The organism is Streptomyces sp. NPDC050433, assembly GCF_044458565.1.
Lineage (GTDB): Bacteria > Actinomycetota > Actinomycetes > Streptomycetales > Streptomycetaceae > Streptomyces.
The window spans coordinates 57,672-115,342 of the sequence record NZ_JBITIB010000023.1 but is presented as its reverse complement, the minus strand read 5'-3'; the positions used below and the strand labels follow the sequence as shown (position 1 = coordinate 115,342).

The 57,671-nt window shown below is 69.4% G+C and carries 42 protein-coding genes and 2 tRNA genes (1 of these 44 only partly in view); 32 read left to right on the top strand and 12 right to left on the bottom strand.

Annotated features, from left to right (window positions below):
• Window positions 1-21: 21 nt before the first annotated feature.
• Window positions 22-1,485, bottom strand: coding sequence for an amino acid permease (locus ACIBLA_RS26390; protein WP_363242427.1), 1,464 nt, complete (start codon window positions 1,483-1,485; stop codon window positions 22-24).
• Window positions 1,486-1,785: 300 nt separating this feature from the next.
• Between ACIBLA_RS26390 and ACIBLA_RS26385 the strand changes: the two genes are divergently transcribed.
• Window positions 1,786-2,379 (top strand): biotin transporter BioY, encoded by a 594-nt coding sequence (locus ACIBLA_RS26385; protein WP_363242425.1) that lies wholly within the window; start codon window positions 1,786-1,788, stop codon window positions 2,377-2,379.
• Window positions 2,380-2,579: 200 nt separating this feature from the next.
• Here ACIBLA_RS26385 and ACIBLA_RS26380 read toward each other — a convergent pair whose 3' ends face one another.
• On the bottom strand, window positions 2,580-4,094 hold the full coding sequence (locus ACIBLA_RS26380; RefSeq protein ID WP_399200079.1) for a helix-turn-helix domain-containing protein: 1,515 nt from the start codon (window positions 4,092-4,094) through the stop codon (window positions 2,580-2,582).
• A 188-nt stretch (window positions 4,095-4,282) separates the two neighbouring features.
• Between ACIBLA_RS26380 and ACIBLA_RS26375 the strand changes: the two genes are divergently transcribed.
• Both ACIBLA_RS26375 and ACIBLA_RS26370 read left to right on the top strand, forming a co-directional pair.
• Window positions 4,283-4,771 (top strand): ribose-5-phosphate isomerase, encoded by a 489-nt coding sequence (locus tag ACIBLA_RS26375; protein WP_363242422.1) that lies wholly within the window; start codon window positions 4,283-4,285, stop codon window positions 4,769-4,771.
• A 97-nt stretch (window positions 4,772-4,868) separates the two neighbouring features.
• Window positions 4,869-5,690, top strand: coding sequence for a DNA-formamidopyrimidine glycosylase family protein (locus tag ACIBLA_RS26370; protein WP_363242421.1), 822 nt, complete (start codon window positions 4,869-4,871; stop codon window positions 5,688-5,690).
• A gap of 20 nt (window positions 5,691-5,710) precedes the next feature.
• Here the strand turns inward: ACIBLA_RS26370 and ACIBLA_RS26365 are convergent, their stop codons facing one another.
• Window positions 5,711-6,964 carry a GNAT family N-acetyltransferase gene (locus ACIBLA_RS26365; RefSeq protein WP_399200078.1) on the bottom strand — a complete coding sequence of 418 codons (1,254 nt, stop codon included), beginning with the start codon at window positions 6,962-6,964 and terminating at the stop codon, window positions 5,711-5,713.
• A gap of 107 nt (window positions 6,965-7,071) precedes the next feature.
• Between ACIBLA_RS26365 and ACIBLA_RS26360 the strand changes: the two genes are divergently transcribed.
• Together ACIBLA_RS26360 and ACIBLA_RS26355 are read left to right on the top strand one after the other, a co-directional pair.
• The gene (locus ACIBLA_RS26360) at window positions 7,072-8,217 is read left to right on the top strand and encodes a PP2C family protein-serine/threonine phosphatase (RefSeq protein WP_363242419.1); all 1,146 of its coding nucleotides are present in this window, start codon (window positions 7,072-7,074) and stop codon (window positions 8,215-8,217) included.
• Window positions 8,218-8,349: 132 nt separating this feature from the next.
• Window positions 8,350-9,762, top strand: a complete 1,413-nt coding sequence (locus ACIBLA_RS26355; RefSeq protein WP_399200076.1) for an MFS transporter — start codon at window positions 8,350-8,352, stop codon at window positions 9,760-9,762.
• Between the two features lie 219 nt (window positions 9,763-9,981).
• Here ACIBLA_RS26355 and ACIBLA_RS26350 read toward each other — a convergent pair whose 3' ends face one another.
• A complete protein-coding gene (locus ACIBLA_RS26350; RefSeq protein ID WP_363242417.1) occupies window positions 9,982-11,184 on the bottom strand; it encodes a cation:proton antiporter in 1,203 nt (400 codons plus the stop codon).
• A 132-nt stretch (window positions 11,185-11,316) separates the two neighbouring features.
• On the opposite strand from ACIBLA_RS26350, the gene ACIBLA_RS26345 reads away from it, so the two are divergent.
• On the top strand, window positions 11,317-11,763 hold the full coding sequence (locus tag ACIBLA_RS26345; protein ID WP_363242416.1) for an HD domain-containing protein: 447 nt from the start codon (window positions 11,317-11,319) through the stop codon (window positions 11,761-11,763).
• On the opposite strand, the gene ACIBLA_RS26340 is transcribed toward ACIBLA_RS26345, so the two are convergent.
• A complete protein-coding gene (locus tag ACIBLA_RS26340; protein WP_363242415.1) occupies window positions 11,743-12,930 on the bottom strand; it encodes an acyltransferase family protein in 1,188 nt (395 codons plus the stop codon). The two genes, ACIBLA_RS26345 and ACIBLA_RS26340, sit on opposite strands and share 21 nt — an antisense overlap.
• 456 nt (window positions 12,931-13,386) lie before the next feature.
• Between ACIBLA_RS26340 and ACIBLA_RS26335 the strand changes: the two genes are divergently transcribed.
• Complete coding sequence (locus ACIBLA_RS26335; RefSeq protein ID WP_399200075.1) at window positions 13,387-13,581, top strand: hypothetical protein; 195 nt, start codon at window positions 13,387-13,389, stop codon at window positions 13,579-13,581.
• Between the two features lie 84 nt (window positions 13,582-13,665).
• Here the strand turns inward: ACIBLA_RS26335 and ACIBLA_RS26330 are convergent.
• Window positions 13,666-13,739: transfer RNA gene (locus ACIBLA_RS26330), tRNA-Gly, on the bottom strand.
• Window positions 13,740-13,885: 146 nt separating this feature from the next.
• Here ACIBLA_RS26330 and ACIBLA_RS26325 point away from each other — a divergent pair.
• The 5 genes from ACIBLA_RS26325 to clpX all read left to right on the top strand — a co-directional run bounded on the left by ACIBLA_RS26325 (window position 13,886) and on the right by clpX (window position 18,636).
• Window positions 13,886-13,962 (top strand) — tRNA-Pro (locus ACIBLA_RS26325).
• A 180-nt stretch (window positions 13,963-14,142) separates the two neighbouring features.
• Complete coding sequence (tig, locus tag ACIBLA_RS26320) at window positions 14,143-15,576, top strand: trigger factor (protein ID WP_363242413.1); 1,434 nt, start codon at window positions 14,143-14,145, stop codon at window positions 15,574-15,576.
• Between the two features lie 271 nt (window positions 15,577-15,847).
• A complete protein-coding gene (locus ACIBLA_RS26315) occupies window positions 15,848-16,453 on the top strand; it encodes an ATP-dependent Clp protease proteolytic subunit (protein ID WP_031231653.1) in 606 nt (201 codons plus the stop codon).
• 53 nt (window positions 16,454-16,506) lie between these two features.
• Window positions 16,507-17,190: an ATP-dependent Clp protease proteolytic subunit gene (locus tag ACIBLA_RS26310; protein ID WP_363242412.1), complete on the top strand. Its 684-nt coding sequence runs from the start codon at window positions 16,507-16,509 to the stop codon at window positions 17,188-17,190.
• Between the two features lie 153 nt (window positions 17,191-17,343).
• Window positions 17,344-18,636 (top strand): ATP-dependent Clp protease ATP-binding subunit ClpX, encoded by a 1,293-nt coding sequence (gene clpX / locus ACIBLA_RS26305; protein WP_330175851.1) that lies wholly within the window; start codon window positions 17,344-17,346, stop codon window positions 18,634-18,636.
• Between the two features lie 78 nt (window positions 18,637-18,714).
• Here the strand turns inward: clpX and ACIBLA_RS26300 are convergent, their stop codons facing one another.
• Window positions 18,715-19,677: a hypothetical protein gene (locus ACIBLA_RS26300; protein WP_363242411.1), complete on the bottom strand. Its 963-nt coding sequence runs from the start codon at window positions 19,675-19,677 to the stop codon at window positions 18,715-18,717.
• Between the two features lie 136 nt (window positions 19,678-19,813).
• Here ACIBLA_RS26300 and ACIBLA_RS26295 point away from each other — a divergent pair, with 136 nt between their 5' ends.
• The 11 genes from ACIBLA_RS26295 to ACIBLA_RS26245 all read left to right on the top strand — a co-directional run bounded on the left by ACIBLA_RS26295 (window position 19,814) and on the right by ACIBLA_RS26245 (window position 35,338).
• Complete coding sequence (locus ACIBLA_RS26295; RefSeq protein ID WP_399200074.1) at window positions 19,814-22,435, top strand: valine--tRNA ligase; 2,622 nt, start codon at window positions 19,814-19,816, stop codon at window positions 22,433-22,435.
• A gap of 70 nt (window positions 22,436-22,505) precedes the next feature.
• Window positions 22,506-24,026 carry a bifunctional folylpolyglutamate synthase/dihydrofolate synthase gene (locus ACIBLA_RS26290; protein WP_399200073.1) on the top strand — a complete coding sequence of 507 codons (1,521 nt, stop codon included), beginning with the start codon at window positions 22,506-22,508 and terminating at the stop codon, window positions 24,024-24,026.
• Between the two features lie 6 nt (window positions 24,027-24,032).
• A complete protein-coding gene (locus tag ACIBLA_RS26285; protein ID WP_399200072.1) occupies window positions 24,033-24,395 on the top strand; it encodes a DUF4233 domain-containing protein in 363 nt (120 codons plus the stop codon).
• A gap of 116 nt (window positions 24,396-24,511) precedes the next feature.
• Window positions 24,512-24,922 (top strand): nucleoside-diphosphate kinase, encoded by a 411-nt coding sequence (ndk, locus tag ACIBLA_RS26280; RefSeq protein WP_363242406.1) that lies wholly within the window; start codon window positions 24,512-24,514, stop codon window positions 24,920-24,922.
• A 284-nt stretch (window positions 24,923-25,206) separates the two neighbouring features.
• Window positions 25,207-26,226 carry a rod shape-determining protein gene (locus ACIBLA_RS26275; protein ID WP_363242456.1) on the top strand — a complete coding sequence of 340 codons (1,020 nt, stop codon included), beginning with the start codon at window positions 25,207-25,209 and terminating at the stop codon, window positions 26,224-26,226.
• Window positions 26,227-26,456: 230 nt separating this feature from the next.
• The gene (gene mreC, locus ACIBLA_RS26270) at window positions 26,457-27,416 is read left to right on the top strand and encodes a rod shape-determining protein MreC (RefSeq protein WP_363242405.1); all 960 of its coding nucleotides are present in this window, start codon (window positions 26,457-26,459) and stop codon (window positions 27,414-27,416) included.
• 11 nt (window positions 27,417-27,427) lie between these two features.
• Window positions 27,428-28,093: a rod shape-determining protein MreD gene (gene mreD / locus ACIBLA_RS26265; protein ID WP_363242404.1), complete on the top strand. Its 666-nt coding sequence runs from the start codon at window positions 27,428-27,430 to the stop codon at window positions 28,091-28,093.
• Window positions 28,090-30,411 (top strand): penicillin-binding protein 2, encoded by a 2,322-nt coding sequence (gene mrdA / locus ACIBLA_RS26260; RefSeq protein ID WP_363242403.1) that lies wholly within the window; start codon window positions 28,090-28,092, stop codon window positions 30,409-30,411. The genes mreD and mrdA overlap by 4 nt, the downstream gene beginning before the upstream one ends.
• A gap of 3 nt (window positions 30,412-30,414) precedes the next feature.
• On the top strand, window positions 30,415-31,614 hold the full coding sequence (gene rodA / locus ACIBLA_RS26255) for a rod shape-determining protein RodA (protein WP_363242402.1): 1,200 nt from the start codon (window positions 30,415-30,417) through the stop codon (window positions 31,612-31,614).
• Window positions 31,615-31,687: 73 nt separating this feature from the next.
• Entirely contained in the window at window positions 31,688-33,304 is a 1,617-nt protein-coding gene (locus ACIBLA_RS26250) for a CHAD domain-containing protein (RefSeq protein ID WP_399200071.1), read from the top strand.
• 102 nt (window positions 33,305-33,406) lie between these two features.
• Window positions 33,407-35,338: a TIGR03960 family B12-binding radical SAM protein gene (locus ACIBLA_RS26245; RefSeq protein ID WP_399200070.1), complete on the top strand. Its 1,932-nt coding sequence runs from the start codon at window positions 33,407-33,409 to the stop codon at window positions 35,336-35,338.
• A 174-nt stretch (window positions 35,339-35,512) separates the two neighbouring features.
• On the opposite strand, the gene ACIBLA_RS26240 is transcribed toward ACIBLA_RS26245, so the two are convergent.
• Window positions 35,513-35,812, bottom strand: a complete 300-nt coding sequence (locus tag ACIBLA_RS26240) for a hypothetical protein (RefSeq protein ID WP_399200069.1) — start codon at window positions 35,810-35,812, stop codon at window positions 35,513-35,515.
• A gap of 186 nt (window positions 35,813-35,998) precedes the next feature.
• Entirely contained in the window at window positions 35,999-36,973 is a 975-nt protein-coding gene (locus ACIBLA_RS26235; RefSeq protein WP_399200068.1) for an SGNH/GDSL hydrolase family protein, read from the bottom strand.
• Window positions 36,974-37,326: 353 nt separating this feature from the next.
• Here ACIBLA_RS26235 and ACIBLA_RS26230 point away from each other — a divergent pair, with 353 nt between their 5' ends.
• The 8 genes from ACIBLA_RS26230 to ACIBLA_RS26195 all read left to right on the top strand — a co-directional run bounded on the left by ACIBLA_RS26230 (window position 37,327) and on the right by ACIBLA_RS26195 (window position 50,563).
• On the top strand, window positions 37,327-38,466 hold the full coding sequence (locus ACIBLA_RS26230; protein WP_399200067.1) for a hypothetical protein: 1,140 nt from the start codon (window positions 37,327-37,329) through the stop codon (window positions 38,464-38,466).
• 131 nt (window positions 38,467-38,597) lie between these two features.
• The gene (locus ACIBLA_RS26225; protein ID WP_363242396.1) at window positions 38,598-39,380 is read left to right on the top strand and encodes a TIGR03936 family radical SAM-associated protein; all 783 of its coding nucleotides are present in this window, start codon (window positions 38,598-38,600) and stop codon (window positions 39,378-39,380) included.
• Window positions 39,381-39,626: 246 nt separating this feature from the next.
• A complete protein-coding gene (locus ACIBLA_RS26220; protein ID WP_399200066.1) occupies window positions 39,627-43,595 on the top strand; it encodes an Rne/Rng family ribonuclease in 3,969 nt (1,322 codons plus the stop codon).
• A 349-nt stretch (window positions 43,596-43,944) separates the two neighbouring features.
• Complete coding sequence (locus ACIBLA_RS26215) at window positions 43,945-45,063, top strand: DegT/DnrJ/EryC1/StrS family aminotransferase (RefSeq protein ID WP_399200065.1); 1,119 nt, start codon at window positions 43,945-43,947, stop codon at window positions 45,061-45,063.
• Window positions 45,060-46,082 (top strand): Gfo/Idh/MocA family oxidoreductase, encoded by a 1,023-nt coding sequence (locus tag ACIBLA_RS26210; protein ID WP_363242393.1) that lies wholly within the window; start codon window positions 45,060-45,062, stop codon window positions 46,080-46,082. The genes ACIBLA_RS26215 and ACIBLA_RS26210 overlap by 4 nt, the downstream gene beginning before the upstream one ends.
• The gene (locus ACIBLA_RS26205; protein ID WP_363242392.1) at window positions 46,072-47,652 is read left to right on the top strand and encodes a glycosyltransferase family 4 protein; all 1,581 of its coding nucleotides are present in this window, start codon (window positions 46,072-46,074) and stop codon (window positions 47,650-47,652) included. The genes ACIBLA_RS26210 and ACIBLA_RS26205 overlap by 11 nt, the downstream gene beginning before the upstream one ends.
• Entirely contained in the window at window positions 47,649-49,283 is a 1,635-nt protein-coding gene (locus tag ACIBLA_RS26200) for a glycosyltransferase (protein ID WP_363242391.1), read from the top strand. The genes ACIBLA_RS26205 and ACIBLA_RS26200 overlap by 4 nt, the downstream gene beginning before the upstream one ends.
• Window positions 49,280-50,563, top strand: a complete 1,284-nt coding sequence (locus ACIBLA_RS26195; protein WP_363242390.1) for a nucleotide sugar dehydrogenase — start codon at window positions 49,280-49,282, stop codon at window positions 50,561-50,563. The genes ACIBLA_RS26200 and ACIBLA_RS26195 overlap by 4 nt, the downstream gene beginning before the upstream one ends.
• A 65-nt stretch (window positions 50,564-50,628) precedes the next feature.
• Here ACIBLA_RS26195 and ACIBLA_RS26190 read toward each other — a convergent pair whose 3' ends face one another.
• From ACIBLA_RS26190 to ACIBLA_RS26180, 3 genes are all read right to left on the bottom strand, one after another.
• On the bottom strand, window positions 50,629-51,228 hold the full coding sequence (locus tag ACIBLA_RS26190; RefSeq protein WP_363242389.1) for an acyltransferase: 600 nt from the start codon (window positions 51,226-51,228) through the stop codon (window positions 50,629-50,631).
• A 66-nt stretch (window positions 51,229-51,294) separates the two neighbouring features.
• Entirely contained in the window at window positions 51,295-52,362 is a 1,068-nt protein-coding gene (locus ACIBLA_RS26185) for an acyltransferase family protein (RefSeq protein ID WP_399200064.1), read from the bottom strand.
• A gap of 122 nt (window positions 52,363-52,484) precedes the next feature.
• Window positions 52,485-56,690, bottom strand: a complete 4,206-nt coding sequence (locus ACIBLA_RS26180; RefSeq protein WP_399200063.1) for an FG-GAP-like repeat-containing protein — start codon at window positions 56,688-56,690, stop codon at window positions 52,485-52,487.
• 491 nt (window positions 56,691-57,181) lie between these two features.
• Between ACIBLA_RS26180 and ACIBLA_RS26175 the strand changes: the two genes are divergently transcribed.
• Window positions 57,182-57,671: the 5' end (the start) of a polymorphic toxin-type HINT domain-containing protein gene (locus tag ACIBLA_RS26175; RefSeq protein ID WP_399200062.1), read on the top strand. 6,242 nt of this gene lie beyond the right edge of the window; only the first 490 of its 6,732 coding nucleotides appear in the window; it begins with the start codon at window positions 57,182-57,184; the stop codon falls past the right edge of the window.

The window sequence follows — 57,671 nt, the reverse complement described above, 5'->3', positions numbered from 1 at the left end:
GCCCTGCGGGAGCCGTGGATTTCAGGCTGCCGGCCCAGTCCCGCGCGCACGCCGCTGCCGTACGGCACCGATCGTCGCCAGGCCCAGCGTCAGCAGGCCCGTCGCCAACAACTGGTCGCGTGTGTCCGGCTGACCCAGCATCAGGACGAATATCGTCGCCATGCCCGCCAGCGCGACCCACGTCAGCGCCGGGTACAGCCACATCCGGACGACCAGCCTTTCCGGTGCCTCGCGCTCCGTGCGGCGGCGCAGCACCAGTTGGGAGACCGCGATGAACGCCCAGACGACGAGGATCACCGCGCCCGTCATGTTCAGCAGCCAGGCGAAGATGTCGTCCGGCCGCCAGTAACTGAGCAGCACGCACAGGAAACCGAAGACCGACGAGGCGAGCACCGCGTGGCGCGGGACGCCGCCCGTCACCCTGCCCAGCACCTTCGGGCCCTGGCCGCGCGCCACCAGGGAGCGGGCCATGCGCGAAGCGCCGTAGATGTTGGCGTTCATCGCCGACAGCAGCGCCACCAGCACGACGACGTTCATGATCTGGCCCGCGCCGGCGATGTCGAGCCGGTCGAGCATCGCGACGTACGGTCCCGAACCCTTCTCGGTGATCTTCGGGTCGTCCCACGGCACCAGAGTGACGATGACCGCCATCGAGCCGACGTAGAAGAGCGCGATGCGCCACATCGCCGTCCGTACGGCCTTCGCGACACCCTGGACCGGGTTCTCCGACTCGGCCGCCGCGATGGTGACCGTCTCCAGACCCCCGTACGCGAAGACGGAGGCCAGCAGGCCGATCACCAGCCCCTGCGAACCGTTCGGCAGAAAGCCGCCGTCACCGGTCAGATTCGCCAGTCCCGGCGCGTCGGTGTCGGGCAGGACGCCCAGGATCGCGAGCACACCGAGCACCAGGAACAGCGCGATCGCGCCGACCTTGAGCGAGGCGAACCAGAACTCGAACTCGCCGAAGTTCTTCACGGCCGCGAGATTCGTCCCCAGGAAGACCACCATGAACAGCGCCACCCAGGCCCACTCCGGCGTACCCGGCAGCCAGCCGGAGACGATCTGCGCCGCCCCGATCCCCTCAAGTCCCACCGCCACACAGAGCAGGACCCAGAAGGCCCAGCCCGCGGTGAAGCCGGCCCACGGGCCGATGGCCCGTTCGGCGTGGACGGAGAAGGAACCGGACGCGGGGTTGGCGGCCGACATCTCGCCGAGCATGCGCATCACGAGCATGACGAGCAGTCCGGAGACGCCGTACGCGACGACGATCGACGGACCGGCCGCCGCGATACCCGCGCCGGAGCCGACGAACAGCCCGGCGCCGATCACACCGCCGAGCGCGATCATCGACAGATGGCGCTGCTTGAGCCCGTGGGTGAGTGCCGAGTCGGCGCGGGGAGAGACCGAAGTGGCGGCGGTGGTGGCCGTGGCCGCGGGGGGAGTCGCGGGCGCGTCGGCGGAAGGCCGGGGCGTGGGGGGTGACATGTGGGGCTGCCCTGTTCGCTAGGCGGATGACGGGTCCATTGGTGGAAAGTCACAGTCTGCTCGACCGCCGCCCAACCATGCAAAATGATCTCTGTCGAGCTGTGATGACCCTCACCTCAACAGATTCCGCGTGATGCGTGTCACGCTCACCATCCGTATGGAGCACTCCAGTTGTGGGGAATCCACTATCGGCCCGCCTTTCGCGTTGTGCCCGGCGACCGCTGTCCGGGGGTGTACCGGTGGGCTACCGTCACCCCTGTTCCCCCTGCCCACGCCTGCCCTCACCTCGCGGAGTCCCCGATGAGTACTGCTGCCGCCACCACCCGTACCGGAGCGGTCCTCGCCGATCTGCTCCCCGCCGCCCGGAACCGGTACGCCGTCGACACCGCCCTCGTCCTCGGCGGCGCCGCGCTGACCGGCATCGCGGCACAGCTGGCCGTCCCGGTCCCCGGCTCCCCGGTCCCGGTCACCGGCCAGACCTTCGCCGCGCTGCTCGTCGGTACGGCGCTCGGTGCCCGTCGCGGCTTCCTCGCGCTCGCCGTCTACACCCTCGTCGGCATGGCCGGCATGCCGTGGTTCTCCGAGGGCTCGTCGGGCCCCGGCGGTGCCTCCTTCGGCTACGTACTGGGCATGCTGCTCGCCGCGACGGTCGTGGGCTCGCTGGCTCGGCGCGGCGGCGACCGTTCCGTCCTCCGCACCGCCGGGACGATGGTGCTCGGCTCCGCGATCATCTACGCGGTCGGTGTCCCGTATCTCGCGGTCGCCGCCCATCTGTCGCCGAGCGCCGCCGTCGCCGCCGGACTCACCCCGTTCCTGATCGGTGACGCGCTCAAGGCCGCGCTGGCGATGGGCCTGCTGCCCGCCTGCTGGAAGCTCATCAGCCGCCAGGACTGAGACCGCTTGAGCAGCGTGCACAACCATCGCCCCAGGTTGAGCAGCGTGCACAGTGCTTGAAGGACACGGCGCCTTCTAACGTTTGATGCGACGGCCCGTGCGGCTGTCGTCCCGGCCCCGCTGCCGCCGACGCCCACGGGGGTGGCGTGGGCGGCAGCCTGGCCGGTTGCTCCTTCGAGCCGCGCGGGGTGGCGCGGTGCTCAACCGGCGCGGACGTCGCTGATGTGCAGGGCGTGGACCACGTCGTGGACGCCGGTACCGGTGGTCAACAGGTCGAGCCCGAGGGCGGCTTCGGTCGCGCGCAGATGGGCGCGCACCGTGTTGCGGCTGATGCCCATGGCGCGGGCTGCGCGCTGGGCGTCGGTGTTGGCGTCGATCCACGCCCGAAGCGTGCGGCGATGCTGGGTGTCCAGGGGGCGGAGAACGGTCCCGGCCCAGGCGGCTGCGCGTTCGGTACCCAGCAACTCGTCCAGGGTGGGCGGCGGTTGACCGGCCTCGGCTTCGGGGTCCGCGCACGACCCGCTGAGGGCCAGGGCCAGGTGGACGGCGGCGCGCGAGCGGGCATCCGTGAGGTCCTGGCCGAGGGCGCCTCCCGCCCGTCGCAGGTGTGCGGCGACGGTGTTACGGCTGAGGCCGAGCAGACCGGCCACGGCGGACCGGGGCATGTTCAACGCCAGGCGGGTGATGTCCACACTGGTCTTCGGAACGGAGTCCAGGGGGCCCACGAGCGAGCGGGCCCAGTCGACGGCCGGCTGACGGGCGAGGACACCGTCCAGTGGGGTCTGGCCGTGGTAGGAGGCGACGCGGCTCGGAGCGGTGCGGGCGGCGGCCAGGGCGTGGGCGGCCTGACTGTACGCCTCGGCCGTCGCGCCGAGGGGGTGTGTGCCGCTGACTCCCAGCGCGTAGTGCGGATTGTCGCGTACCAGACGCCGCAGGATCTCTCCCTGCCGGTGGGCCCGGCCGCCGGGACCACTGGTCCCCGCGCCTTCGCCCGCACCCTCGTCATCAGCGATGAGACAGATCAAGTGTTCTTTGAAGATGGGGCATTGGACCATGAGATTCGGACCGTGATAGCCGGAAGGATCCTGATGGGCTCGGGAGATCCGGTCCCGCTCGGGCGGCGGGCAGTGCAGCAGATGGACCCGCAGCCCGCCGGCGTCGAGCAGGGGTGGGACGGCGCCTGCCGTCATCCGCCGCGCCAGCAGCGGTTCACCGGCCAACAGCGCCTGTAGCACGGCGAATCGGAGCTGGCGCGCCTTGTCCTGATACGCACGCCAGGTCCGCTCGCTGCTCTCGGCATGGCGTAGCAGGGTCAGCACCGTGCCGACGTGCGAGGTCAGCGCGACCGCCTCCGGGGTCGGCTCCGAGGAGCCGGCCACCACCAGCACGGGGCGCGGCTCGTGCGCCCCAAGACCCTCGCAGCGCACCCGCAGCGCCCCGACTTCGGTGGCGGCCGTGTCCAGTTGTCCACCGGACAGTCGCGCGAGCAGGGGAGCGAGCGGAGTCAGTACGTCCGGCGGAAAGTTCTCCGTCGACGACTCCACCCGGCCCGCGCCGTCCGCGATCAACGCCACGTGCGCCCCGGTCTGCCGGTGCAGCCATTCGAGAACCTTGCCTGTCTCCGGATCGGTCCCACGTGACGCCTGCCGCCTCACCTCACGCAGGAGTCCGTCCAACTGCCCGACCGGCTGGCGCCCCTCCGTTCCTTCCCCCACTGCGCACCCTCTCCATCAGCATGTTCCGCTGTCGCGCGGGGCTCCATGCCCATCTCAGCCTAGGTCTCCGGCCCCGCAGGGTGGTTGGCGGGACGGGCAGCGATATCTGACATCCGTCGTCCTGTACGGGTACGGCACTCCCGACCCCGGAGCGCTCCGCACCGCGTCCGACGTGCCACACTTCGGCCATGCGCGTGTATCTCGGCTCCGACCATGCCGGCTTCGAACTCAAGAACCACCTCGTCGAATGGCTCACGGCCCACGGCCACGAGCCCGTCGACTGCGGTCCGCACATCTACGACGCCCAGGACGACTATCCGCCGTTCTGCCTGCGCGCCGCGGAGCGGACGGCGGCCGACCCGGCGGCCCTCGGCATCGTGATCGGCGGCTCCGGCAACGGCGAGCAGATGGCGGCGAACAAGGTGAAGGGCGTGCGCGCCGCGCTCGTCTGGAACGAGCAGACCGCGGCGCTCAGCCGCGAGCACAACGACGCGAACGTGATCTCCATCGGCGGCCGGATGCACAGCCAGTCCGAGTCGACGAAGTTCGTGGAGATCTTCCTCGCCACCCCGTACACGGGAGAGGAGCGGCACGCGCGCCGGATCGAGATGCTGGCGGCGTACGAGACGACGGGCGAACTGCCCCCGATCCCCGCGCACCACCCCAAGCAGGACTGAACCCGGCCGCCCGTCCGGAACGGAACAGCGGCACGGTGCCGCCGGGCGTGGGCCCGGCGGCACCGCCATGTCACCCCGCACGCTTCAAGGAGACGCCGTGCCCGAGGGGCATACGATCCACCGCCTCGCCGAGGACCTGACCGACCGCTTCGCCACGGCCCCGGTACGCGTCAGCAGCCCGCAGGGCCGGTTCACCGAGAGCGCGGCGCTCGTCGACGGACGGGTGACGGCCGGTGCGAGCGCCCACGGGAAACATCTCTTCCTCGGCTTCGAGGGCAACGGCTGGATCCATGTCCACCTCGGCCTGTTCGGCAAGGTCGCGATCGGCGACACCCCCGCCCCGCCGCCCACCGACACCGTCCGGCTGCGGCTGCTCAACGACACGTCGTACATGGAGCTGCGCGGCCCCACCACCTGCGCGCTGATCACCGACCCCGAGAAGCAGGCGATACACGACCGGCTCGGCCCCGACCCGCTTCGCCCGCCCGAGGCGCCCGGCAACGACCCGGAGCGCGCGTGGGCCCGGATCTCCCGCTCCCGCACCACCGTCGCCGCTCTGCTCATGGACCAGAAGATCATCGCGGGCGTCGGCAACGTCTACCGGGCCGAGGTCCTGTTCCGGCACGGCATCGACCCGTACCGCGCGGGCCGCGACCTCACCCGCGCCGAGTGGGACGCGATCTGGACCGACCTCGTCGCGCTGATGCGCGAGGGCGTGAAGCACAACCGCATCGACACCGTACGGCCCGAGCATCTGCCCGAGGCGATGGGCCGCGCGCCGCGCGTGGACGACCACGGCGGTGAGGTGTACGTCTACCGGCGCGCGACGATGCCGTGCCATCTGTGCGGCAGCGAGATCCGTACGGCGCCCCTGGTGGCCCGCAACCTGTTCTGGTGCCCCGGCTGCCAGAAGGCCTGAGTGCCGGGGACCTTCGGCTCTCAGAAGCCGTGCGGCAGCCACGGCGCGACCGGCGAGACGAACGCGGCCGAAGCCTCCGCCAGCGCGCCGGGCCGCAGTTCACGTACGAGCCCCGCCCGCGCGAGCGCCGCCGGCGAGATGTCGCCCAGATACATCGAGGCCAACTCCCGTACGGAGAGCGACAGATCGGCCGCGTCCGCCGTCCGCTCGCACGACGCGCCCTTCTCGTCGCCGGTCAGCCGCCAACGCCCCTCGTTCCAGGGGCAGAACGCGTCGTCCACCTCGAACACCACATCCACCGGCGCCTGATACGTCCGCGCCGCGAGCGCCGCACCCAGCTCCACCAGCCGTACGTACAGCGAGTCCCGCACACGGATGTTGGCGCGCCGGACGTCGGAGACGAGGAACTGGAACGGGTCGTCCACAGGCAGATTCGACACACTCACCGTCGACGTGAGATCGATCTCACCGAGGAAGCGCCACATTGTGGCGTACGCCACCGGGTCCAGGGCCGCCACCTGATCGATCACGACCGTGCCCTTGGGCCCCGCCGCATCCCACTCGGGCTTGATGCGGTAGAGCGCGTACCCCACCGTCTCCGCCCCGTCGCCCTCGCCACGCCGCGCGACCACGCACTGGAGGGCGGAGGCGCCCTCGCGGATCTCCGGCGGGTCGATCAGCATGGTCCGGTCCCAGCCGGGCCGGCGCTCCAGCATGCCGGGGCGGGTCGCGACCAGTCGCGCGTACACGGACTCGACCGGCTCAAGCGCGTCGGCCAGCTCGACGAATCGCAGCCGTACCGCCTGCGTACCGGTGTCGTCGGCCGGCACCCGGAACGAGACGCGCGAGGTGTCGATCTCGGCGCTCAACTGCCGTGTCCCGGCGCCGTATCCGAACCGGCCGTAGATCGCGGGCTCCGACGCGGTCAACAGCGCGAGCGGCTGACCCCACGAGCGGACGTCGTCCAACTGCCGCCGCATCATGGACGTGAGGATCCCGCGCCGCCGGTGCGTCGCCGCGACGCTCACCATCGTCACGCCCGCCGCGGACACCACGTTGCCGCCCGGCACCGTGAGCCCGAAGGTGAAGGCCCCCGCGGTCGCCACCCACTCGTCGCCGTCCCGGACGCCGATGGAGCGTTCGTACTCCGTCACCGACCGCCATGCCTCACGCTGCTCGGCGGCAGAGCTGAGCGCCCCGCCGAAGGCTCTCTCCAACGTCCCGAACCAGCTGTCCCATTCGGAGGCTTCGAGTACGCGCAAGTCTGTGGTCACATGCCATCAGTACCAGGACGTGGGCGGTCAAGGCGACCCGATATCGAACGCAATGTCACAGGGGTCCCCTGCACGCCGGGCCCGCTGATGGATAGGGTCCAACGACAATGGCCGGTGGCGCGAAAGCGGATTCGTACACGGCCCGGATGCGCAAGTCGCTGCACCGGGCCCGAAGTGCCGTGCGCAAGTCCGGAGTCGACTACTTCCGGGGCGACGGCTCGGACTGGATCGCCCTCGTCGGACTGCTCCTGACCGTGCCGGGAATCGCCATCGCCACGATGGCGGTGCCGGTCTGGTTCGCGCCGTCCGCGCTGGTCCTGCCGATCGTTGCCGGGGGACTGCTGCTGCGGCCCTCCAGCCTGCTCACGCTGTACGCCGCCGCCGCGACCGCGCTGATCGTCGAATCGCTCGTCCTCGGCCCGTACGACCAGGGGCCGGCCACGGTGACGCCGGGCACCGTGCTGGTGGTGGCGGCCTGCGGGCTCTTCGGGCTGCTGATCGCGCAGTTCAGGGCCCGCGTCGGGGTGCCGTGGCGGCGCGGCGGCACGATGCTCTTCGACCTGCGCGAACGAATCCGGGTGCAGAGCGCCCTGCCGCACCTGCCGAGAGGCTGGCACCGCGAGATGGCGCTGCGGCCGGCCGGCGGCCAGTCCTTCTCCGGCGACTTCGTCGTCGCGGCCCGCACCAACGGGGGCCGCACGCTCGAAGTCGTCCTCACGGACGTCTCGGGCAAGGGCATGGACGCGGGCTCCCGCGCGCTGCTGCTGTCCGGCGCGTTCGGCGGCCTGCTCGGCTCACTCCCGCCGCACGGCTTCCTGCCGGCCGCCAACGGCTATCTGCTCCGCCAGGACTGGGACGAGGGCTTCGCGACCTCGATCCACCTCGTCCTGGACCTCGAATCGGGCGAGTACGAACTGCTCTCGGCGGGCCACCTGCCCGCGCTCCAACTCCACGCGGGCAGCGGCCGATGGGAGGAGATGGCGGCCGAGGGCCCGCTGCTCGGCGTCTACGACGGCGCGGAGTTCGACCCGGTGAAGGGGGCCCTGCTGCCGGGCGACGTGCTGATGCTGTTCACGGACGGCCTGGTCGAGGCATCGGGCCGCGACCTCAGCGAGGGCATCGACCGCCTTTCGGGCGAGGCGGACCGCTACGTCGCGGCGGGCTTCGACGGCGCGGCCTGGCACCTGATCGAGGCGGTGGCGAAGCACGTGAACGACGACAGGGCGCTGCTGCTGATCTGCCGCGAGGGTTAGGCGTGTCCAACGCGGGGCGCGGCGCGCGCGACGGCCGGCTTGGGGGCTCGGTCCGCCTTCCGATCGCACGCACCGAGGTGGCAACTGCGACCCCCGCGTGCGGACGGCGCCATTCGTCGGACACTGCCTGACGTGCGGGCGGGGCGGAGTGGGGCGGACGGGCCTGACACGTCGATCGCGTCCGACGGGTCGGGTGGGTCCGGCGGAACGGGCCAACCCGCCGAGGCCGAGCGGCCGATCGGACAGGCCGCATCGGACGGGCCGACCGCGCCGGGCGGGCCGGCCCAGCGGACGGTCCCGACGACCGGCCCGTCCGGACGGTCGCTCGGGCGGTCCTTCGCGTGGCTCTGGGCGGCGTACGCGGCCAGCGCGTTCGGCACACGGTTCGCCTTCGACGCGTTCACCCTGATCGCGATCCTTGTCCTGCACGTCGGCCCCACTCAGGTGTCGCTGCTCGCCGCCACCGGGCTCGCGGTCGGTGCGGCGGTGGCGGTGCCGCTCGGGCCGTGGGTGGAGTTCCGCCGCAAGCGGCCCGTGATGGTGGCGATGGACCTGATCCGGTTCGCGGCGCTGCTGAGCGTCCCCGCCACGTACGCCCTCGGGGCGCTCAGCTTCGCCCAACTCCTCCTCGTGTCGGTCGTCGTCGCCGCGGCCGACATCACCTTCACGGCCGCGAGCGGCGCCTACCTGAAGTGGCTCGTACGCCCGGAGGACCTGCTCGTCGCGAACGGCCGCTTCGAGTCCACGACTTGGACCGCCACCGTCCTGGGCCCACCGGTCGGCGGCGTCGCGATAGGTCTGTTCGGCCCGCTGACGACCGTCGTGGCCAACGCGGTCAGCCATCTCGTCTCCGCCGCGGGTATCCAGGCGATCGGCGGGCGGGAGCCGCGCCCGGTGCGCACCGGCGACCGGCGGTTCCGCGCCGCCGACGTGCTCGAAGGATGGCGGTACATCCTGACCCACCCGGCCCTGCGCCCGCTGTTCCTCAACACGGTCCTCGTCAACGCACTGATCATGGCGCCCGCGCCGCTGCTCGCCTTCCTGATGCTCGGCCCGCTCGGGTACGCCCCCTGGCAGTACGCCGTCGCGTTCGCGGTGCCCTGCGTCGGCGGCATCATCGGCTCACGCCTCGCCCCGCCCCTCGTCGCCCGGTTCGGCCGTCACCGGGTCATGCTCACCGCCGGCACCCTGCGCGCGTGCTGGCCGCTCGCCCTGGCCTTCGTGGGGCCCGGACCCGGCGGGCTGGTGCTCGTCATCACGGTCGAGCTGGGACTGATCACCTGCATCGGCGTGTTCAACCCGGTGTACGCCACGTACCGGCTGGAACAGACTCCGACGGACCGCGTCGTCCGCATGCTGTCGGCGTGGTCGGTCACGGGCAAGACCACCACCGCGGCTCTGACCGCCCTGTGGGGCCTGCTGGCCGCCGTCACGGGACCCCGTACGGCGATCGCGCTCGCCGGCCTCCTGCTGCTGATCACCCCGGTCCTGCTGCTGAGGCAGGACTACGCGCCGAAGCACGTGCCGGAGGGCCGAAAATCTTAGGCCGTGTCTGACAAATAGCGCCGTCCGCCCTTGGGGCGGGGCGCGCGGCGTCCGGTGCGTGCGATCGCAAGGCGGAGGATCTCCCTCGTACTGGGCGTACTCGGATGCCTTCGAGAACGCTGACAACGCGGCGAGCGTGCGTGCCGGGCGTCGCGCGCCAGGCGGGATTTGTCAGACACGGCCTAGGGGCGGCGCCCTCCGGCACCGCCCCCACACCCGTCAGGCGCCCGACGTCTTCGCCAGCGACAGTTCACCGTCCGAGGAGCCGGACGCACCGCCGCCACCCCGACCACCCGGCAGCACCCGCCCCAGCCAGTGCGACTTGGCCGCCGCCAGGGGGCCGAGGACCGCGAGGATCAGGACGTACCCCGCGATGAACGGCGCCAGGCGCTCGTCCAGCGCCGCGCCCGCCGCCATCGTCGCGAGGATCAGCGCGAACTCGCCGCGCGCGACCAGCGTCGTCGCGATGTTCGCCGCCGGGTCCGACCCGAAGCGGTAGACGCGCGCGGCCACCAGCCCGGCCACGATGTTCATCGTCAGCGTCACGGCGACGGCGGCCAGCACCGGCCAGAGCACCGTCGGCAGGTCGCCGGGGTTGATGGACAGCCCGAACGCGAAGAAGAAGATGGCGCCGAACGCGTCCCGCAGCGGGTGGACGAGCGTACGGATCCGGTCCCCGGAGGTCGTACTGCCCAGCATCAGACCGACCATGAACGCACCGATCGCGTCCGCGACACCGAACCACTCGGAGACCCCGGCCATGAAGACCGCGGCGCCCAGGAAGGAGATGACGAGCAGTTCGTCGTCCTTCGTGTGGATGAGGCGGCCGATGACCTTCTTGCCGAAGCGGGCCGCCAGCGCGAGCAGCAGCAGGAACCCGAACGCCTTCCCGCCGTCGGTCATCGCGGCGGAGAGGCTGTCGGCGCCGGACAGGATCGGCTGGAGCGCGGCCAGGTAGAGCGCCAGGAAGATGTCCTCGACGACGATGATCCCGAGAATGGGCTTGGTCTCGGGATTCCCGATACGGCCCAGGTCGACCAGGATCTTCGTGACGATCGCGGACGAGGAGATACCGAGCACACCGGCGAGGACCAGTGCCTCGGACGTGCCCCAGCCGAGCGCGAAGCCGAAGCCGAGCCCGGCGCCCACGTTCAGCGCGAGATAGGCGCCGCCGGCGAGGGCCATCTTGCGCCCGCCCGCCTTCAGGTCGTCCAGATGGAATTCGAGACCGAGGTAGAAGAGCAGCAGTACGAGGCCGAGGGCCGACAGCATCTCCAGCTCGTGCGGGTCGGAGACGAGCACGATGCCGGGTGTGTGGGGGCCGAGCAGGATTCCGGCCAGGATGAACAGCGGGATCGTGGGCAGCTCGATCCGGCTGCCGAGACGGGCGAGGAGAGCGGCGGCGAGGAAGGCGCCGCCCATGGCTATGAGCGTGTCTGCGTGTCCGATGGGACCGTTCCTCCATCAAGTCAAAGGCGCGTCAAGGAAGCGTCAGTAATTAGTTTACCAAACGATTTACCTTGCAACTTTTGGCCTATCCATGGAGTGCGGCACATGAGGTATCTCAGCCTGGCCGAGGTGGAGTTCATCGCCCGCGAGGCCCATGCGACCCAGACCGACAAGGCGGGTCGGCCGTATGCGGAGCACCTTCAGGCGGTCGCCGACGGGGTGAGGGCGCGGGGCGGCTCGGACGAGCAGATCGCGGCGGCCTGGCTGCACGACTCCGTCGAGGACGGCGCGCTCTCCCGCGACTGGCTCGACGCCGCCGCGCTGCCGGGCCCGGTCAAGGACATGGTCCTCGCCGTGACGAAGATCAAGGGCGAGGACACCGTCACGTACACCCGCCGCATCCTCGCCACTCCGGGCGCGCTCCTCGTCAAAGAGTCGGACCTGGCGCACAACGCGGATCCGGGCCGCCTCGCCGTGCTGGACGAGGCGACCCGGATCAGGCTGACCGAGAAGTACGCGGAGGTACGGCGGCTACTTGCCCTTCCCCGCTGACTGCCGGGGGTCCTGCCGGAACGCCCACGTCATCTCCGGCTCCATCGTGAAGCGGAAGAGGCGCCGCACCGGCGGTGTGCACAGCAGCGTCATCGCGGCGCCCGCGAGCAGCGTCAGGAAGACCTTGCCGGCCGGCTCGTTCAGCCAGACGTTCGTGTCGAAGATCCCGCTGTAGACGGCGCCCTTGACCAGGAAGCCGTGCAGCAGATAGCCGCAGATCGTCCCCGTGCCGAGTGCGGTGAACCACATCTTGCGGCGCGGCACCCACGCCAGGAACGCGGCCGTCAGCACCACCGAGGTGCCGAACAGCGCGAACGTCATGACGACGCCGATCCACCACGGTGCCCCCTGATCCTGCGCCGCGCTGTTGTGGTAGAACCACGCGTTCTGCATCCGTACGGCCGCCCAGTACGCGAAGACGAGCGCGCCCGCGAAGACCGGCACGGCCAGCAGCCTGACCTCACGCCGGCGGACCAGCTGGAAGTGCTCGGGCTTGAGGAGGAGCCCGAGTACGAACAGCGGCAGGAACTGCAGTACGCGCTGGAGATTGAGGTCCTCGCCGATATTCGGCGTGAAGGAGGCGAGGGCGGCGATACCGAGGGCGACCGGCAGCGGATGGCGCAGCGACAGCCAGATCGGGGTGGTCAGCCGCCAGATGAACAACGCGGCCAGGAACCAGGTGAGGTACCAGGGGTCGAGCAGGCTGATCGGGTGGCCCGGATCGTTCGTGACCCGCTTGAACAGCGAGTAGGCCACCTCGAAGACGATGTACGGGACGGCGATCCCGGTCAGCAGGCGTCTGATCTGGTGCGGGCGGCCGGTGTAACTCCGGGAGAAATAGCCGGAGATGATGATGAACGCCGGCATGTGGAACGAGTAGACGACCATGTAGAGCGCCTTGGTCGCCCGGCTGCCCTCCATCACCGGCTCCCAGGCGTGGCCGATGGCGACCAGCACGATGGCCAGATACTTCGCGTTGTCGAAGAACGCGTCTCGCTTCGTGGACGTCTTGGCCGTGGGGGGCGTGGACTTCGCGGAATCCTGAGGGGTCCGTACAGGGGTTTCGGCCACAGCGGCCGATGCGGTCTGTGCCGTTGGGGGGATGGGATCCAACTCCCGCGAGTGCGGGAGCGGCGTCCTCTCATATCCGTGCGGAGCGTGGGACATCTGATTAACCCTAGCCCCGCGCAATGCGATGAGTAAAACCTTCCTGGCCCACTGGGGTGTTGGGCACCGAAACAGTCGCCCACCGGTAGATATGCCCCTGTTAATACCCCTTAAATGGGGCATATCATCAGGGTGTGGCGCTCAATATGACTCCGCGTGAATTCAATGGCAGAGCTGCTCGGGAGCCGCCTCGAATTAGCTGTGAAGGAGCTGTGAGCGCAAGGGAATGATCACGCTGAATTCCCTCCGCATTTATCCGCCCGCACGGCCTCTCCCGGCCCCGGCCGGGCTCTGATCCCGCACGCCGGAGGGGCGGTTGGCGTGATCCTTACCTCGATGATTCGTCACGGACCCACACCTGGGGGGATGTTGGTGGCACGATGGGCGGAGCGGGTATGTGCGAGGCCGTGAGCTCCCGCGGCCGGCAGGGCGGACCGACCGAGGGTGTGATCAGTTGTGGCCATTTCACTGTCTGTGGTGGTGCTGTTGGCGATAGTCCTCGTGGTACTGATCCGGGGAGGCTCCCTGAAGGCCGGCCCGGCCGTCGTGGCGGTCCTGTTCGGCTTCTTCCTGGCGTCCACGGACATGGCGCCGTCCGTCAACAAATTCATGAACTCGCTGGCGGAGACGATCAGCCAGATCAGCTTCTAGCGCGCCGCCCGCGTTCGGCGGCGCGCACCCAACGCAGCAGGGCCAGTCCGGAGGTTGACCCCTCCGACCTGGCCCTGAGCGATATGGAGCGGGCGACGGGAATCGAACCCGCGTAGCTAGTTTGGAAGACTAGGGCTCTACCATTGAGCTACGCCCGCACGCGCCGCAGGTCACGTGGACCGCGGTACGGGAAACATCGTAGCGGGTCGACGGCGTCCCACGCACACCACATCCTCGCCGGATCCCCGCCGGTAAACGGGTCCGGAGTACCGCTCGCGGGCATGTACCCTACGTGTCGCACCGACGGGGTGTGGCGCAGCTTGGTAGCGCGTCCGCTTTGGGAGCGGAAGGTCGTCGGTTCGAATCCGGCCACCCCGACCATCAGTAACCACGTGCCTGTTCATGATCGCGTTGTGGGCCTGATCCTGCTTGCGGCTACTATGCAAGCTGCGTGCCCGTGTGTCTGAAGAGACTGTGAAGAACCGGGCCGAATCCGCTGGTCCGCCGGAGTCACGGCGGGCGTAGCAGAACCTCAGAATCAGCCACCAAGGAGACCGAACCGTGAAGAGCGCCGTGGAGACCCTGAACCCGACCCGGGTTCGGCTCACTGTCGAGGTGCCCTTCGAGGAGCTCAAGGACAGCCTCGACGCGGCGTACAAGAAGATCAACGAGCAGGTCACGGTGAAGGGCTTCCGCAAGGGCAAGATCCCGGCCCGCGTCATCGACCAGCGGTTCGGCCGTGGAGCTGTGCTGGAGGAGGCCGTCAACGACGCCCTTCCCAAGTTCTACACGGAGGCCGTCAACGAGGGCGAGATCAATGTCCTCGGGCAGCCCGAGGTCGACATCAAGGAGCTGAAGGACGGCGAGCTGCTGTCCTTCACCGCCGAGGTCGACATCCGCCCCGTCATCGAGATCCCGGACTACACCGGCATCGAGGTCACGGTCGACGCCGTCGACGTGTCGGAGGAGGACGTCGACAAGTCCGTCGACGAGCTGCGTGAGCGCTTCGCCTCCACCAACCCCGTGGAGCGCGCCGCCGCCGAGGGCGACGTCGTGACGATCGACCTTGAGGCCAAGGTCGACGGTGAGGTCCTGGAGGACGGCGTCGCGAGCGCCGTGCAGTACACCATCGGCTCCGGTGAGCTGCTCGACGGCATCGACGAGGCCGTGACCGGCCTGGAGGCCGGCGGCGAGGCCACCTTCACCTCCCAGCTCAAGGGCGGCACCGCCGAGGGCAAGGACGCCGAGGTCTCCGTCAAGGTCACCCAGGTCGCCTCCCGCGAGCTGCCCGACCTGGACGACGACTTCGCGCAGATGGCGAGCGAGTTCGACACCCTGGACGAGCTGAAGGCGGACAGCCGCAAGCGTCTCGGCAGCATGAAGCAGTACGACCAGGCCACCCAGGCCCAGGAGCGCGTCCTCGACGAGCTGCTGAAGCTGGCCGAGGTCCCGATCCCCGAGAAGCTTCTCGAGGACGAGATCAAGACGCGTAAGCACAACCTTGAGCACCACCAGCTCGGTCAGATGGGCCTCGACCTTCCGAAGTACCTGGAGATCCAGGGCAAGACGGAGGAGGAGTTCGACGAGGAGACCAAGGAGCAGGCGGTCAAGGGCATCAAGACCCAGTTCATCCTCGACGAGCTGGTCAACAAGGAGAAGCTGAACGTGAACCAGGAGGAGCTGACCGAGCACCTCATGCGTCGCGCGCAGTCCTCCGGCATGTCCCCCGACCAGTTCGCGCAGGCGGTCGTCGAAGGCGGCCAGGTGCCGATGCTCGTCGGCGAGGTCGCCCGCGGCAAGGCGCTCGCCGTGGTCGTCGAGGCTGCCAAGGTGACGGACACCAACGGTGAGGTCGTCGACCTGGAGGACGACGAGACGGAGGACGAGACCGCCGAGACGGTCGAGGCGTCCTCCGACGAGGCCGACGCCCCCGCCGACGCCCCCGCCGCCGACGCCAAGGCCGACGACAAGGCCGACACCAAGAACGAGGGCTGAGCGTCCCCGCTCGACCGGATCCCCGGGCCCCGGACGCGACTCGCGCCCGGGGCCCGCCCCGTTCCCTGCCACAAGCCCGTACGCCGCACGTTGCCACGACCCAACTACCTTGCGCTGCCAGCGAACAGTCCAGGAAGCGGGATGGCGCCCGCCGACCAGCGCGTTAGGGTCCATGAATACGAGGGATGGGGTCTCCCCCGTCCCCCGGAACGAAAGACGCTGAGACGGCCGGAGCCGTCAGAGACGAGCAGGTGGATACGTGACGAATCTGATGCCTTACGCCGCCGGTGAGCCGTCCCTCGGTGGTGGCCTCGGCGACCAGGTCTACAGCCGACTGCTCGGTGAGCGGATCATCTTCCTCGGCCAGCAGGTCGACGACGACATCGCCAACAAGATCACCGCACAGCTCCTCCTCCTCGCGGCCGAGCCCGAGAAGGACATCTACCTCTACATCAACAGCCCCGGTGGTTCCGTCACGGCGGGCATGGCGGTCTACGACACCATGCAGTACATCCCGAACGACGTCGTGACCATCGGCATGGGCATGGCGGCCTCCATGGGCCAGTTCCTGCTGACCGGCGGCACCGCCGGCAAGCGCTTCGCGCTGCCCAACACCGACATCCTCATGCACCAGGGCTCCGCGGGCCTCGGCGGCACCGCCTCCGACATCAAGATCCAGGCCGAGCAGCTGCTCCGTACGAAGAAGCGCATGGCCGAGATCACCGCCCGCCACACGGGCCAGACCGAAGAGACCATCATCCGCGACGGTGACCGCGACCGCTGGTTCACCGCCGAGGAGGCCGTGTCCTACGGAATCATCGACGAGATCATCTCCGCTGCTTCGGGTGTGCCGGGCGGCGGCGGCACCGGCGCCTGAGGGTGGCAGTCACGCCCCGGACCGGCCACGTCAGCCCATCGAACGCCATCAGGATGGTGAACACCCCTATGAACAACAACCCCGGCGTCTCCGCGAGCGGCCTCTACACCGGCCCTCAGGTGGACAACCGCTATGTCATCCCGCGCTTCGTGGAGCGCACCTCGCAGGGCGTACGCGAGTACGACCCGTACGCGAAGCTCTTCGAGGAGCGCGTGATCTTCCTCGGTGTCCAGATCGACGACGCGTCGGCCAACGACGTCATGGCGCAGCTGCTGTGCCTGGAGTCCATGGACCCCGACCGTGACATCTCGATCTACATCAACAGCCCCGGCGGCTCGATGACGGCTCTCACCGCCATCTACGACACGATGCAGTTCGTGAAGCCGGACATCCAGACGGTCTGCATGGGCCAGGCCGCCTCCGCGGCGGCGGTCCTGCTCGCGGCCGGCACGGCGGGCAAGCGCCTGGCCCTGCCGAACGCGCGCGTCCTGATCCACCAGCCGTCCAGCCAGACCGGCCGTGAGCAGCTCTCCGACCTGGAGATCGCGGCCAACGAGATCCTGCGCATGCGCGCGCAGCTCGAGGAGATGCTCGCCAAGCACTCCACGACGCCGATCGAGAAGGTCCGCGACGACATCGAGCGCGACAAGATCCTGACCGCCGAGGACGCCCTCGCGTACGGTCTGGTCGACCAGATCGTCTCGACCCGTAAGACCACGGCGGCGGCAGCGGCCTGACCCGTCCGGTGCCCTTGGCGCGGTGCGCGCGGTCTCACGTCCACGTGAACCGTGCCAAGGGGGGCCCGTACGGGGGGCCAGGCAAGGTACCGTCGGGTATGAGGCACAGGAGCCGCTGAACCAAGCTGCTCCCAGGCGAAGGGGAAGCACCTCGTGGCACGCATCGGTGATGGCGGCGACCTGCTCAAGTGCTCGTTCTGCGGGAAGAGCCAGAAGCAGGTGAAGAAGCTCATCGCAGGCCCCGGGGTCTATATCTGCGACGAGTGCATCGACCTCTGCAACGAGATCATCGAGGAGGAGCTGGCCGAGACCTCCGAGGTGCGGTGGGAGGAACTGCCCAAGCCGCGGGAGATCTACGAGTTCCTGGAGGGGTACGTCGTCGGGCAGGCGCCCGCGAAGAAGGCCCTCTCGGTGGCGGTCTACAACCACTACAAGCGTGTGCAGGCCGGTGAGAACGGCGGCGGCGGAGGCCGCGACGACGCGATCGAACTCGCCAAGTCGAACATCCTGTTGCTGGGCCCCACGGGCTCCGGCAAGACGCTCCTCGCCCAGACGCTGGCCCGGATGCTGAACGTACCGTTCGCGATCGCGGACGCGACGGCGCTGACGGAGGCCGGCTATGTCGGCGAGGACGTCGAGAACATTCTGCTGAAGCTGATCCAGGCGGCCGACTACGACGTCAAGAAGGCCGAGACCGGGATCATCTACATCGACGAGATCGACAAGGTCGCCCGCAAGAGCGAGAACCCGTCGATCACCCGCGATGTCTCCGGCGAGGGCGTCCAGCAGGCCCTGCTGAAGATCCTTGAGGGCACGACGGCCTCGGTCCCTCCGCAGGGCGGCCGTAAACACCCGCACCAGGAGTTCATCCAGATCGACACGACGAACGTGCTGTTCATCGTGGGCGGCGCCTTCGCGGGCCTGGAGAAGATCATCGAGTCACGGGCCGGTGCGAAGGGCATCGGCTTCGGCGCGACGATCCGCTCCAAGCGCGAGATCGAGGAGAGCGACCAGTTCCAGGAGGTCATGCCCGAGGACCTGGTGAAGTTCGGGATGATCCCCGAGTTCATCGGCCGCCTCCCGGTCCTGACCTCGGTGCACAACCTGGACCGCGAAGCGCTCCTGAAGATCCTGGTCGAGCCGCGTAACGCGCTGGTGAAGCAGTATCAGCGGCTGTTCGAACTCGACGGTGTGGAGCTGGACTTCGACCTGCCCGCGCTCGAAGCCATTGCCGACCAGGCGATCCTGCGCGGTACGGGCGCGCGCGGTCTGCGGGCGATCCTGGAGGAGGTCCTCCAGTCGGTGATGTACGAGGTGCCGTCCCGCAAGGACGTGGCCCGCGTGGTCATCACGGCGGACGTGGTCCGCAACAACGTCAACCCGACGCTGGTCCCGCGCGAGCCGCGCATCGTGAAGAACGACGGCCGCCACGAGAAGTCGGCGTAGCGGCGAGCCCGACGTACGGAAGAGGGGCGCCCGACCGGTTGCTGAACCGGCCGGGCGCCCCTCGTCGCGTGAGATGTGTCAGAGCTTGACGCGAACGTCCTTGCGCAGCTTGGCAGTTGTCGTGGCGGCCTCGTCGAGCGAGCCACCCTTGCCGGCCATCGCCGTCGCCATGTCCACCGGCATGGCGAAGCCCAGCGTGCTGTAGTCACCCCAGATGCAGATGGGGAAGTTCATCTCCTTGGGACCCGCGGTCGCGTCCTCGTTCTTCATCGACATCGTCTGGCACTTGATGACCGCGCCGTCCAGTCCCTCAGGCTCGAACGCCTCCGGGCTGCCGACGAGAACGGGTACGTCCTCGTCCTTGTCCTTCTCGGACTCCGACTTCAGGTAGGCGAACATCCCGTCGACGGCCTTCTCGGGGTCCTCGACCTCGCCCCACACACCGGCGAACGGCAGGATCTTCGCGCCGAACGGATTCTCCTCGACGGAGCCCGCCTCGTACTGGGCGCTCACATCCTTGGGGTTCTTGACGCCCCACTTCTCGGCGTCCTTGAGGTCGTCCTTGCTCATGCCGCCGCTGTCGGAGCCGTCGGAGCTCTCGCTCTTCTTGTACTCGCCGCCGATCACCGTCGCGGGCGTGGTCAGCTTGTGCGGGCCGTCGTCGGCGACATCGCTGCTGCCTCCGCCCACCAGGAAGTACGCCCCACCACCGATCACAGCCAGTGCCACGACGACCGAGGCGATGATCAGACCCGTCTTCTTCTTCGGCGCGCCACCCTGCGGCGGCGGGAATCCGGGGGCTCCTCCGTACTGAGGCTGCTGCGGCGGCTGGCCGTACGGGCCCGGCTGCTGCGGCTGACCGTAACCCTGCTGCGGCACTCCCTGCGGCGCCTGCTGGGGATACCCGTAACCGGGCTGCCCCTGGGGCGGCTGCTGCGGGTACCCGTAGCCGGGCTGGCCCTGCGGCGGCTGCTGTCCATACGGTCCGGGCTGGCCCTGGGGCGGCTGCCCACCGTACGGGCCCGGCTGGTTGTAGCTCATGTGCTCTGTCCCCTCCAGATGCTTACGCGTATCCGACATCCTGACTGAAGGAGTGGCGCCATGGACCATCGGGGGGCGCACCGTTACCGAACTATCCCGTTTCAGTGCGGTGCTGTGACGCCTCTAAACTGTGTCTGTGACCGAGAACTCTCAAGCGCAGCCCGCAGCCAACCCTGAACTGCCGACCCAGTACGCGCCGGCCGAGGTGGAGGGGAAACTGTACGAGCGCTGGGTAGAACGGGGCTACTTCGACGCAGACGAGAAGAGCGGGAAGCCGCCGTACACCATCGTCATCCCGCCGCCGAACGTCACCGGGTCCCTGCATCTCGGGCACGCCTTCGAGCACACGCTGATCGACGCCCTGACCCGCCGTAAGCGCATGCAGGGTTACGAGACGCTGTGGCAGCCCGGCATGGACCACGCCGGTATCGCCACCCAGAACGTCGTCGAGCGGGAGTTGGCGAAGGAGGGCAAGTCCCGGCACGACCTGGGGCGTGAGGCCTTCGTCGAGCGCGTCTGGCAGTGGAAGGAAGAGTCCGGCGGCCAGATCTCCGGGCAGATGCGCCGCCTCGGTGACGGCGTCGCCTGGTCCCGTGAGCGGTTCACGATGGACGAGGGGCTGTCGGCGGCCGTCCAGACCATCTTCAAGCGACTCTTCGACGACGGGCTGATCTACCGCGCCGAGCGCATCATCAACTGGTGCCCGCGCTGTCTCACCGCGATCTCCGACATCGAGGTCGAATACCAGGACGACGACGGCGAGTTGGTCTCGATCAAGTACGGCGACGGGGACGAGTCGCTCGTCGTCGCCACCACCCGCGCCGAGACGATGCTGGGTGACACCGCCGTCGCCGTCCACCCGGACGACGCGCGCTACACGCACCTGATCGGCAAGCGGATCAAACTGCCGCTCACCGACCGTACGATCCCCGTCGTCGCGGACACGCACGTCGACCCCGAGTTCGGCACGGGCGCCGTCAAGGTCACGCCCGCGCACGACCCGAACGACTTCGAGATCGGCCGTCGCCACGACCTGCCGAACGTCACGGTCATGGACGAGCGGGCCGTGATCACGACCCCCGGCCCCTTCCAGGGGCTCGACCGGTACGAGGCCCGCTCCGCCATCGTCGCGGCGCTGCGCGCGGACGGCCGGATCGTCGCCGAGAAGCGGCCGTACGTCCACTCCGTCGGCCACTGCTCGCGCTGCAAGACGACCGTCGAGCCGCGGCTGTCGCTCCAGTGGTGGGTCAAGGTCGCCACGCTCGCCAAGGCGGCCGGCGACGCCGTCCGGGACGGCCGCGTCACGATTCACCCCAAGGAGATGGAGTCCCGCTACTTCGCGTGGATCGACAACCTCAACGACTGGAACATCTCACGGCAGTTGTGGTGGGGCCACCGGATCCCGGTGTGGCACGGCCCGGACGGTGAGACCGTCTGTGTCGGCCCGGACGACGAGCCGCCGACCGGTGAGGGCTGGCACCAGGACACGGACGTCCTGGACACCTGGTTCTCGTCCGGCCTCTGGCCGTTCTCGACCCTCGGCTGGCCCGAACAGACCCCGAGCCTGGAGAAGTTCTATCCGAACTCGGTCCTGGTCACGGGATACGACATCCTGTTCTTCTGGGTCGCGCGGATGATGCTGTTCGGCCTGTACGCGATGGACGGAACCCCGCCGTTCCACACCATCGCGCTGCACGGCATGGTCCGCGACCAGTTCGGCAAGAAGATGTCGAAGTCCTTCGGCAACGCGGTCAATCCGATGGACTGGATGGACAAGTACGGCGCCGACGCGGTCCGTTTCACCCTCGCGCGGGGCGCCAACCCCGGTGTCGACGTCCCCATCGGCGAGGACTGGGTCCAGGGCTCCCGCAACTTCGCCAACAAGGTCTGGAACGCCACCCGTTTCGCCATGATGAACGGCGCGACGGTCGAGGGCCCGCTGCCCGACGCCTCGGAGATGTCCGCCACGGACCGCTGGATCCTCTCGCGGCTGAACGAGACCGTCGCCCAGGTCGACGCCCTCTACGAGGACTACCAGTTCTCCAAACTCAGCGACGCCCTCTTCCACTTCGCGTGGGACGAGGTCTTCGACTGGTACGTCGAGCTGTCCAAGACGACGTTCTTCGCGGGCGGCGAGCAGGCCAAGGTCTCCAGCCGCGTCCTCGGCGAGGTCCTGGACGTCACCCTGCGGCTGCTGCACCCGGTCGTGCCCTTCGTCACCGAGACGCTGTGGACGACGCTGACGGGCAAGGAGTCGGTCGTCGTCGCCGACTGGCCGGCCGACTCCGGCTTCCGCGACAAGGCCGCCGAGCGGGAGATCGAGCACGTCCAGCAGGTCGTCACGGAGGTCCGCCGCTTCCGCGCCGACCAGGGACTCCAGCCGGGCCAGAAGGTCCCCGGCCGGCTCGACCTGTCCGCCACGCCGCTCGCCGCGCACGAGGCGGCGATCCGCCAACTGCTGCGTCTCCAGGAGGAGGGCGAGGCCTTCCAGGCGACCGCGACCCTGCCGGTCGCCGGTGTCACGGTCGCGCTCGACCTGTCCGGCACGATCGACGTCGCGGCGGAGCGCAAGCGTCTGACGAAGGACAAGGACGCGGCGGTGAAGGAGCGGCAGCAGGCCACGGCCAAGCTCGGCAACGAGGCGTTCCTCGCGAAGGCCCCGGACAACGTGGTCGACAAGATCCGCGGCCGGCTGGCCAAGGCGGAGGCGGACATCGAGCGCATCACGGCGCAGCTCGCGGCGCTCCCGGAGAGCTGACAGCCGGGGGGCGGCGCCCTACGGGGCGGGGGCGGCATCGGTGTCGTACCCGCTCCGTAGACTGGGCCCTGTGAGTGAGCACCGGCCCGACCAGCCAGACCAGCCCGGCGAGTACGACGACGATTTCGACGACATCGTCCAAGCCGAGACGACCCGCGACCCCGACCTCGCCGTGATCGAGGCCGGGAGCCGCACCCTGCGCGCCCAGACGGGCCCCCCGCAGGGCGACGGCGTCCCGGCCCGGCCCGCCGACCCGGAGGTCGACAAGGCGCTGCGCGCCGTCGAGCAGGAGCTGGCCGGACGCTGGGGCGAGACGAAGCTTGAGCCGTCGGTCACTCGCATCGAGGCGCTGATGGATGTGCTCGGCGCCCCCCAGCGGGCGTATCCGTCGATCCACATCACCGGCACCAACGGCAAGACGTCCACGGCCCGCATGATCGAGGCGCTGCTCCGCGCCTGCGACCTGCGCACCGGCCGCTACACCAGCCCGCACGTCTCCTCGGTCACCGAGCGGATCAGCCTCGACGGCGAACCGATCTCGCCGGAGCGGTTCATCGAGACGTACGAGGAGATCAAGCCGTACGTCGAGATGGTGGACGGCGCCGAGGACCACCGGCTCTCGTTCTTCGAGGTCCTCACCGGCATGGCGTACGCGGCCTTCGCGGACGCCCCGGTGGACGTCGCGGTGGTCGAGGTCGGCATGGGCGGCAGCTGGGACGCGACGAACGTGATCGACGCCACCGTCGCGGTCGTCACCCCGATCGACCTGGACCACACCGACCGGCTCGGCTCCACGCCGGGTGAGATCGCCGTGGAGAAGGCCGGGATCATCAAGCAGGGCGCGACGGTCGTCCTGGCGCAGCAGCCGGTGGACGCGTCGCAGGTGATGCTCAAGAAGGCCGTCGAGGCGGACGCGACGGTGGCGCGCGAGGGCATGGAGTTCGGCATCGTCGCCCGCGAGGTCGCGGTCGGCGGCCAGATGCTGACGCTGCGCGGCCTCGGTGGTGAGTACGAGCAGATCTTCCTCCCGCTGTACGGCGCCCATCAGGCGCACAACGCGGCGGTGGCGCTGGCGGCGGTCGAGGCGTTCTTCGGGGTCGGCGCCCACGCCCGCCCCCTGGACCTGGACACGGTGCGCTCGGCGTTCGCCTCCGTCATCTCGCCGGGCCGACTTGAGGTCGTACGGCGCTCGCCGACTGTCGTCCTGGACGCGGCGCACAATCCGGCGGGCGCGCGGGCCGTGGCGGCGGCGATCGGTGAGTCGTTCGGCTTCAGCAGACTGATCGGGGTCGTCGGCGCGGGCACCGGCAAGGACGTCCGGGGGCTTCTCGAAGCCCTGGAGCCGGTCTTCGCGGAGATCGTCGTCACGCAGAACTCCAGCGACCGCGCGATGAGCGCGGACGAGCTGGCTGCCGTCGCCGTCGAGCTGTTCGGCGACGACCGGGTGCAGGTCGAACCGCGGCTCGACGACGCGCTGGAGGCGGCGATCACGCTCGCCGAGGAGGACGGGGAGTACGCGGGCGCCGGCGTGCTGGTGACCGGTTCGGTGATCACGGTCGGCGAGGCCCGGCTGCTTCTGGGAAAGGCCTGATTTCGCATGCGTACGCTCTGCGCGTCGACGCTGATCGGTGAGTTCTTCGTGATCGGCTTCGCCGGGCTCGTCGCCATGAAGTCCGACGACCTGTCGATGGGCACAGTGTGGACGGTCTGCGGCATCGCGATGCTTCTGTCCCTGCTGCTGTGCGCCGTGGTCACCAGGCCCGGCGGGGTCCAGCTCGGCTGGGCCTTCCAGATCGCGCTGGTCGCGGGCGGTTTCGTGGTGCCGGTGATGTTCTTCCTCGGCGTGCTCTTCGGCGCCCTGTGGTGGGCCTCGGTCCACTTCGGGCGCAAGATCGACGAGGCGAAGGCGCGATGGGCGGAACTGGCCGGGGCCGAACCACCCGCCGAGCCGCAGATCTAGCGGGTCCAGAGGCCCGTCCGTACGTGGACCGGGTACGGAGCGGGCTCTCCGCACCTGTAGCCTCACACCACTTCACCCGTTTGCCCGCAGCGAATGCCCGCAAGGAGCCGCACACCATGACCCAGCGCACTCTCGTCCTCCTCAAGCCGGACGCCGTCCGCCGCGCTTTGGTGGGAGAGATCATCGGCCGTATCGAGCGCAAGGCCGGCTGGAGCATCACCGCACTTGAGCTGCGCACGCTCGACGAGAGCACGCTGGAGCAGCACTACGGCGAGCACAAGGGCCGGCCGTTCTACGAGCCGCTGATCGAGTTCATGGCGTCGGGCCCGGTCGTCGCGATGGTCGTCGAGGGCGAGCGCGTCATCGAGGGCGTACGGACTCTGGCGGGCCCCACTGACCCGATCGCCGCAGCGCCGGGGTCCATTCGGGGGGACTTCGGAACGATCGTCCGGGAGAACCTGATCCACGCCTCGGACTCCGAGGAGTCCGCCATTCGGGAACTGAAACTTTTCTTCCCAGAGCACTGAAAGACACCCCCTACCCTGGTCTTTCCTGACCAAACGTCAGCCATACAGCGCTGAGCGCAGCTGCGGCGGCCGACGGAATTCGGCCTCCCCCGGCATATGCGGAGCCAGATCGGGAACGCATGGCTGCGACACATCGTCACCTTTATTAGAGGTGGATCTGCCGCGCCGAGTCAGCGGGGACGGCACTACGATGGAAGTCTCCACCCACAGCATCCACCTCGCCATCCTGAAAAGCCGTCAAAGCTCGATTTGGGAAGGCCAGACGCATCCTCATGGGGAACAAGATGTCGTTCATCGGCCGTGACATGGCTGTCGACCTCGGGACCGCCAACACGCTGGTGTACGTCAGGGGTCGGGGGATCGTGCTCAACGAGCCGTCCGTCGTCGCCATCAACACCAACACGGGTGGCATCCTCGCGGTCGGCGCCGAAGCGAAGAAGATGATCGGCCGGACACCGGGCAACATCGTTGCCGTCCGGCCGCTGAAGGACGGCGTGATCGCCGACTTCGAGATCACCGAACGCATGCTGCGCTACTTCATTCTCAAGATCCACAAGCGCCGCTACCTGGCCCGTCCGCGGGTCGTCGTCTGTGTGCCCTCCGGTATCACGGGAGTCGAGCGGCGCGCCGTCATCGAGGCGTCCACCCAGGCGGGCGCCCGTCAGGTGCACATCATCGAGGAGCCCATGGCCGCCGCCATCGGCTCGGGCCTTCCCGTCCACGAGGCGACCGGCAACATGGTCGTGGACATCGGCGGCGGCACCACCGAGGTCGCGGTGATCTCGCTCGGCGGCATCGTCACCGCGCAGTCGATCCGGGTGGCCGGCGACGAGTTGGACAACGCGATCATCCAGCACATCAAGAAGGAGTACTCGCTCCTCCTCGGTGAGCGCACCGCCGAGCAGATCAAGATCACCATCGGTTCGGCGTACGACCTCGACAAGGAGGAGCACACCGAGATCCGTGGCCGCGACCTGGTGTCGGGGCTGCCGAAGACCGTCGTCGTCTCTGCCGCCGAGGTCCGCAAGGCCATCGAGGAGCCGGTCAACGCCATCGTGGACGCGGTGAAGACCACGCTCGACAAGTGCCCGCCGGAGCTGTCCGGCGACGTGATGGACCGCGGCATCGTCCTCACCGGCGGCGGCGCCCTGCTGCGCGGCCTCGACGAGCGGCTGCGGCGTGAGACCGGTATGCCCATCCACATCGCCGAGGACCCGCTGGATTCGGTGGCTCTGGGCTCCGGCAAGTGCGTCGAGGAGTTCGAAGCCCTTCAGCAGGTGCTGGACGCGTCGCCGCGCAGATGACGTATCGCTGACCGACCCGCGCGGATCATGAAAAGTGCGAATATCCCCCGGGCTCAACAAGCCCGGGGGACACCCCATATGGAACGCGACGTCCCCGTCGGTGGATCGTTGATATACAGACAAGACCAAACCGAAGTGCCAATTGAGACGAATCCCTTCCGGGTGATTCCCGCGATTCGCACGAAGGTTTCCGACGAGGCATTCCAACGAGGAAGGCACGGCCGCCGCACGTGAGGGACACACGAGAGAGCCGGCTGCTCCTGGTGCTGCTGATCGCCATCGCGTTCGCACTGATCACGGTGGATATCCGTGGGGGAGAGGCATCACCCGTCGACGGTGCCCGACAGGCCGCGGCCTCGGTCTTCGGCCCCGTGCAGAGAGGCGTCTCGCAGGCCGTCGATCCGGTCGGCAACGCAATCGGGGCCGTACGGGACTCCGGTACGCGGCACGACCGCATCAGCGCCCTGGAGCGGGAGAACGCGGCACTCAAGCAGCGGCTCGGCAGCGACGACCGCAACCGCAGCCGTGTGAAGGAGCTGGACAAGCTCCTGAAGGCGGCGGGCGCCGGCCAGTACGGCATAAAGGCCGCCGAGGTCATCGCCATAGGAGCGGCCCAGGGCTTCTCCTGGACCGTGACCATCGACGCGGGCGCGAAGGACGGCCTCAAGCGCGACATGACCGTCCTGAACGGTGACGGGCTCGTCGGCCGCATCACCACGGTGGGACCGAGCACCGCGACCGTACTGCTCGCCAACGACCCGGACTTCACGGTCGGCACCCGGATGGAGCGCTCCGACGAACTGGGCTTCGCCACCGGCCAGGGCGACCAGCCGTTCAACGTCCAACTCCTCAACGGCAAGGCCAAGGTGAAGCCCGGCGACCGGCTGGTCACGTTCGGGTCCAACAAGGACCGGCCGTTCGTCCCCGGAGTGCCGGTCGGCCAGGTCGTCCGCGTCGACCCCGCCGCCGGCGGCCTCACGCGCGACATCTACGTCCGCCCGTACGTCGGCTTCAGCAAGCTCGACATCGTCGGCGTCGTCGTCCAGGCACCCCGCGAGGACCCGCGCGACATGGTCCTGCCGCAGAAGCCCGCCAAGCCCAAGCCCACCCCGACCGTCACTGTCACGGCCACCCCGTCGCCAGGCGGGCCGCAGCCGCCGGACGACGGCCAGGTCAACGAGCAGGAGTAGAGCTGATCCCCATGCGCCTCAACCGGACGCTGCTCTCCGTCACCCTTGTCGTCGTCGCGCTGGTCGTCCAGGTGTCCGTACTCGCCCGGCTCCAACTCCCCGGAGCCGTACCCGATCTGCTGCTTCTCGTCGTCATCGCGCTCGCCCTGGTCTACGGCCACACCAGCGGCGCCCTCATCGGCTTCGGCGCCGGGCTCCTCGCCGACATCGCCCCGCCCGCCGACCACGCCGCCGGACGCTACGCGCTGGTGCTCTGCCTGATCGGCTATCTCGCCGGACTCGCCAAGCCCGAGAAGGGCCAACTGCGCACCGCGCTGGGCCCGATGGTCGTGGTGGTCGGCGCCGCCGTCACCACGACCCTGCTGTACGCGGGTGTCGGCGCCCTCGTCGGCGACACCGCCGCCCGTCATGTGGGCCTCACCAACCTGGTGATCACCTCGGCCATCTACGACCTGCTGCTCGCCCCGTTCACCGTCCCGCTGATCATGGCCCTGGCCAGACGCGCGGAGAACGACCCGCTCGCCGCGAAGTCGAGCGGCGGCGGCGACGTCGCCTCCGGCTGGCTCGCGGCGGGGACCGGACTGAAGATCGGGAGCCAGCGCGGCGTACTGCGGTTGAAGACGGCCAGGTCGCGCGCGGCACGTGCCGGACGGATCAAGGGGGTCAAACGGCTGTGAGCAACATTCCGGAGACCGGACGGACGCAGCGGGTCCAGATCCGGCTCATCATCATCCAGGTCCTCGTCGTCTCGCTGCTGCTCACCCTCGGCGGACGGCTCTGGTACCTCCAGGTCCGCAACGGCGCGGAGTACACGGACGAGGCGAAGAACAACCACGTACAACAGGTCGTCCAGCCGGCCGTCCGCGGTTCGATCCTCGACTCGCAGGGCGTGCCGCTCGCCGACAACGAGACCCGTCTCGTCGTCTCCGCCAGCCGCACCGAGCTGATGAAGATGCAGGACAGCGGGAAGGCGGTCCTCATCCGTCTCGCCGAAGTCCTCGGCATGTCGCCGAAGGAGGTCGGGGACAAGGTCAGGCTCTGCGACAACGAGACGCCGCAGCCCTGCTGGAACGGTTCGCCGTACCAGCCGATCCCCGTCACCGACGAGGCCACCACGCAGCAGGCGCTCCAGATCCGCGAGCGCGCCGAGGACTTTCCCGGTATCACCGCCGAGCCGACCGCCGTGCGCCGCTACGCCGCGCCGGCCAAGGCCAACACCGCCCAGGTGCTCGGCTATCTCTCGCCGGTGACCGACGAGGAGATCACCAAGGCGCAGGACACCGACTCGCCGTTCCTCCGCTCCGACCAGGTCGGCCGCTCCGGTCTGGAGCGTACGTACGACAAGTACCTGCGCGGCGACGCGGGCGTCACCCGCTACGAGGTCGACAACCTCGGCCGTGTCATCGGCCAGGCCAAGAGCGACCAGGCCGAGCCGGGCTCCAACATCATCACCTCCATCGACGCGCGGGTGCAGGCCGTCGCCGAGTTCGAGCTGAACGAGGCGATGAAGGCGGCCCGCAAGGAGATGGACCGCAACACCAACGAGAACTACAAGGCCGACGCGGGCGCCGTGGTGGTCCTGGAGTCCAAGACCGGCCGCGTCGTCTCGATGGCCTCCCAGCCGACGTACGACCCCAACGCCTGGGTCGGCGGGATCTCCGCGAAGGACTACTCCAAGCTCACCAGCAAGAAGTCCAACTTCCCGCTGCTGAACCGGGGAATCCAGTCGCAGGCCGCCCCCGGCTCGATCTTCAAGGTCATCTCGTCGACGGCGGCGGTCAGGGCCGGTTACGACTTCAACGGCAGCTACCCGTGCCCCAGTTCGTACTCCATCGGCAACCAGGTCTTCAAGAACTTCGAGTCCCAGGGCTACGGCAACATCAACCTCGGCCGCGCCCTGGAGGTCTCCTGCGACACCGTCTTCTACGGGCTCGCGCACAACGAGTGGCGCAAGGACGGCGGCAACAAGCCCAAGAAGGGCGCCAACGACTGGTTCTACAAGACCGCCAAGGAGTTCGGCCTCGCCAAGGAGACCGGCATCGACCTCCCCAACGAGGTCGTGGGCCGGATCCCGGACCGCCAGTGGAAGCAGGACTTCTGGGAGGCCAACAAGGCCGACTGGTGCGAGCAGGGCAAGAAGGGCGGCACGTACGTCGAGCAACTGGCGTACGAGGGCTGCCTCGAAGGCAACCGGATGCGCGCCGGTGACGCGGTCAACTACTCGATCGGCCAGGGTGACACGCTCGTCACCCCGATCCAGATGGCCACGATCTACTCGGCGATCGCCAACGGCGGCACCATGTACACCCCGAGCGTCGGCAAGGCGATCGTCAGCCCCGACGGCAAGAGCGTCGAGGAGATCAAGCCGCAGTCGCACGGCAAGCTGCCGGTCGACCGCACGCTGCGCGACCAGCTGGACAAGGCGCTGGCGGGAGTGGCGACCACCGGCTCGGCGGCCTGGCGGTTCGGCGGCTGGCCGCAGGACAAGATCCCGATGCACGCCAAGACGGGTACGGCCGAGGTCTACGGCAAGCAGACGACGTCCTGGTTCGCCTCGTACACCGAGGACTACACGATCGTCATGACGATCTCCCAGGGTGGTACGGGCTCCGGCGCCTCGGGCCCCGCCGTACGGAAGATCTACGAGGCGATGTACGGCCTCGACGCGAAGGGCGGGCAGAACATGAAGAAGGCCCTGCTGCCCAAGCCGCGTACCGCACTGCCCAAGATCGAGCCCGACGGCACGATCGACGCGCCGACCGTCAAGCCGTACGTACCGGAACAGGCGCCGCTGGACGGCAACGAGATCGCGCCGGCCGGTGACAACGCCGGGCAGGTGCCGCAGGACCCCGGCGCGAACCAGGCCCCGGGCGACGCGGGCCGGGCCCCGGACAACCGTCAGGCCCCCGGCGACGTGGGCCGGCCACCGGCCGGTCCCGGCCGGACACCGAACGACAACGAACAGCTCGCGGGGCCACCCGCGCGGAGGGACTGACGCATGGCCGGCACGGGCGGCTTCTCCGTCTCCGGATACGGTCCCGAGCGCGGGCTCTGGGCGACGCTCGCCGCCCGCGACTCGCTGGCGCGCAGGCTGGACTGGCCCCTGCTGTTCTCCTCGATCGCGCTGTCGGCGGTCGGGTCGCTGCTCGTCTGGTCGGCGACCCGTAACCGTACGTCTCTCAACCAGGGCGACGAGTACCACTTCTTCCTCCGCCACATACTGAACACCGGTATCGGGCTGGCCCTGATGATCGGCACGATCTGGCTCGGCCACCGCACCCTGCGCGGCGCGGTGCCGGTGCTCTACGGCCTCTCCGTCGTGCTCGTGCTGCTGGTGCTCACCCCGCTCGGCGCGACCATCAACGGCGCGCACGCCTGGATCGTGCTCGGCGGCGGCTTCACGCTCCAGCCCTCGGAGTTTGTGAAGATCACGATCATCCTCGGTATGGCGATGCTGCTCGCGGCCAGAGTCGACGCGGGTGATCAGGCCCATCCGGACCATCGGACGGTCGCGAAGTCCCTGGGCCTCGCGGTCGTCCCGATCATGATCGTCATGATGATGCCGGACCTCGGCTCGGTGATGGTCATGGCGGTGATCGTGCTCGGCGTCCTGCTCTCCTCCGGGGCGTCCAACCGGTGGATCTTCGGGCTCGTCGGCGCCGGTGTCGCGGGTGCCGTCGCCGTCGCCGCGCTCGGGATCCTCGACGAGTACCAGATCAACCGCTTCGCCGCCTTCGCCAACCCGGAGCTGGACCCGGCGGGAGTCGGCTACAACACCAACCAGGCGCGGATCGCGATCGGTTCGGGCGGCCTGACCGGCACCGGACTCTTCAAGGGCTCCCAGACCACCGGCCAGTTCGTCCCCGAGCAGCAGACCGACTTCGTCTTCACCGTCGCGGGGGAGGAGCTGGGCTTCCTCGGGGCCGGGCTGATCCTGCTGCTGCTCGGTGTGGTGCTGTGGCGCGCGTGCCGGATCGCCCGTGAGACGACCGAGCTGTACGGCACGATCGTGGCGGCCGGGATCATCGCCTGGTTCGCCTTCCAGTCATTCGAGAACGTCGGCATGACGCTCGGGATCATGCCGGTGGCGGGTCTGCCGCTGCCGTTCGTGTCGTACGGAGGCACGTCGATGTTCGCGGTCTGGATCGCGGTCGGGCTGCTCCAGTCGATCAGGGTGCAGCGGCCCATGTCTGCGTGACCGGCGGCGTGATCCGCCGGTTCGGAGTAGCGGGGGCTGCCACTCGGCGGCCCCTGCGACTACGTTTGTGAAGATGGCGGACACAAAGCGCGAGATCGAGCGAAAGTACGAACTCCCGGTGCGGCTGGAGGGTGGCGACCGCGGCGACGGCGGCTCGGAACCCGGTGGCCGTCGTTTCGTTCTGCCGGACCTCACCAAGGTCCCCGCCGTCTCGGCCGTCAGCGCCGAAGGCGTCACCGAGCTTGACGCCGTCTACCACGACACGGCCGATCTGCGGTTGACCACCGACCTGCTCACCCTCCGCCGGCGCACCGGCGGCGCCGACGCGGGCTGGCATCTGAAATTCCCCGTCGGCAACGACGTCCGCGACGAGATCCAGGCTCCGCTCTCCGACACCCTCCCCGACGAGCTGGCCGCGCTGGTGCGCTCCCGCGTCCGCGGCGCTGAGCTGGCCCCCGTCGTACGGCTGCGGACCTCGCGCGACCTCAGCCTGCTGGTCGACAAGAGCGGCAGAACCCTCGCCGAGGTGGCTGTGGACACCGTCCGTGCCCAACGCCTGCCCGACGGGTCCGGCACAGCCCGCTGGACCGAGATCGAGGTCGAGCTGGCCGACGACGGCGACCCGGCGCTGCTCGACGCCGTGGAGAAGGTCCTCCGCAAGGCGGGGGTACGTCCGGCGTCCGCCAGTTCCAAGCTCGCCAGGGCCCTCGCCGAGACGGCGCCCGCCGGGAGCGCGCCGGCCGCGAGGAAGACCAGGAACCGGGACGCCGGCAAGGGGGCGAAGGGCGCCGGGCACGCGGCGGTCACCGCCGGGGACCACGTACTGGCCTATCTGCGCGAGCAGGCCGACGCGATCGTCTCGTACGACGCCGCCGTCCGCCGGGACCTGCCCGACTCGGTGCACCAGCTGCGGGTCGCCACCCGCCGGATGCGGTCCGCGTTCCGTACGTACAAGAAGGTGCTCGACCGCGAGGCCAGCCGCCCCATCGGCGCGGAGCTGAAGTGGCTCGCCGGGGAGCTGGGCGTCGACCGGGACCAGGAGGTCCTCGCCGAGCGCCTCACCGAACGCGTCGACGCCCACCACCCGACCCTGCTGCTCGGCCCGGTGCACGCCCGGCTCCAGATCTGGGACGCCGCGGGACGCACCGACGCACGGGCCAGGACCCTCGGCGTCCTCGACAGCGCGCGCTATCTGCGCCTGCTGGACTCGGTGGACGCCCTGCTCGCCGATCCGCCGCTGCTCGCGGACAGCGCCGACAGGAAGCCCGGCAAGGTGCTGCCTCGGGCGATCATCAAGGACTACGAACGCCTCGCGGGCCGGGTCGAGCACGCACTGGCGCTCGCGCCGGGGGAGGAGCGCGACCTGGCGCTCCACGACGCCCGCAAGGCCGCCAAGCGCGCCCGTTACGCCGCCGACGCGGCCAGCGCCGCCCTCGGCACGCCCGCGAAGCGCTTCTCGAAGCGGATGAGGGCCGTGCAGACCGTGCTCGGCGACCACCAGGACAGCGTGGTGGCCCGCGACGCCCTGCGCGACCTCGCGATCCAGGCACATGCCGCCGGTGAGTCCGCTTTCACCTGGGGGCTGCTGTACGGCGAGGAGGAGGCACGGGCCGCGGACCGGGAGCGGGAGCTGCCGCGCGTCTGGAAGAAGTCGGCCGAGCCGAAGCTGCGCCGGGCGCTGACGGGCTGAGGACGGCCCGGGCAGGGCTTCGCGGGGCTTCGCGCGGTGAGGGGCGGTTGGCGGTCGGGGTAGCCTGAATGGTCACCCCGTCAGTCCACGAAAGTCGCCGTGATGTCTGCTGTTGAATCGGTCTTCCCACAGCTCGAAGCTCTGCTCCCGCATGTGCAGAAGCCGATCCAATACGTCGGCGGTGAACTCAACTCCACCGTCAAGGACTGGGACGCGTGCGACGTCCGCTGGGCGCTGATGTACCCGGACGCGTACGAGGTGGGGCTGCCCAACCAGGGCGTCATGATCCTGTACGAGGTACTCAACGAGCGCGAGGGCGTGCTCGCGGAGCGTACGTACAGCGTCTGGCCCGACCTCGAAGCGCTGATGCGCGAGCACCGGGTCCCGCAGTTCACGGTGGACGCGCACCGCCCGGTCTCCGCCTTCGACGTCTTCGGGCTCTCCTTCTCCACCGAGCTGGGCTACACCAACATGCTCACGGCGCTCGACCTGGCCGGGATCCCGCTCAACGCGGCGGACCGCACCGTCGACCACCCGATCGTCCTCGCGGGCGGCCACGCGGCGTTCAACCCCGAGCCGATCGCCGAGTTCATCGACTGCGCCGTCATCGGCGACGGTGAGCAGGCGGTCCTTCAGATCACCGCGATCATCCGGGCCTGGAAGGCCGAGGGCCGGACCGGTGGCCGCGAGGAGCTGCTGCTGAGGCTCGCGAAGACCGGCGGGGTGTACGTGCCGGGCTTCTACGACGTCGAGTACCTGCCGGACGGCCGTATCGCCCGTACCGTCCCCAACCGGTCCGGCGTCCCGTGGCGGGTCTCCAAGCACACCGTCATGGACCTCGACGAGTGGCCGTACCCGAAGCAGCCGCTGGTGCCGCTCGCCGAGACCGTGCACGAGCGGATGTCCGTCGAGATCTTCCGCGGGTGCACGCGCGGCTGCCGCTTCTGCCAGGCCGGCATGATCACGCGGCCCGTCCGGGAGCGCAGCATCACCGGCATCGGCGAGATGGTCGAGAAGGGCCTGAAGGCGACCGGCTTCGAGGAGGTCGGCCTGCTGTCGCTGTCCTCCGCCGACCACAGCGAGATCGCCGACGTCGCGAAGGGCCTCGCCGACCGGTACGAGGAGGAGAAGATCGGCCTCTCCCTCCCGTCCACCCGTGTCGACGCGTTCAACGTCGACCTCGCCAACGAGCTGACGCGCAACGGCCGCCGCTCCGGTCTCACCTTCGCCCCCGAGGGCGGCTCCGAACGGCTGCGCAAGGTCATCAACAAGATGGTCTCGGAGGAGGACCTGATCCGTACGGTCTCCACCGCGTACGGCAACGGCTGGCGCCAGGTGAAGCTCTACTTCATGTGCGGGCTGCCGACGGAGACCGACGAGGACGTCCTGCAGATCGGCGACATGGCGGTCAACGTCATCGCGGAGGGCCGCAAGGTCTCCGGCCAGAACGACATCCGCTGCACCGTCTCCATCGGCGGGTTCGTGCCCAAGCCGCACACCCCGTTCCAGTGGGCGCCGCAGCTGAGCGTCGAGGAGACCGACGAGCGGCTGCTGAAGCTGCGCGACAAGATCCGCGCGGACAAGAAGTACGGCCGCTCGATCGGCTTCCGCTACCACGACGGCAAGCCCGGCATCGTCGAGGGCCTGCTCTCGCGCGGCGACCGCCGGGTGGGCGCGGTCATCCGGGCGGTCTACGAGGACGGCGGCCGGTTCGACGGCTGGCGCGAACACTTCAGCTACGACCGCTGGATGACCGCCGCCGCGAAGACGCTGCCGCAGGCCGGCCTGGACATCGACTGGTACACCACGCGCGAGCGCACGTACGAGGAGGTCCTGCCCTGGGACCATCTGGACTCCGGTCTCGACAAGGACTGGCTCTGGGAGGACTGGCAGGACGCGCTGGACGAGACCGAGGTCGAGGACTGCCGCTGGACGCCGTGCTTCGACTGCGGAGTGTGCCCGCAGCTCGACTTGGACATCCAGATCGGTCCGACGGGCAAGAAGCTGCTGCCGCTGACGGTCAAAAGGGGCTAGACAACCCGTCCGGAACGCTGGGCCGATCGGGTGACACGGCTACCCGGAGCTTGTCGCATATGCCAGGACGTCTAGGGTCTGTCGTTTGGATCAGGCCGGATCCAAACGACAGACCCTAGACGTCCGGTGCGGTGCGGCCGGCCGGAGTCGCACCGCATTCGGCGGCCTTGCGCGTCAGTCGGAGCCGCTGACGCCGGGGGCCACAAAACGCCGTTGGAGGGGCGAGAACGAGGTCTCGGGCTTCCCTGTGACGCCGGCTTCTTTGAGTGCGGACCCGAGCCGGTCGGTGAAGAACCGCTCGAAGTCCTCTCGGGTGTTCCACACATCGGTCACATGCAGCGCGCCACCCTCGAACCAGGCCACGTGCAGGACCGCGCCCTCCGGCAGGTGCTCCTCCCAGCGCATCGCGGTCCGCACGGCCTCGTACTGCTCGGGCGTGACCCCCGGCGCGCGCAAGGACATCACCACAGCCATGGGAATCCCTCCTTTGTCGTTCGGCCCCCTCGCCCAGTAGACGGGCCCGAGCAACCGATCGCCTGTCGTGGAAGCCGTTCGTGGAGGCATCCGCCCCCCCCGGGAAGCGGGAGGGGAGCGTCGCTGCCTCCGGCTGTCGGGCCGGAGGCAGCTCGCTCCAGGCGGTCCGGGACCGCGGTGTGGGGGTCAGCCGATGCCGATGGAGTTCAGCACCGCCGCCGAAACGTGGTCGGCGGCGTTCTGGTGGCCCTTGGCGTTGGGATGCACGAAGGCCAGCTGGTCGGGGAATCGGGTGAAGATGCCCTCCACCCACTTGCCGGAGTCGCAGACGCTGTGCTGTCGGGAGGAGTCGTAGAGGTTGACGAAGGTCGCGTCGTGGTTGCCGGCCGACTTCTCGATGACCTTGTTGAGGGGTTCCAGGACGTCCTTGCGGAGCCAGTCCAAGTCACCTGGGGTGATCGAGGCGAACTGCTGCCAGTCGTCGTACCGGCACTTGGACGTGTCCTCGGGGATGACCGTCGGGTAGCCGACGGTCACGATCTTGGCGTGCGGCGCCCTCTCCTGGAGCGCGGTGAGCATCTCGCCGTAGTCGTTGCTCACCTTGGTCAGCCGATCGGGGACGGTGTGCGCGAGTTCGTCCCGGCACGGCGTGTCCACGCCGCCGCTGCCCGAGCCCAGTTGCAGGCAGGTGAAGAGCATGTCGGCGAACCCGAGGGTGTTGCCGCCCACGCCGACTGTGACCACGTCGGTGCCGGGACTGACGGCCTCGGACTGGGGAGGCACCGGGGGGAACGGGTAGTCCGGGTCCTCGGAGAAGGGCGGCAGATGGCGCCCGATCGGATTCTGGGCATTGAAGGTGATGTCCTCGATCGTGGCGGCGCCGCAGCTGACGTTGGTCAGCTCGATCAGCGAGCCGAGGTCGCGGTCGATGACCTGCGGGTAGGACTGGTCGGTGCGCTCGCAGCCGTCACGGGGGACCTCGAAGACTTCGCCCGCGGCTGGGATGACCCCGGCGGTGTACGAGTCGCCCAGGGCCACCCACTCGTAGGACGCCGCGGCGCTCGCCGGGGCCGCGCCGGCGAGTTGCGTGGGAACGAGGGCGCCTGCGGCGAGAGTGGCGGCCGAGCCCAGCAGTGCCAGGCGCTTACGGAAACGGGTCACGAATCCTCCAGGTGTACGGCGTTGGTGCCGCTATGACCGTAGGGAGATCGTCACTCGCCGCACTAGATCCAATGCGGACAGTCGCAATTGATCATGGATTTCCCACTTCGGGGCGAGTTTGCTTCGGTGCGCCGACCGATCGGGTCCGTTGACTGACTGGCCCGGCGCGGTATTTGCGCAACGCGGGGGAGGTTCTTGATCGTCTCGCCCGGTCCCGGCTCGACGCGCGGCTCCCTGTCGCTGTCCTGTTCCCGATCACCACGGCCTCCGGCCCCCGGTCTCGAATCGGGCACGAACCTGGTGTGAGGTGCCGATTCGGGATCCGGGCGGGTGTCGGGTGCGTCCTGAGAGGCATGGATCTGGACAAGACGCCGGCGCCGGCCCACGAGCCGTACGAGCCGGGTGAGGGCTGTCTGACCACGGCCATCCGGATTCCGGTCCGGATCGTCGTACTCGTACTCGTCGTCCCCGTGCGCATGGTGTGGGATCTGCTCGCCGCCGGTGCGCGGGCGCTGCATCGCTCCGTACTCCGGCCGCTCGGACGGGGCATCGGGCTGGCCTTCTCCTGGTTGTACGAGTCGCTGCTCGCTCCGGTGGCGCGCGTCGTGGGCAAGGCGTTGTTCGTGTGGCCATGGGTGGCGTTGTGGCGGTACGTGGTGGTGCCCGTGGCGCGGTACGGGTTCGTGGTGCCGGTGGTGTGGCTGTACCAGAAGGTGGTCACCCCGATCTGCCAGGGCATCGGCTTCGTCTGCTCCTGGCTGTACGAGACGTTGCTCACGCCCACCGGCCATGTGCTGGGCGCGGGGCTGACGTGGCTGGGCAAGGCGCTGTTCGTCTGGCCCTGGGTGGCGCTCTGGCGCCATGTGCTGGTGCCGGTGGGGTACTACGGGTTCGTGGTGCCGGTGGTGTGGCTCTACGAGAGCATCCTCACGCCTATCGGCCACGGCATCGTCTGGCTGCTCACCGGCATCGCCAAGGGCATCGCCTTCGCCGCCACCGGCGTCTGGACGGCGCTCGTGTGGCTCGTGGTCACCCTGCTGGTCACCCCGCTCAGCTGGCTCCACCGCACGGTCCTGGCCCCCGTCGGCCGTGAGATCGCCGCCGCCGTCGGCGTCGCCTGGCGGATCGCCGGACAGATCTCGCGCGCGGTCGGCCGCGCCCTGAAATGGCTGGCCTGGATCCTGGTCGGACAGCCCTTGAGCTGGTTCTACCGCACCGTCTGCACACCCGTCGGGCACGTCGTCCGCGACTACATGTGGGCCCCGGCCAAGAAGACCGCCGTCGAGACCGGCCGGGCGGTCAGGAGCACGCTGCGCTCCGCGGGGGAAACGGTCCGGCAGGCCCGCCGCGACGCCTGGCGCGCCCTGGTCGGCGCTCCCCGCCCGGCCGAGCCTGTGAAGGCGCCGGTCGACGGGGCGCGTACGCTGGGTAGTACAACAACTGTCCCCGGCGCGGTACCCGCACCCGTGATTTCCCTGCGCAAGCAGGTGTGAGCCGGGTTTTCCGGGGCCGACCGCCCGGTCGGCCGCGCGTTTCGAGGGTGTGCGCCACCGCGCGCACCCCGCATCGAGGAGAAGAACCACTGGGCAAGCGACAGCCCGAAGGCCCACCGCCCGCGCCGGCGGTGCAGCGCATCAGACTGCGCTACACCAAGCGTGGCCGCCTCCGGTTCACCAGCCACCGCGATTTCCAGCGTGCCTTCGAGCGGGCCCTGCGCCGCGCCGACGTCCCCATGGCGTACTCGGCAGGCTTCACCCCGCACCCGAAGGTGAGTTACGCCAATGCCGCACCCACCGGCACGGGCAGCGAGGCCGAGTATCTGGAGATCGCCCTCGCGGCGCCGCGCGACCCCGGCACACTGCGCGAACTGCTCGACGAGTCGCTGCCCACCGGCCTCGACATCATCGACGCCGTCGAGGCCCGAACGTCGGGACTCGCCGACCGGCTGACCGCCTCCGTGTGGGAGCTGCGGCTCGACGGGGTCGGGCACGAAGAGGCCGAGCGGGCCGTGACCGCCTTCCTCGCCGCCGAGGTGGTGGAGGTCGAACGGCGCGCGAAGAACGGTATGCGCACCTTCGACGCACGGGGGGCCGTCGTCGACCTGCGGGCGCTTCGTCCACAGGCCGATAGGCCGGGGGCCGAGCGCTGTGCGATACTGCGGCTGGTTGTTCGGCACGTGACACCCGCCGTTCGACCCGACGACGTCCTTTCCGGTCTCCGAGCTGTGGCCGACCTGGCGCCGCCGGTCCCCGCAGCGGTGACCAGGCTGGCGCAGGGGCTCTTCGACGAGGAGTCCGGAACGGTGACCGACCCGCTCGCGCCCGACCGCGAGGCAGTCACGGCAGGCCCATCCACGGCCGCCGGACCCGCCGCCGCGAAGGCGCCGGAAGGTGCGGTTTCCGCGTAGGGACGGTTGTTGTAGCGCAGCCCTTGAAAGAGCCTCGGGAGCCACCTGGGTCGGGCGGCGCGTGCTGACCACGAAGACTTTCGCCAGGCCGTACGTACGACGCGTACGTACGGAACCGGCGACCCAGACATAACAGCTCCTGTGCGGCGCCCGCGCCCCGGACGGCGGCAGACGCGCCTCAGCGCGGGCCGCGGCCGGACCGGAACAAGGCGTGGCGCCCGGGAGCGTGACGGGAGAACCGCCCGCATGTCCCAGAACGAACCCGGTGCGAGCCGGGAGACCGAAGAAGAACTGAACAGCCCCAGCGACACGCTGCCGCCGCGCCGCAGGCGCCGCGCCGCGTCGCGTCCGGCGGGGCCGCCGTCCTCGGCGGCCGAGTCCGCCGAGGGGACGGACGTCACAGCGAACGTATCGGAAGACGCCCCCGCGGGTGCCGCCGATGAGGCCGCGCCGCCGCGCGCCCGTCGCCGGGCCACCCGTAAGGCCACCGCTCCCGTGGAGATCGTGGCCGACCCCGTGGCCGAGGCGGCAGCCCCGGAGACCCTGGCCGAGGCGGAGGCCGATGAGGCCGCGCCGCCCCGTGCCCGGCGCCGCGCCACCCGCAAGGTCGCCGCGCCCGCCGAGACGGTCGCCGAGCCGGTGATCGAACCTGTCGTCGAGCCCGCCGCCGCCGATGCCGTCGGGGAACCGGTCGCCGAGCCTGTCGTCGTCGCCGATGAGGCCGCGCCGCCGCGTGCCCGCCGTCGGGCGACGCGTAAGGTCGCCGCGCCCGCCGAGAGCGTGCCGGAGCCGGCCGTCGAGACCGTGGCCGAGACCGCGTCCGAAACCGCACCCGAGGCCGTCGCGGAGCCCGTCGCCGAGGAGGCCGCCCCGCCCCGTGCGCGGCGCCGCGCCACCCGCAAGGTGACCGCGCCGGCCACCACCCCCCAGACGGTCGAGGCGGCCGAGGACACCGACGAGGTCGCGCAGGGCGAGACGCTCCCCGCGAACGCCGTCACACAGATCACCGCCGACGAGGAGCGGGTCGAGGCCGCCGAGAAGGCCGCCACCCGTGGCCGTACCCGCCGCAGGGCGGCCGGCTCGTCCGAGCCCGAGGCCGAGCAGAAGACTGAGCCCAAGGCCCGGAAGGCCGAGCAGCGCGACGGCTCGGGGACGACCGCCGCGAAGGACTCCGCCGCGAAGGGCAAGGAGCCCAAGGAGACCGAGGCGCCCGAGCGGTCGCGTCGGCGCGCCGCCCGGCCCGCCGTGGCCGTCTTCCAGGCGCCCGTCTTCGCCGAGCCGATGTTCCAGACCCCCGAGACGGCCGCCGCGATGGCCGCCGCCGGTGACGTCGAGGACGATGACGATCTCGACATCGAGGACGAGACGACGGCCGAGCCCGTCGCCGAGCCTGCCCCCGAGCCTTCCGGCCGCCGTCGGCGCCGCCGTCGTGGCGAGTCCGCCGAAGCCGCCGAGCCCGCGCCCGCCGCGGCCCCCGCCGCCGAGCGGGACGCCGACGACGAGAGCGACACCGAGCAGTCCGCCGAGGGCGACGAGTCCGACTCCGAGGAGTCCGACGAGTTCGACCGTCCGTCGCGGCGCCGCCGCCGGGGCGGCCGTCGCCGTCGCCGTGGTGAGTCCGCCGACGCCGACGAGCAGTCGGAAGAGCACGCCGACGACGCGCAGGAGGAGCGGAGCCAGGACGGCTCCGAGGCGGACGCCGCCGACTCCTCCGACGAGCAGGACGGCGACGACGACTCCGCCGGCCAGTCGGGTGGCGGCGGAAGCAGCAGCAGCCGTCGGCGCCGCCGCAGGCGCCGTCGCAGCGGCGACGGTGGCTCCGACACCGAGAACAACGGCGTGGACGACCCGGAGCGTACGGTCGTCAAGGTCCGCGAGCCGCGCGAGCGCCGTACGAAGGACACCGAGCCCGGCACCGGCGTGGACGAGGTCCAGTCCATCAAGGGCTCGACCCGGCTCGAAGCGAAGAAGCAGCGCCGCCGTGAAGGCCGCGAGCAGGGCCGCCGCCGCGTGCCGATCATCACCGAGGCGGAGTTCCTGGCGCGCCGCGAGGCCGTCGAGCGCGTGATGGTGGTGCGGCAGAGCGGTGAGCGCACCCAGATCGGTGTTCTTGAGGACAACGTGCTCGTCGAGCACTACGTCAACAAGGAGCAGGCCACCAGCTACGTCGGCAACGTCTACCTGGGCAAGGTGCAGAACGTACTGCCGTCCATGGAGGCCGCCTTCGTCGACATCGGCAAGGGGCGCAACGCCGTCCTGTACGCCGGTGAGGTCAACTTCGAGGCGCTGGGCATGTCGGGCGGCCCGCGCCGTATCGAGACCGCGCTCAAGTCCGGCCAGTCGGTCCTCGTCCAGGTGACGAAGGACCCGATCGGCCACAAGGGCGCGCGCCTCACCAGCCAGGTCTCGCTCCCCGGCCGCTACCTCGTGTACGTCCCCGAGGGCTCGATGACCGGCATCAGCCGCAAGCTCCCCGACACCGAGCGGGCGCGGCTGAAGACCATCCTGAAGAAGATCGTCCCCGAGGACGCGGGCGTCATCGTCCGTACGGCCGCCGAGGGCGCGAGCGAGGACGAGCTGCGCCGCGACGTCGAGCGCCTTCAGTCGCAGTGGGAGGACATCCAGAAGAAGGCGAAGAACGGCAACGCCCCGACCCTTCTCTACGGTGAGCCGGACATGACCGTCCGGGTCGTGCGCGACATCTTCAACGAGGACTTCACCAAGGTCGTCGTCAGCGGTGACGAGGCATGGCAGACCATCCACGGTTATGTGGCGCACGTGGCGCCCGATCTGTCCGACCGGCTGAACCGCTGGACGAGCGAGGTCGACGTCTTCGCCTCGTACCGGATCGACGAGCAGCTGATGAAGGCGCTGGACCGCAAGGTCTGGCTGCCCAGCGGCGGTTCGCTGGTCATCGACAAGACCGAGGCCATGATCGTGGTCGACGTCAACACCGGGAAGTTCACCGGCCAGGGCGGCAACCTCGAAGAGACCGTCACCAGGAACAACCTGGAGGCGGCCGAGGAGATCGTGCGTCAGCTGCGGCTGCGCGACCTGGGCGGCATCGTCGTCATCGACTTCATCGACATGGTCCTCGAATCGAACCGGGATCTGGTGCTGCGCCGGCTGCTGGAGTGCCTGGGCCGGGACCGTACGAAGCATCAGGTCGCCGAAGTCACCTCGCTCGGCCTGGTCCAGATGACCCGTAAGCGGGTGGGCCAGGGGCTGCTGGAGTCGTTCTCCGAGACCTGCGTGCACTGCAACGGCCGTGGCGTGATCGTCCACATGGAGCAGCCGACCGGCTTCGGTGGCGGTGGCAGCGCCGGTGGTGGCGGCAAGCGTGCGAAGAAGCGGCGCGGCGGATCCGGCGCGGACCACGACCACGAGACGGCGGCCGACGTCCTGACGGAGTCGGCCTCGGAGACCGAGTCCGAGGCCGAGGTGGCGGCGGAGACCGCCGCCCCGGTCGCGCTGCCCGCGCCCGAGTTCGTGCCCGACGAGGAGCTGTACAGCAGCGTCGCGGAGGCCGAGACGGCCGCCCGTGGCGGGCGTTCGCGCCGCCGGGCGTCGCGCAAGGCGTCGGCTCCGGCCGGTTCGCCGAGGTCGACGGAGCCCGAGCCGCAGGTCAGGGCCGAGGAGCCGGTGGCCGAGCCCGAGCCCGAGGCGGCGGAGCCGGAGGCGGCGCCGCCGAGGGCGCGCCGCCGGGCGACCCGTAAGGCGTCGGCCCCGGCCGGTTCGCCGAAGACGGGCGAGTCCGAGCAGGCGGCGGAGGTTGTCGTCGAGCCGTCGGCGGCGCCCGTCGCCGTGGAGCCGGTGGCCGAGCCCGAGCCCGAGGCGGCGGAGTCGGAGGCGGCGCCGCCGAGGGCGCGGCGCCGGGCGACCCGTAAGGCGTCGGCCCCGGCCGGTTCGCCGGCGGGCGCCGAAGAGGCGGCTGTTCTCGTGGTGGATTCGGCACCGGATGCCGCCCATTCGGCCGAATCCGCAGGGCATGGCGGTGAGGCCGGCGACGACGGCAATGCGGAAGCCTCAGCTCCGGCCAAGAAGGCGGCGCGAAAGGCCGCGAAGAAGGCCACGGCCAAGAAGGCGGCCACGAAGAAGACGGCGGCCAAGAAGACCGCCGCGAAGAAGACCGCCGCGAAGTCCGCGGCCAAGAAGACATCGGCGGCCGAGCAGCCTTCCGCCGCCCCCGTGGTGTCGGTGCCCACTGATGGGTGAGCGCCTGAGTTGAACTCTTGGTGACAGCCCGCTGAACGGCCCGTGCCCGCCTCTGGATTCCAGTGGCGGGCACGGGCCTTTCTGTTTCGGGACTGATGCCATTGGCGGTTAACACCCCCGAAATTCTGTCGGAAATTCCTGATAATGTGACTGGTGGTCCCCGCCGTCGACAGTCCCCGCCCGGAACCTGCGGTCGGGGACCGGCCCGTACAGGGACAGCGGTCCCACATTCCTCGGCAGGGCGTCGGCCATCGCGCCGTAGGGGTACACGCGGCCTCGTGAGACGACCGCTGCACTCCTGATCTCTGCCGCACAGAGCTTTCGCGGTGTTTCAAGGAGGACGACGTCCATGTCGAGCAGTGAAGTGCAGCCCATCCCCGCTGCCCGCCCGGTCATCGGGGAGGAAGAGATCGAGGCCGCGGTCCGCGTACTGCGCACCGGCCGGGTCGTCCAGGGCCCCGAGGTGGCCGCGTTCGAGGAAGGCTTCGCCGAACTCGTCGACGGCCGCCACTGCGTGGCGGTGAACTCCGGCACCTCGGCGCTCCACCTGCTGCTGCTGGCTCTCGGTATCGGTCCTGGCGACGAGGTCATCGTGCCGTCGTTCTCGTTCGCCGCCTCCGCCAACGCGGTACGGCTCGTCGGCGCCGACGTCGTCTTCGCCGACATCGAGCCCGGCAACTTCGGTCTCGACCCGGCGGCCGTCGAGTCCGCGATCACCCCGCGCACCGCCGCGATCATGCCGGTCCACCTGTACGGCAACCCGGCCTCGATGGACAAGCTGATGCCCATCGCCGACAAGCACAAGCTCGCCGTCGTGGAGGACGCCTGCCAGGCGCACGCCGCGTCGCTGCACGGCACGCCGGTCGGCGCCTTCGGCTCCGGCGGCACCTTCAGCTTCTACCCCACGAAGAACATGCACTCCCTCGAAGGCGGCATGATCTCCACCGGCGACGCCGAGGTCGCCCGCACCCTGCGCCTGCTGCGCAACCAGGGTATGGAGCAGCGGTACGCGAACGAGATCGTCGGCGCCAACATGCGCCTCACCGACGTGGCCGCCGCCGTCGGCCGCGTACAGCTCACCAAGCTCGCCGGCTGGACCGAGCAGCGCCGCGCGAACGCCGCGTACCTGAGCGAGAACATCACCGCACCCGGTGTGGTGACGCCGCCGGTCGCCGATGGCGCGCACCACGTCTACCACCAGTACACCGTCCGGATCACCGGTGACCGCGACGCCGCGATGGCCAGGCTCACCGAGGCGGGCGTCGGCAACGCCGTGTACTACCCGACCCCCATCCACCGGCTGCGGCCGTTCTGGGAGCCGGACCAGAAGGCCGGACGCAACTGGGACCTGCCGGAGACCGAGCGGGCGGCTGCCGAGGTCGTCTCGCTTCCCGTGCACCCCTCGCTGTCCGAGGGTGACCTGGAGCGGATCGCGACCGCCGTGAACGAGCTGGGAGAGACGCTGTGACCACCGCTGGACTGCGCGCCGGCCTGATCGGCCTGGGCTCGATGGGGCGCCACCACGCACGCGTACTGGCCGGTCTCGACGGCGTCACGCTCGTCGGGGTCGTCGACCCGCTCGGCGACAAGAACGGACTGGCGCAGGGCGCGCCCGTCCTCGCCACCGTCGACGAACTGCTCGCGCTCGGCGTCGACTACGCCGTCGTCGCCTGCCCGACCGCCCTGCACGAGGAGGTCGGACTCCAGCTCGCCGAGGCCGGCGTCGGCGCACTCATCGAGAAGCCCGTGGCGGATACCGTCGAGGGCGCGCGCCGGCTGGTCGAGGCCTTCGAATCCCGCGACCTCGTCGCCGGCGTCGGCCACATCGAGCGCTGCAACCCGGCGCTGCGCAGCCTCCGCGCCCGGCTGGAGGCCGGTGAACTCGGCGACGTGTACCAGGTGGTGACGCGCCGTCAGGGACCGTTCCCGCACCGGATCGCCGATGTCGGCGTGGTCAAGGACCTCGCCACCCACGACATCGACCTGACCGGCTGGGTGACCGGCCAGACGTACACCTCGATCTCCGCCCACACGGTCTCCAAGAGCGGTCGTCCGCACGAGGACATGGTCTCCGCCGTGGGCCGGCTCTCCGACGGCACCATGGTCAACCACCTGGTCAACTGGCTGAGCCCGCTCAAGGAGCGCTTCACCTCGGTCACCGGCGAGCGCGGCTGCTTCATCGCCGACACGCTCACCGCCGACCTGACCTTCTACTCCAACGCGGCGGTGACCACCGAGTGGGAGGCGCTGCGCGCCTTCCGCGGTGTGGCCGAGGGCGACATGATCCGCTACGCCATCCCCAAGCGCGAGCCGCTGCTGGTGGAGCACGAGCTGTTCCGCGACGCCGTACTCGGCGAGTCGCACGACATCTGCACGCTGCGGCAGGGCCTTCGTACGGTCGAGGTGGCAGCTTCCGTTCTGGAATCGGCCGCGAACGGCCGCACCGTGGTTTTTGAGACAGGAGATTCCGCGAGCCATGTCGGCTGACAACGTGGTGGCACGGCGGCACGAGAGCCCGCGCGGGCGGATCGTGATGCTGGTCGACAACGGCGTGAACGGCGATTCACGCGTCCAGAAGGAAGCACGTTCGGCGGCCGCGGCCGGCTGGGACGTCGTCCTCCTCGGCAAGTCGCCCAACAAGAACGAGCAGACCTGGCGCCTCGGGGACGCCGAGGTCAGGCTGCTGCATGTACCGGGGCCCATGCACCGGCGGCGGTACGAGTACCGGCGCGCGATCCTGCGCGCCCCCCTCGCCTACCGCCCCGGACCGCTCGCCGCCTACCGCAAGCAGCGGATGAAGGCGTGGCGCGCCGAGCTCAATCTCCGGCTCATCGAGGCGAAGCTGGCGGGCTCCACGCTGCGGAAACTGGCGCTGATCCCGCCGCGCCTCGCCTCCAAGGTGCTGAGCAAGTGGGTGGGTCTCCGGGCGAGTCAGGCACGCTCGCTGGAGCGTCGCCGCAAGGACATGACCTCCCCGCTGGACCGTTTCTCGACCGCTTTCTGGCAGCGCACGATGGGTGACCGCGCCTGGCGGCGGCTCGACCCGTTCCTGTGGGACCTGGAACTGGCGTACGGCAAGGTCATCGACGCCCTCGAACCCGATCTGATACATGCGAACGACTTCCGCATGATAGGCGTGGGCGCGCGGGCGAAGCTGCGTGCCAAGGGCAAGGGCCGCGAGATCAAACTGGTCTGGGACGCGCACGAGTTCCTGCCGGGCATCAAGCCGTGGAACCCGCACCCCCGCTGGCACATCGCGCAGTGCGCGCACGAGCGCGAGTACGCGAAGTACGCCGACGCGGTCACCACCGTCTCCGGGACGCTCGGCGAGATGCTGGTCGAGCGGCACGGCCTTCCCGCCGCCCCCGAGATCGTGCTCAACGCCCCGGACGCGGAGATCTCCCCGGAGCAGGCCGCCGAACCGGTGCCCGACCTGCGCGACCTGTGCGGGATCGGCCCCGACGTCCCGCTCACGGTCTACAGCGGCGCGGCGGCCCCGCAGCGCGGCCTCGACATCATGGTGGAGTCACTTCCGCAACTGCCCGGTGTCCATGTCGCGTTCGTGGTGCTGCGGCCGAACTCGGAGTACATGACATCGCTGCTGGTGCGGGCGGCGGAGCTGGGCGTGGCCGAGCGCGTCCACATACTCCCGTACGTACCGCACTACCAGGTGGTGCCGTTCCTCTCGGCGGCGGACGCCGGCGTCATCCCGATCCACCACTGGCCGAACCACGAGATTGCCCTGATCACCAAGTTCTTCGAGTACTCCCACGCCAGGCTGCCGTTCGTGGTCAGCGACGTGAAGACGATGGGGGAGATGGTCGCGAAGACCGGGCAGGGAGAGGTCTTCACCGCGGAGGACGTCTCGGACTACGTCCGCGCGGTCAAGTCGGTCCTCGCCCACCCCAAGAAGTACCGCGACGTGTACGAGGACCAGGGCCTGCTCGCCGAATGGACCTGGGAGGCACAGGCCGAGGTCCTGGACGGCGTCTACTCCAGGCTTCTGGGCCGCCCCCGAAGTACGGCAGGAATCCCGACGAGCCGGGTGGCGGCATGAGTGATACGCCTGACGTGACGGTTGTGGTGGCCGTGTACAACACGATGCCCTACCTGACCGAGTGCCTGAACTCGCTCGTCGGCCAGACCATCGGCCTGCGGCGGCTGGAGATCGTGGCCGTCGACGACGGCTCGACCGACGACAGCGGTGCCGAACTGGACCGGTTCGCCAAGGAGTACCCGGACACGGTCAAGGTCATTCACCAGGAGAACAGCGGTGGCCCCGCGGCGCCGAGCAACCGTGCCCTGGAGGTCGCCACCGGGCGTTTCGTCTACTTCGTCGGCTCCGACGACTACCTGGGTGAAGAGGCACTGGAGCGGATGGTCGCCTGCGCCGACGAGCACGGGTCGGACGTGGTGATCGGCAAGATGGTCGGCACCAACGGCCGGTACGTCCGGCAGGCGATGTACAAGAAGAGCGATCCCGACATAAGTCTGTACGGCTCCGAGCTGCCGTTCGCCCTGGCCAACACCAAGCTCTTCCGCCGTGAGCTCGTCGAGAACCACAAGCTCCGCTTCCCCGAGGACCTGCCGGTCGGCAGCGACCAGCCGTTCACCATCGAGGCATGCGTCCGGGCCGACCGGATCTCCGTCCTCGGCGACTACACGTACTACTACGCGGTGAAGCGCGGCGACGCGAGCAACATCACCTACCGGGCCGACCACCTGGCCAGGCTGCACTGCACCACCCGCATCATGCGGCACACGGCCGGGCTCATCGAGGCGGGCCCCCGGCGTGACGCCGTGTTCAAGCGCCACTTCACCTGGGAGCTGGCCAAGCTCATCCAGGACGACTTCCTGCCGCTCGACCCCGCGACGCAGCGCGAACTGTGCGCGGGAATCGCCCAACTCGCCGACGACTATCTGACGGACGAGCTGCGCGACTCGCTCGACGTCAAACGCCGGGTCCGGATTCTGCTGGCCCAGCGCGGGGCCGTGGCCGAACTCGGCAAGGCCATCGCCGACGAGGCAGAGTACGGCGCGCCGCCGTTCCTGCTCGACGGCGGCCGGGCCTTCGCCGGCTACCCGGGACTGCGCGACCCTGCGGTCCAACTGCCCGACCGAGGCTACGAGTTGGTCGGTGAGGCGGTCCCCGGCCGGCTCGCCAACGGCACCCGGCTGATCTCGGCGGCCTGGGACCAGACCGGCGGCTCCCTCTTCCTGAGGGTCACCGTACGGATAGGGATCAGCGGACAGACCGACTCGGCGGTGATCCGGCTGGCCCGGACGGCGATGCCCAAGAGCGCGGACAAGGCAGCGGCCCGAAGACTGCCCGAGGGGCACCAACTCGACAAGGCTGTCGGGGAGTTCACCCGAGTGCCGGAGCCCGACGGCGGTGGCGGCACCATCCTGACCGCCCGGATCCCGCTTCCGGCGGAACGGATCAAAGCGGGCGTACGGGTGTACGTGGACGTCGCCGGCTCCACGTACGAGATCCCCGTCCGCACCCGCGGCCTGCCGATGCCGCTCGCCCGCCGCTGGGGCGACGCCATCCCGTACCGTGCCTCGGCCAATGTGAATCCCAAGGGGCGACTGGTGATCACCACGGCTCCGCTGTGGGAGCCGACACCGTCCCTCCGCGCGCGGGTCCGAAGCCTGCTGCCCCGGCTCAAGAGGAAAGTAGTCCGATGAACATCTGTGTAGTCGCGCTCGGCAAGATCGGTCTGCCGCTCGCCGTGCAGTTCGCCGCCAAGGGCCACCGCGTCTTCGGCGCCGACGTCAACGAGAAGGTCGTCGAGCTGGTCAACGCCGGTACGGAGCCTTTCCCCGGCGAGTACGACCTCGACGTCAAGCTCAAGCAGACCGTCGACGCCGGGCTGCTGACGGCCACGACCGACACCGCCGCCGCCGTCGCGCAGTCCGAGGCCGTCGTGGTCGTCGTCCCGCTGTTCGTGGACGCCGAAGGCGTGCCCGACTTCGGCTGGATGGACGCGGCGACGAAGGCGATCGCCAAGGGCCTGAAGCCCGGCACCCTCGTCTCGTACGAGACCACCCTGCCCGTCGGCACCACCCGCACCCGCTGGGCGCCGATGCTCCAGGAGGGTTCGGGGCTCACCCCCGGCGAGGACTTCCACCTCGTCTTCTCGCCCGAACGCGTCCTGACCGGGCGGGTGTTCGCGGATCTGCGCCGCTACCCCAAGCTGGTGGGCGGCATCGACGAGGCGTCGGCCAAGCACGGCGTCGACTTCTACGAGGCCGTGCTCGACTTCGACGTACGCGAGGACCTGCCCCGCGCGAACGGCGTGTGGGACCTCGGCACCGCCGAGGCGTCCGAGCTGGCGAAGCTCGCCGAGACCACGTACCGCGACGTCAACATCGGCCTGGCCAACCAGTTCGCGCGCTTCGCCGACCAGAACGACATCGACGTCAAGAAGGTCATCGAGGCCTGCAACAGCCAGCCGTACAGCCATATCCACCAGCCCGGCATCGCCGTCGGCGGCCACTGCATCCCGATCTACCCCCGGATGTACCTGTGGAACGACCCGGCGGCCACCGTCGTGCGCTCGGCGCGCGAGGCGAACGCGGCGATGCCCGAATACGCGGTGGACCTGCTCGCCGCCGCGTACGGCGACCTGACCGGCGTGAACGTGCTCGTGCTGGGCGCGGCCTACCGCGGCGGCGTCAAGGAGACGGCGTTCTCCGGTGTCTTCCCGACCGTCGAGGCGCTGCGGGCGCGCGGCGCCGTGCCGTACGTCTCCGACCCGATGTACACGGCCGAGGAACTGACCGCACACGGCCTGCCGCCGCACGAGGGCCAGAAGGTGACGGCCGCGGTGCTCCAGGCCGACCACGCCGAGTACCGCGACCTGAAGCCGGCCGACCTTCCGGACGTCACGGTGCTCGTCGACGGGCGCCGTACCACCGACCCGGACGCGTGGCGCGGTGTACGCCGCGTCGTCATCGGCGGCTGACGCCTCCGCAGACCCGGAAGAGGCCCGAACCACGGCGGTTCGGGCCTCGCGTCGTTTGCCGGTGCCTACACGCGTTCCGTCAGGACGCCGTCCTTCTCGTCGTGCAGCGCGCCGGTCCTGGGGCACTCCCACACACCGGGCTCCCCGGCCCGCGCCACGAGCTTCACACCGGCGCGCCCGACCCAGCCGATACGCCGGGCGGGGACGCCCACGACCAGCCCGAAGTCCGGTACGTCCTGCGTGACGACGGCGCCGGCGGCGATCATCGCCCAGCGGCCGATCCGTACGGGCGCGACGCAGACCGACCGGGCGCCCAGCGAGGCACCCTCCGCGATCTTCACGCCGACCGCCTCCCAGTCGGAGCCGCGCTTCAGCTTGCCGTCGGGGTCCACGGAACGGGGGTTGAGGTCGTTGGTGAGGACGACGGCGGGTCCGATGAAGACACCGTCGGCCAGCTCGGCGGGCTCGTACACCAGCGCGTAATTCTGGATCTTGACGTTGTCACCGATCCGGACCCCGGTCCCGACATAGGCACCGCGCCCGATCACGCAGTTCTCGCCCAGGCGCGCGTTCTCCCGGATCTGCGCGAGCTCCCAGACGCTGCTGCCGTCACCGACCACCGCGGTCTCGTCGACCTGGGCGGTGGGCTGGACCCTGTAGTTCACGCTGCTGCCTTTCCGATGTCCGAGCAAGTTTCCGACGGTTGAGCTTACTTCCGGGCCGGGGCCCGTTTACGGGCGCGTCCCCGTCTCGTCCCGGCGCAGCGCCCATCGCATCCCCGGCTCCACGACACACCGGAACACCCGGCGTACCGGCGGCGTGCACAGCGCCGTCACCAACAGTGCGGCGGCCAGGGTCACCGCGATCCGGCCCGACTGGGTCTCCAGGAACGGGGCGTCGTAGCCGCCGAGATACCGCGCGCCACGGATGAAGAAGCCGTGCAGCAGATAGCCGTAGAGCGTCCCGGCGCCCAGGGCCGTCATCCACAGCCGACGGCGCGGCACCCACGCCAGGAAGCACGCGCCGAGCACCAGCGCGGCGGCGAACAGGAGCAGGGTCATCGCCGCGCCGGTCCAGACCGGCTCGCCCAGGTCGCGGGCGCTGTAGCTCTTGAACAGCCACGACGTGCTCATACGCGGGACCGACCAGTACGCCACCAGCAGGGCGACCAGGCAGACGGGCAGCGTCGCGACCCGTACCCAGGTGCGACGCAGATACGCGAAGTGCTCGGGGCGCAGCCGCAGGCCCAGAACGAAGAACGGCAGGAACTGAAGCACCCGCATCAACTGGAGGTCGTCCCCGATCCCGGTCGACATCGACGCGAAGGCGGCGACGGCGAGGGCCAGCGGCACCGGCCACCGGACCAGCTGCCAGAACGGGGTCGTGATCCGCCACAGGAAGAGGGCGGGCAGGAACCAGAGGATCCAGTACGGGTCCGTGGGCGTCAGCGGGAACGCGGCATCTTCCACCGCGCGGTGGAAGAGGGTGTACGCCACTTCGAAGATCACGTACGGCACGAGGATCCCGGTGAAAAGCCGCCACACCCGCTTCGGGCTCATGTCGAAGCCGCGTGAGAAATAGCCCGCGATCACGATGAAGACGGGCATGTGGAACACGTAGACGAAGGAGTAGAGAGCCTCGACCACCCGCCCACTGTCCGGCAGCGGCTCCCACGAGTGCCCGACGGCCACCAGCACGATGGCCAGGTACTTCGCGTTGTCGAAGAACGGATCCCGCTCCACGGCACCGCCGGTGGCGGTGGGGGCTTCGGGGCGTTCCTGGGAGAGGGATGAGACCATCACGACACCCTACGGGCTGCCCTTGTAAGGGTGACTCTCCGATCAGCCGTCGGCGCATGCCTGTCCCGGCGGAGGGGGCGCCGGGACAGACATGGAACCGCGTCGGTGATCAATTCGACGGCTCAGATGTATCGACCGAGGATCTCGGACCGGGTGAACCAATTTCCGGGTGGCGACTGCCAGCTCGCCGTCGGTTCGTTGAAGGTGCCGGTCGGTCCGGTGATCCATGTCCACATTTTGATGGTCGAGTCGTCGTTGTAGCGATACATGGCCGCCAGGTCGTCCTGTCCGTTCCCGTCGTAATCCCCGGCCACGATCTTCATCTCGGAGAGCCAGAAGCGGCCTGCCGCCGCTTCCCACAGAACCGTGGGGGATTTGACCGTGCCATTCGCGGTACCGGCGAAAGCATGGACGATGTCGTGACCGTCGGAGAAGTCGTACCAGGTGGCGAAATCATCCCGACCGTCGCCGTTGAAATCGCCGGAGAAGAACTCCGTGCGGGCCCAGTCCCCGTAACCGGTACTGGCCCATGCCTCGACGGGGTGATTGAAACCGCCGGACGGGGCGGTCAGGAACGTCCACATCTTGACGCTGTCGTTGTCGTAGTCGTACAGGACGCCGAGATCGTCCCGACCGTCGCCGTTGAAATCACCGGTAGTGAATTTGCTGCGGCTGACGGCCCAGGTTGTCGTGCTCCACGAACTGAACGGTGCGTTGAATTTCCCACCGAAGTCCGCGGTGAAGGTCCACAGTTTGGTGCTGTCGGTGTACCGGTACCAGACGCCGAGGTCGTCGCGCCCGTCGCCGTTGAAGTCACCCGTGTGCAGGGTCATCCGGTCCAGGGTCCACGAGCCCGCCCAGGAGCTGACCGGCTCGTTGAACGTGCCGTTGCCCTTCCCGATCCAGGTCCAGAGCTTGATCCCGTCGTCGTACTGATAGGCAGCCGCTACATCATCGATGCCGTCACCGTTGTAGTCGCCGGACACGGTCTTCATCTGGCTCCACTCCCAGCCGCCAGCACTCCTTGTCCATGCCGTGACGGGAGCGTTGAAGGAACCGTCCGAATTCGTCCGGAACGCGTGGATTGCGTCATGTCCGTCCGAGTAGTCGTACCAAGACGCGACGTCGCTGCGGCCGTCCGCGTCGTAGTCGTGCCGGATCGCCGTGCCGCTGCTCCACAGGGACTGGCCCTTGACGTTGTAGATCACCAGGTTGCCGCGGTCCTGGAGCAGTGCGAAGCCCTCCGGGGCCGTTGTCTTCGACTCCCACAGCACCGTGCTGCCGTCCGCCTTGTAGACGACGAGGTTTCCGCCGGTCTGCATGATCGCCTTGGCGCCGACGTTGCCCGCCGTCTTCGTCTCCCACAGCGTCTTGCCCGCGTTGGAGGTGATCACGAGGTTGCCGTCGTCGCCCATGGTGAGCTTGGCCGAGCGGGAGGTGAACGACTGGCCGCCGGTCAGGGTCGTGCCCGCCGGGATGCGGGAGCCGCCCGTGATGCCGTCGATGACGAACGAGGCGCCGAAGGAGACGTTGTCCGTGCCCGGTGTCTTGCCCGGCCAGCCGAGCATCGTGTTGTCCGTCTTGCGGGCCCAGAGGTCCGGCTTGCCGTCGCCTGTGACATCGCCCACGGAGCCCACGGCGGGGTACGCGGCGGTGGTGTAGCCGGTGCCGATCTTCACCCGGCCCGCGCTGTTGCCCCAGGTCGTCGGGTCGAGCAGACCGTCGGGGCCCTTCTTGCCGTACGAGCGCCAGATGGTGCCGTTGGCGCTCTCTCGCAGCCACAGATCGGCGATCTGGTCGCCGTTGAGGTCGCCGGGGGCGATGACGGTGAACTTGTCCCAGTCGCCGTTGCCGACCAGGACCGGCTCGCGGGCGACGTCGAGGGAGTACGTGGCGCGGTTGCCGTAGTACGCCCAGAGCTGTTTGCCCTGCTTGACCAGCAGGTCGGGCTGGGTGTCGCCGTTGATGTCACCGGCGGACACGACCTGTTCGGCGTTGTGCCAGTGGTCGTCGCCGGTCCACTCGTCGCCGTAGTCGCAGCCGAGGTCGGGGTCCTTCACGGGGCAGGCGACGCTCAGCTCCGTGTAGTCGTCGGTGATGACACCGGAGCCGTCGTTGGGATAGGCCCAGAGCTTCTGCTTCTTGTCGACGTCGTCGTACTCCAGCGAGACGAGGTCGTTGTAGCCGTCCTGGCCCCAGTCACCGCGCGAGTCGACCTGGCTGCCCGCGAAGGAAGTGCCGCCGCCGTTGGTGGCGGCGGAGAAGCTGCCGTCGCCCTGGCCCGCGTACGTCAGCAGCGTGCCGTTGGAGTCGATGCTCCAGATGTCGCGGTTGGCATCGCCGTTCAGATCGCCGGGGCCGTCGCGCTCCTGCGAACGCGTCGCGTAGTAGACGTAGGTGGCGGTGTCGGACCGGTTGCCCGCCTTGTCGACGCTGAAGGCGTAGACGAAGTGTGGCCCGTAGCCGGGCGGCTTCACCGTGATGGGTACGCCGGGCTTCGCGTCGCGCACCTCGGGGTTGTAGTCGGTGTACCAGCTGTACTGGGCCACGTCGGTGACCCCGTTGGGCGCGAAGGTGAACTTGCCCTCCTCGCGGGCCTTCCCGGTGACGGCCGGCCAGCCGTTCTCACCGGGCGGGAACTTGTTGCCCTCCGAGGTGATCACCGGGGGCTTGCTCGGCCGGGTGCGGTCCATGGTGAACTCGCAGGTGGCCGACCAGCCGGAGTACGCGCCGTCCTGGTCCTTCGTCCGGGTCTTCCAGGTGTAACTGCCGGTCGGCAGGTCGACGTCGGGCACGACCAGGGTGGAGATCTTGTTCTTCGCCGCAGGGATCGACTTGTCCAAGACCGGGGTGCTCGAACCGGACTTGAAGATCTGGAACTCGGCGGTGAGATTGCCGGCGTCCTTGTCGTCGTACTTCGCGTACAGACTGACGCGCGTGTTGCCGATCAATCCGCCGTTCGCGCAGGAGGTCTTGGGGTTGGTGCCCAGACCGGTCGGCGTCTTGGGCGGGTTGTTGTACTTCGTCTCCAGCACCGCGGTCTTCGCGTCGAACTTCTTCCAGCCGAACGTGTCGGTCTCGTCCGCCGCGTACAGACCGAAGTTGACGCTGGACCAGTTCTTCGACGCCGCCTCACGGACCTTGTCCGTGGCGTCGAACTCCAGATTGCCGGCCGCGCAGTCCTTGCTCCAGCCCTTGGAGTCGTCGACGGTGTAGAGCTTGGTGTGCTGCGCGGGCTGGTTGTTCCAGGTGGTCTTGGACGAGATGGGGCCGACGTGGTACAGGTCGACGGGTCTGTCCTGGCACGACCAGGACCAGGTGTTCCTGACCCGGAAGGTCGACGACTTGACCTGGGCACCCTTGATGTTGCTGGTGTCCAGCTGGAAGAAGGAGCGGGAGAGGCCGTTCGTCTCCGCCTCGTATCCGACGCGCACGACCTCCTTGGTGTTCCAGAAGGAGGTGTTCGGATACTTCTTGTACACCCGGGTCCAGTTCTGCCGCTTGCCCCAGGCCCACGACGGGTCGATGTAGACGGGGTACCGGGTGTCCGCGCCGGTCAGCAGCGCCTGATCGGGCTTGATCTCCAGGGTGTCGCCGCTGACGGTGGTGGGCATCTGCGCGTCCTGCGCGCCGGGGGCCGGCTCGAAGACGTCACCGGGTGTCTCCTCCTCGGCCGCGGCGCCGGCCTTGGCCGTGCGGGCCCCGGCCGGGGGATCGTCCGAGCTGATCGTGGTCGAGTCCCACATCAGTGGGGACGGGCTGGTGAAGACGGTCTCACCGGCGGGGTTGACCGCGGTGACACTCCCGGTGTCCGCATCGGTCGAAACGCTCAGTCCGACCGTGTCCAACTTGTACTTCAGTGAGGCCAGTTCGGGGTTGGCCGCCGCCGTCGCTGTCTTGACGACCAAGAGCTGCGAGAAGCCCTCCACCTCCGCCTTGAGCTGGAGATCGACTCCGGGCAGCATCTCGGCGTACGTGGCGACATTGCCGTCCAGGGTGGGCGCCGGCAGCGGCTTCGGCCAGGTCAGCGACAGGGTGCGGCCGTCCTTGACGCCGGTGAGCAGGGCGTCGGACCCGCCACCTGAGAACGTCACGGCCACGGTGGACGCCTTCGGCGAGATCCGGCCGTCGGTGGCGGGCGCGAGCGTCGGATCGGTCGCGATCCACGCCCCGTCGCGCAGCATCCGTATCGGTGTGCCATAACGCTTCACGGAGAACGAACCGTCGGGCTGGGCCCAGGTGTCGGACGACTCGGTGCGGGCGGTCACCAACTCGTAGGGCTGACCGGTGATTTCGGCTTGCTGGAGCGCGTAGTCCTCTTCGCTCATCGAACCGTCGGCGACGGGGTCCGCGGCGGCCGACTGCGATGTCCCGGGGGACGCGGAGGACGGCGACGCCGTAGCCGGCATGGCTATCGCGGCCGGAGCGATGATGGCCCCGGCGAGGACGATCGGTAGAACACGTTTCGGCCAATGTCTCTCTCTTGGCCCGTCGCTTGTCGTTCGCACGACACCTTCCCCTCTGATTTGGCGTTGTCGCGCGGTGACTCTATAGCGACGCGCTGTAACTCCGGCCAGGGGTGGGTTTCGTTCGGCGGTTCGCTCGTGAATGGCCCGCCGTTGCAGACCCTTTACATCTTCAAGTGGGTCAAGTGTGTTGAGTTTCCAGCAAATCGGATGGAGGGAGGCTGGGCATTCATGGCCATGTCGGGAAGCAATTACTTTGTGCTGTTTATGACTTGTGAAGATCTGTTGACACGGCCTTCACCTGTGCTGTTACTGTCCGTCGGTCACTATTGACATTACGCAAGGGGTGGGGCGTGAGCCGTTTCGGCATGCGGGGATGGGTGGTCGTACTGGCCACCTCGGTGATGGCCGGAATGCTGTCCGCAGCCCCGGCAGTTGTGGCGGAGGCGGATTCCGGCACGTCGCTCTCCGCCCTGAAGCAGCCCGCTGCCGTACCCGTACGCAAAGCCGGAATCGGCGGCACCAAGCGCGCCGACGCCGCCGCGTCGAACCGTTGGAAAACCCCGAAGGTCACCTGGCCGGGAGCCGGGTCGGCGACCGTCGACCTGACCGGGCCAGCGGCCAAGGGCGCCGTACGCGAGGCGGGTTCGCTCCCCGTCTCGGTCGCGGCCACCTCCACAGGCAAGGCGGCCAAGCTCACCAAGCTCACCAAGGTGAAGGTCGCTGTTGCCGACCGCACCGCCACCGACGCGGCTGGTGTCGACGGCCTGCTGCTCAGCGTCAGCCGGGCCGACGGCGCCGCCGGGACGGGCAAGGCGCGTGTCGCGGTCGACTACTCGTCCT

Bases quoted from the DNA above. Each gene is read 5' to 3' on its own strand.
- ACIBLA_RS26205 (WP_363242392.1), top strand. From the start codon at position 46,072: ATGTCGGCTGACAACGTGGTGGCACGGCGGCACGAGAGCCCGCGCGGG.
- ACIBLA_RS26310 (WP_363242412.1), top strand. From the start codon at position 16,507: ATGGTGAACACCCCTATGAACAACAACCCCGGCGTCTCCGCGAGCGGC.
- ACIBLA_RS26385 (WP_363242425.1), top strand. From the start codon at position 1,786: ATGAGTACTGCTGCCGCCACCACCCGTACCGGAGCGGTCCTCGCCGAT.
- mreD (WP_363242404.1), top strand. From the start codon at position 27,428: ATGCGCCTCAACCGGACGCTGCTCTCCGTCACCCTTGTCGTCGTCGCG.
- ACIBLA_RS26300 (WP_363242411.1), bottom strand. From the start codon at position 19,677: ATGAGCTACAACCAGCCGGGCCCGTACGGTGGGCAGCCGCCCCAGGGC.
- ACIBLA_RS26350 (WP_363242417.1), bottom strand. From the start codon at position 11,184: ATGGGCGGCGCCTTCCTCGCCGCCGCTCTCCTCGCCCGTCTCGGCAGC.
- ACIBLA_RS26315 (WP_031231653.1), top strand. From the start codon at position 15,848: ATGCCTTACGCCGCCGGTGAGCCGTCCCTCGGTGGTGGCCTCGGCGAC.
- ACIBLA_RS26220 (WP_399200066.1), top strand. From the start codon at position 39,627: ATGTCCCAGAACGAACCCGGTGCGAGCCGGGAGACCGAAGAAGAACTG.
- ACIBLA_RS26275 (WP_363242456.1), top strand. From the start codon at position 25,207: ATGTCGTTCATCGGCCGTGACATGGCTGTCGACCTCGGGACCGCCAAC.
- ACIBLA_RS26215 (WP_399200065.1), top strand. From the start codon at position 43,945: ATGTCGAGCAGTGAAGTGCAGCCCATCCCCGCTGCCCGCCCGGTCATC.
- rodA (WP_363242402.1), top strand. From the start codon at position 30,415: ATGGCCGGCACGGGCGGCTTCTCCGTCTCCGGATACGGTCCCGAGCGC.
- ACIBLA_RS26390 (WP_363242427.1), bottom strand. From the start codon at position 1,485: ATGTCACCCCCCACGCCCCGGCCTTCCGCCGACGCGCCCGCGACTCCC.
- ACIBLA_RS26185 (WP_399200064.1), bottom strand. From the start codon at position 52,362: ATGGTCTCATCCCTCTCCCAGGAACGCCCCGAAGCCCCCACCGCCACC.
- ACIBLA_RS26285 (WP_399200072.1), top strand. From the start codon at position 24,033: ATGCGTACGCTCTGCGCGTCGACGCTGATCGGTGAGTTCTTCGTGATC.
- ACIBLA_RS26200 (WP_363242391.1), top strand. From the start codon at position 47,649: ATGAGTGATACGCCTGACGTGACGGTTGTGGTGGCCGTGTACAACACG.
- ACIBLA_RS26230 (WP_399200067.1), top strand. From the start codon at position 37,327: ATGGATCTGGACAAGACGCCGGCGCCGGCCCACGAGCCGTACGAGCCG.
- ndk (WP_363242406.1), top strand. From the start codon at position 24,512: ATGACCCAGCGCACTCTCGTCCTCCTCAAGCCGGACGCCGTCCGCCGC.
- ACIBLA_RS26245 (WP_399200070.1), top strand. From the start codon at position 33,407: ATGTCTGCTGTTGAATCGGTCTTCCCACAGCTCGAAGCTCTGCTCCCG.
- ACIBLA_RS26240 (WP_399200069.1), bottom strand. From the start codon at position 35,812: ATGGCTGTGGTGATGTCCTTGCGCGCGCCGGGGGTCACGCCCGAGCAG.
- ACIBLA_RS26360 (WP_363242419.1), top strand. From the start codon at position 7,072: ATGGCCGGTGGCGCGAAAGCGGATTCGTACACGGCCCGGATGCGCAAG.
- ACIBLA_RS26250 (WP_399200071.1), top strand. From the start codon at position 31,688: ATGGCGGACACAAAGCGCGAGATCGAGCGAAAGTACGAACTCCCGGTG.
- ACIBLA_RS26180 (WP_399200063.1), bottom strand. From the start codon at position 56,690: ATGAGCGAAGAGGACTACGCGCTCCAGCAAGCCGAAATCACCGGTCAG.
- ACIBLA_RS26375 (WP_363242422.1), top strand. From the start codon at position 4,283: ATGCGCGTGTATCTCGGCTCCGACCATGCCGGCTTCGAACTCAAGAAC.
- ACIBLA_RS26195 (WP_363242390.1), top strand. From the start codon at position 49,280: ATGAACATCTGTGTAGTCGCGCTCGGCAAGATCGGTCTGCCGCTCGCC.
- ACIBLA_RS26345 (WP_363242416.1), top strand. From the start codon at position 11,317: ATGAGGTATCTCAGCCTGGCCGAGGTGGAGTTCATCGCCCGCGAGGCC.
- ACIBLA_RS26340 (WP_363242415.1), bottom strand. From the start codon at position 12,930: ATGTCCCACGCTCCGCACGGATATGAGAGGACGCCGCTCCCGCACTCG.